The following is a 57,507-nucleotide window of genomic DNA, read 5'->3' on the forward strand; positions in this document are numbered from 1 at the left end:
CCGTCGAACTCGCCGTAGCAGCTTGACGAGCTAACCGCCTGAGGTGTCTGGGCCGCCATCACCCTCATGACCCGCCGTCTCGCACGGAAAGGCGCCACCCCCAGCTGGCCCAGGAAGCCCCAGCTCTCCTCCTGACCCTGTGATTTCCCAGATGGCAGGGCCCAGATCAGCGAGCGAAAGACCGTGTCATGGCGGACGATTCGCAAGGCGATCGTCACCCGAGCGGGACGCGTGCTGGAGTCAAGGGCCCAGCGTCCAGATGAGCGGCGATGCGCGTGATCGTCCCGATGTTGTCCTCGAATAGATGCGCCTGCATGCCCGCCGCTTGGGCGGCCTCAACGTTGGCTGCGACATCGTCCACGAAGAGACAGCTCTCCGGCCCCACCTCCAAGCTGGCACAAGCAGCTTCGAAGGCACGCAGGTCAGGCTTCTCAATGCCGATCTCGTGCGAGTAGACAATCTGCTCAACCAGTTCGTCGAAGTGGTACAGCGCCGTCTCCCGCTCCCGAGCCCCGACGAAGCTGTTGCTCAGGATGCCCAGCCTGCATCGTCCCTGCAGCCCCCGTACATAGGCGATGAGTTCCTCGTTCGGCGTTCCCAGATACTCCGCCCAAAGGTCAGCCATGAAGGCTTCGACCTGGTGAACGTCGAGACCCAAGCGTGATGCCACTTCCCAGTGCACGTCTCGTTCGCTGATGCTTCCGACGCTTCCCGCACGCCACACGTCGCGCATCCGCTCATGCACGGTGCCCAGCGGCAGCTCCAGCCACTCTTCCCACCGTTGCACCCATCCGGTTTCCGGCGTGATCTCCAGCACGCCGCCGATGTCGAGAAAAACGCAGGTCGTGGTCACCCGAACTCCCCCTTCGTCCCGCCTGGTCAGCGAGCACACTCCTGTGATCTACGAAGACACTGTCGTCCTTCCCTTGGGGGCAAGGTCAAGCAATCTTGGAACCCTGTGACAGCCCTGTCGCGAGCCGCTGACACGACCCGGCCGCATCAGCAGGTGCCGTCAAAACTCGTGACACGAGGCGAAGCAGCACCGGGGATCAGAAACACGCACTGAATCCCCGCCCGGCACCATCCCCGCACGCGCGGGGAGCAGACCTTAGGAGCGTCGACCACGCCCAGGGCAAGGGGGCCATCTCCGCGTGCGCACGAAGCAGATAGGCACCGCCAGGATGTCGGCGAGGAAGTCGGGCTCATCCCCGCGAGCGCGCGGAGCGGGTTGGCACCGGCCGGGCGCATCTGCCGGACCTGCGACCATCCCCGCGCGTGCGGGGAGCAGTTGCCGCACATGGCCGCGGCGGTGCCGTCGGGGGGGCATCCCCGCGTGCGCGGGGAGCAGGGGGCCAGCGTGTTGCTAAGTCGCCGAGGGCTGGGATCATCCCCGCGCGTGCGGGGAACAGTGCGGCCCGGTGGACAGCAGCATCGGTCCTGCGGGTCCATCCCCGCGTGCGCGGGGAACAGGGATCCGCCCTATCCCCCTGCCCGAAGACCCTGGGACCATCCCCGCCTGCGCGGGGAACAGGACGGCAGCCCTCACAGCTACGTGGAGGCATGGGGACCATCCCTGCCTGCGCGGGGAGCAGCTCGTCTCGGTCGCCGCTCCGGCGCTGAGGGCGGGGTCATCCCCGCACGCGCGAGGAGCAGCTGAGGAGCAGCTCAGGAGTTCCGGCAGGGCCAGGCCGACGGAGAGGCCATCCCCGCGGACACGGGGAGCAGCGTGCCACCGGACTCGGGCACACTGGCCCAGGCGGGGTCATCCCCGCGTGCGCGGGGAGCAGAGCCGGGCTCGCGTCGGCGCCGTCCTCGGGCGGGGGTCATCCCCGCGTGCGCGGGGAGCAGTCCGGGGCCCGTGTCCCCACGGCCCTCCCCGAGGGGTCATCCCCGCGTGCGCGGCAAGCAGAGAAGACCCGAAGTGCAGCCGCCTGCATGCCTGGGGCCATCCCCGCACGCGCGGGGAACAGCACACCCTCGCCGCGGTGGAAGCCGGCCTCGCGGGTTCATCCTCTCGTGCGCGGGGAGCAGGCTGCAGCGTTCTGGGGACACCTGCCGGGTCCGGGGTCCATCCCCGCGTGCACGGGGAGCAGGTCGTTCCAGCGACCATCGGGGGGCGGGCGGTGGGTCCATCCCCGCGTGCGCGGGGAGCAGGTCTTGGCCGTAGGCGGCCAGGGCGCCGCCGGAGGGACCATCCCCGCACGCGCGGGGAGCAGACTCCGTGACCTGCACCTTTACAGTCAGGCGGAGCTGTTTTTGAGCACTTGCACCGACTCAGGCAAACAGAACATGCCCACCCCTGCTCGTTACGAAGAGCTGACGGACGGCAGCACGACAGGCTCAGCATCGCAGACAAGCCGTTTGCCGACTGATGCCTGGGGGCCAGCAGCCAACGCCTGCGCCACCCACCCCGACCGCCGGTTCAAGGCCATCCCCGCGTTCAGGAGCGGCACGCCCGGCCACAAGGGCGTGCCCTGGGCAATGAAGCCGATCGGACCGGTCAGCTCCGGGGAGCGTAGGGGTCCGCGTACGGTTCAACGGCCTGCCGGACCTGCTCCTGGGCGGGGGCCATGCGGGGGCCGGGGGCGTAGTAGCGGGAGCGGGCCTGGCCCTGGGCTTCGAGCCAGCCGAGGCGGACCAGTTCGCGGATGTCGCGGATGGCCTGCTGCTCGGACAGGCCGGCGTCGGCCTGATAGACGGTCCGGCGCACCTTCGATCCCCAGAAGGCCGGCAGCAGCGCGTAGACCACGCGCTCGTCCAGGCCGTCGTGCCCGGCCGCCTCGCCGAGGTGGATCCAGGCGCGGGAGAGCAGGTCGGTGCGGCGCTGTGCCTGCTGGGCCTGGCGGTGGTGGGCTTCCAGGCAGAAGCGGATCCACGGGTGGGTGTCGCGCTCAGGGGTCCAGGTGGGGCCGCCGACCTGTTGCAGGACGCGGTAGTAGGCGTAGGTGTTCTGGGCGCGGCCGAGCCATTCCTCGATGGAGGAGAACTCCGGCGGCAGCAGGCTCTCGGATTCCCGGGCGAAGACGAGGGTGGACAGGGCGCGGGACATGCGGCCGTTGCCGTCCTTCCACGGGTGGATGTTCACCAGGTTCAGGTGGGCCATGGAGGCCCGTACATGGACCGGGGCGTCGAGGTCACCGGTGTTGAGCCAGTCGATCAGCTCCCCCGTCAAGGCGGGCACGTCACCGGAGTCCGGGGCGGTGTAGGCCGGGACGAGGGGGTCGTCGGGGCTGGTGACGAAGACCGGGCCGTCGCGCCAGCGGCCCGGGCGTTTGTCGAGGTGGTGGCCCTGCAGCATGAAGTGCAGACCGTTGAGCAGGCCGGCGTCGTAGCGGAAGCCGTCGCCGGCGTCGGCGAGGGCCTGGATGTAGGTCATCGCCCGCTGGTAGCCCTCCAGCTCCACCCGGGTCCGCTCCGCCGTCTCCAGCGGCTCCTCCCCCGCCATCAGGGCCTCGACATCATCGACGGTGGCGGCATAGCCCTCGATGGTGTTCGAACCGGCGATCGCGCGAGCCGTGAGGTTACGCCGCAACTGCCCGGACCAGCGAGGCTGCGCCCGCAACTGATGCCGCAGCCGCATCCGCATCCGCTCGATCTCCTCGAGCACACGGTGATCATCGGCGTCCAGCGCCGGAGTCTCGTACAACACACCCCCATGCCACCATGACAGGATCATCCTGTCAACCTTTCGGGCCCCGACCCACCCAAACAACCCACCACGCCCCCTCCCCACCCGGACCGAAGCCCTCCACGAAGCAGAAACCAACCCGCGACCGAACCCGGCCCCAGGCCCATCCCCCCAGGACACGGGAAGCAAAGACCCCGGACCTCGACGCAGCCAGTGACGGCGGGATCACACCCACGCACACGACTGCGGGGAGCAGCGACCGGCAGACCAGTCAACCAGGCACGCGCGCGGGGAGCAGGAGATCTACGAGCCGGAGCCGTAGGTGATCCGGGGTCCATCCCCGCGTGCGCGGGGCACAGCCTCGCCACGTCGGCTGGGTCATCCCCGCACACACGGAGAGCAGATGCCGTCGGCGTGCACGGTGCGCGGTGCGGAAGTGCGGGGGGGGGTCATCCCCGCATGCACGGGGAGCAGGATGAAGGTCTTCTTCGTGATGGACCGGTTGAAGGGTTCATCCCCGCGTGCGCGGGGAGCAGCGCCGCTCGAACCGCTCGTCGCGAGGGTCCTTCGGTCCATCCCCGCACGTGCGGGGAGCAGCACCGCGCATGTCTGTCTCCCCTCGCGTTGCTGGGTCCATCCCCGCGCGTGCGGGGAGCAGTCCGTGCCGATGTACTGAGCAATCGAGCCGTCGGGACCATCCCCGCACGCGCGGGGAACAGATCACCGCCACCGCCCGGACGGTGCCGAGCACGGGTCCATCCCCGCACACACGGGGAGCAGATGCTGATGAGGCTGCCGGTGGCCGCGTCGTAGGGTCCATCCCCGCGTGCGCGGAGAGCAGCACGACCGGTCCGCGCGGTTCACGTGGAACGGGGGTCCATCCCCGCGTGCGCGGGGAGCAGATCCGTAGCCGGTGGTCGGCCGGGACGGGTTCATCCCCGCGTACGCGGGGAGCAGCGGTGCGGCCGCCGCTGCTGGCCGCGCTGACGGGGTTCATCCCCACGTGCACGGGGAGCAGAACGCACCGCCCACGCGACGAGACCGTCAGGAGGGTTCATCCCCGCGTGCGCGGGGAACAGCAGGCCCGGCCGGACATGAGCTTGCGCCAGCCGGGACCATCCCCGCGAGCGCGGAGAGCAGACGCCGGACTGCAGCTGGGAGTCGCCGGGCCCGGGACCATCCCCGCGTGCGCGGGGAGCAGGCGGCGTCGATGACCTTCGCGCGGGCTTTGGCGGGACCATCCCCGCCCGCGCGGGGAGCAGCGCAATCGCGCCGGCGTGACACCGGCCGCACCGGGACCATCCCCGCGTGCGCGGGGAGCAGAGCTCGTCCATCATGTCGTCGAGCCACTCGTTGGGACCATCCCGCGCGTGCGGGGAGCAGGTACCAGTGGCGGAGCTGCTCGGCGTTGCCGCGGGGACCATCCCCGCGTGCGCGGGGAACAGCAGCCCCGCCTACTGCGACACCATATGCCGCCGGGTTCATCCCCGCGTGCGCGGGGAACAGCACAAAGTGGCCGCCACGGCCACACCCGGGCCGGGTTCATCCCCGCGTGCGCGGGGAACAGGGCACCTGCTCAAGGTGCTGCGTCGGCGCGTAGGGTTCATCCCCGCGTGCGCGGGGAACAGACTCCGCGACCTGCACCTTTACGACCAGGCGAAGCTATTTCTGAGCACTTTCACCGACTCCGACATACAGAACATTTAAACCTCTGCTTGTTCACTGAAGAGCTGGCAGGTGGCGGCATGGCTCAACCAGCATCGCAGACCCGACCACTTGCAGACCGATGCCCGTCACGAAGCCGCCGGGACGCCGAGAGGACGGCTCCCCCGCGACGCAGGAAGCGCCCTGGCCGGCAGACCCGCCGACATCGCGTCCGAGGACTTCCCCCTGCCGACCGGGTCACGCCCCCGAGCCAGCGCTACGACTGCCGCCGCCGGGCGCGCGTGGAGCTGGCGGCAGCGGTGAACGGCAGTACGCGTCTGGCCGGGCAGCACGGTAGCGGACACCGGCAGACGAGACCGGGGGACCGGGCACATGTTGCCCAAAACGAGGCCTAAAAGGCCTGTCCGAGGAGTCCGCGTGATCGCTAGAAGTTGCCGCCCCAGACCACTGATCGTCCGCGAGGGCGCACCGCGCATACTGAGGCAATGTCCACGTCCTCTCCTGCCCCTGCCCGGTTCCGGGACCCCGGATACTGGAAGCACCACTTCGCCGTCTCCAACGGACTGCTCGTGCGCTGCCCCAGGTGCGAGCGGCAGGCGGAGGTAGTCACGGCCGCCCGTGATGCCCGGGACACGTCATCGAGCATGGATGTGCTGCGGCGGCTCGTGTGCCGTCACTGTGGACTGTCGCGGCAACGGAAGAAGGACGATCCGATCGCATTCTTCTGGGGCGGCGCCCAGGACATGCTCGACCCCTACTTCCACGAGCCGCTCTGGCTCCAGACGAACACGCGGCACGGCCAGCTGTGGGCGTACACCCCCGGACACCTCGGCCTGTTGCGACAGTACGTACAGGCGACACTGCGCGAACACGACCCCTGGCACGAGCCCTGGCGCAAGATGGGTCTCTTCGGCCGCCTCCCCGCGTGGATCAAGCAGGCGAAGAACCGCGACGAGGTACTGCGCGGGCTGGACCGCATGCGGGCCTCGCTCGCGGCGTGATACGAGCCCACCCCCGCACGTGCGGGGAGCAGCCCGTGAGGGCTTCGGATATCTGCCGGGGGCGGGTTCATCCCCGCATGCGCGGGAAGCAGTGCCTGGGACCTTACCGGCAGATGCATCGGCGTCATCCCCACGTACGCGGAGCGGGCAACGACCGCATGTTGCCGAACCTGGGTTCACCCCCGCGTACGCGGAGAGCAGTACGGCTGGCCAGCGGTGCCGGTGACGTCGGAGGGGCCATCCCCACACGCGCGGGGAGCAGTGCGCGGCGCGGATCTTGCGGCAGGTCTGGCAGGGACCATCCCCGCGTGCGCGGGGAGCAGCCCGGCCCTGGTGGTGCACGGGACGAAGGACACGGGTCCATCCCCGCGTGCGCGGGGAGCAGGGCTTTCTGTCGGTAGCCGTGCAGGCCGGCACGGGGCCATCCCCGCACGCGCGGGGAGCAGATCACCGCCACCGGCCGGACGGTGCCGAACACGGGGCCATCCCGGCACACACGGGGAGCAGTTGGCCTGTGTGGCGGTGCCGAGTGCCACGGTGGGTCCATCCCCGCACACACGGGGAGCAGGCTGCGTGACCTGCATCTTTACAGCCGAGCGAGGCTGTTCTTGAGCACTTTCACCGACTCGGACATACAGAGTATTTCCAACATCGCTTGTCAAGGAGGGCTGACGGACGTCAGCACGGCAGCCCAGCATCGCAGACCCGTCCACATGCCGACTGGTCTCCGGGAGACAACAGCCGGCACCTACGACAGCAAGCCCGCCCACCAGTTTCAGGCTATCCCCGCGTGTGCAGGGAACAGGTGCCGTAGAAGACGGTGACGTCCCCGTGCGCGGGGCCATCCCCGCGCACTGCGAATCAGGCAGACAGTGAAAGGTTCATCCTGCGGATTCATTGGATGGACGTCGGGGGAGTGGGACGCGTCGCAGCGCTTTGAGCTGGGCCATTGTCGCTGAGCCACTGCGATGAGCCCGCCTGACATTCCGTTCCGCCGTGAGCGCAGGGAGGCTACGGCGAAGCACGCGTTCCCGCCGGCCGTTGACGAGCGCGACTTGGACATCAACGTGCCCCAAGCGGATCAACCGAGCCACGGTCTGGGGGTGGAGGAGGTCCATCAGCCGTAAAACCTTCTCGGGTGAGCTGTCGTTGCAGATGTGCGAAACGGTATTGACCTTGTCCTTGAATGCTTTGTGCAGAGTCTGCTTCTGGACCTTGCAGGCGTCGGCGGCCTTCTGCCAGGTTCCCCCGTTGGCGAGCAACTCGGCGATGAGCAACGTCTTCTCCGCATTGACGGCCAGTTCTATGGCCCTCAAGCGCTCCAGAGCGTCGAGGAGCTCCGTGGCCCCGCCCGCACGCGGGCGCTCCCCCAGCTCCCGGAGTCGTGTCATGGCCTCCCGCAGCACACGCGTTCCCAGCGGAAGCGGAAGATCGTCACCGTACGAGTCCGGGCAGTCATCAAAATGCGACGGCCCAAGCCATCCTCGTTGTGCCATCTGTCGAAAATAGTTGACAGCCTCCGCCCTGTGTTAGACCGGCAATCCAGCCACATGCGTAACGGTTGCGCGTGAGGGCTGTGAGAACTGTGCTGGCATCCACCAGCGGCTTCGCGAAGAAGCTGCCAAGCCAGTACTGGTACCTATTCGGCCAGAGCCGCGCCGAAGGCTTGTCAAATGGCACCCTGTGCGCTCCGAACGATGGAACTCCCTGCCATGACGGGATAGTTAGCCTCTGAGAACAGGGAGACTGGCCGTCGTCGCAAACGCCGACGGCCCCCGATGGCGCGGGAGCCGTCTTCACCTTCATCTGGTTAAGGAAGGTCTGCTTGGAGCTAAGCATAGGGCGCCCCAGGGGCGTCAGGCAACATGCAATCGCGCAGGCGCTCATCGCGAGGGGGTGCTGATGACGATCCCAACCAGCATGTGGGTGAGGGTATTCCTGATGGTGCCTGTCACGCTCCTGGTAGCCGTGATCGGCGTCGTGTGGCTGATCGGGACACTGGTCCCGCCGGCCCGTCAATATGCACTGGAAGTCGGGAAACAGACGACCAGCATGGTGCGGGCCCTCACCCGTTAAGTGTCGGCCCGGGACGGCTCTGGCAGCCCCGGGCCGATGCACCGCAGTTCACCAGACAGCGGCCCTCGTACGCCCGACGACATCACACGGGGATCGCATCCAGGCAGTTGATCTCTTGGATGACGACGATGGCGGAAATGCCGTGAGGCATCCCCGCCATCGTTCGTTCATGCGGTCGGGCCTGTGACCTGCACGAGGAAGTCGGTGTTCGCCTTCACGTCGTGCCCCAGGGACAGAGTGTTCCGGGGAAGTTCGCCAAGGAGTTCGAGCAGAGGTTGAGTGTCGGGGAGGTCGGCGGGCAGTAGGCCGAAGACGTCGGGGTAGCGGTCTTCAGTACCGGCAGTGAAGAAGTCGCCGGCCCCGACGTTTCGGTCCTCGCCGAGGAGGGCGGGCTCGGTGCCGGGGGTGATCTCGGGGAAGAGGATGCGGGCGGCGTGTCCTTCGGTAGTCAGGGTCAGGCCGAGCCAGGAGTGAAGCTGGTCGGGGAAGAACTGCGGCTTCAGCTCCTTGCCGGACTCCTTCCACAGGGGTGTTCGGCTGCCGGAGTGGAGGGCGTCGGTCACCTTCTGGTGCTGGGTGGGGTGGAGCTGTTCACCCCGCTGGACGCGTTCGCGGACCTGGTCGTACCAGCCGAGGGCATCGAGGAGGCCCAGGCCGATGGCGGCGGCCGACGGCCAGGGCAGGACCCGCAGCCGGTCGCCCTCGCGACGGATGAAGACGCGGTCGTTGGCCAGCAGCTGCCAGCCGGCACGGGCCAGGAGGAGGGCGGTGGTGGTCTTCCCGGCACCCTTGTCGCCCAGGGTCAGCACGGTCTGCCCCTCGCGGACGACAGCGGAGGCGTGCAGGATCGACCAGCCGTCCGCGAGGAGCTGCCCGCGGACGACCTCGCGGGCGAGCCGTGCGGCGGCCAGGGCGACGGGAACGTCTTCGCACCCGTAGATGCGCAGGGGTTCGCCGGGCTCGGCCCGGTAGACGAGCTTTTCGTCGGGCTGGGAAGCGGACACGGTGCCGTCGTCGTCCCGGTCGAAGACCATGTTCGAGTTCGCGTAGACGGTCTTCTCGTGGGGGTGGTCGGCCACGCGCTGGGCGATCTCGGTGACCCGGCCGACGTTGACGTCGGCGATCACTGCTGCGTTGGTGTCCGGGGCGGTGCTGGTGGCATTCCACCAGGGGCCGAAGTAGCGAAGGGCCCAGTCTGTGACCACCGGGCTGTTGCTGGTGACGGTCGCGGCCTGGGTGGCCGTGGCGATACGGACAGCGGTCTGGGGCACTGCGGTCTTCTCCTTCTGTCGGGGTAGCACGGGGACGTACAGGCCGGCTAGGGGCTCGTAGGCATCACGGAGCTTGGCGTCGGCGGCTATCAGCTGACGGACCTCGGCGGCGTCCAGCCGGGGGAGGCACACGGTCGGGGTTCCGGCGGTGAAGCGCAACGGAATTCCCCTCCACCTCCCCTCGTGGTTGACGCACAACTCCGTCACCGCGTCGTCCAGGCCCAGGCCTGCGCGGAGGGCAGCGATCACCGCCCCGGCCGGTCCGCAGCGGGTACGGCCCAGCCCTGTGTTGATCCGCCGGGGACGGTCGGTCAGCTCGTCGCGGACCTGCCGCAGGGGCACCGGCACGGGCAGGTCGCCGACGCGGGTAGCCGACGCGCACACCACGGCCTGGTCGCCGTGCTCGCCGATCACGTGGCCGTTCACGGCCTGTGGGGGCACGTCCAGGAGGCGGGCAAGGACGAGGCGGTAGCGGGCGGTGTCGGTGTTCGAGCCGACCCCGTACACGTGGGGGCAGCCGGAGACCTCGGCGAACAGGCGGGTGAGGATGTCGACGGGGTTGGTCACCATGACCACGAGTCCCTGGTAGTGGGCCAGTTTCCGCGCGAGGTCGGCGATGACGGGGGCGTTGGCGTTCAGGCCGGCCATCCGGACGTCGGTGCGGGAAGTGTTGGTGAAATCGCCCCGTGGACAGACGACCACCGCTTCGCAGGAGGCGAGCTGTCCGGCGTCGGGGGCGTGGACCGCTCGGACGGAGGAGGCGGTAACCTGGCACATGTCCTCCAGATCGGACACCAGGGCCTGGGCCGAGAGCCCGGTGCGGGAGACGATGCGGACGGACTCGCACCAGCCTCCAGCGGCCAGCAGCATGGCCACGCTCTGGCCGACGGCTCCGGCGCCGATTACTCCGACCGCGCCGACCCGACGGTGGCGTCACCGGTCGGCCGCCTTCGCTACGTCAGCCAGGGCGAGCCGCCACACCGCCTGCGGGTCCGTCGCGGCGAGCAGGTTCGCGGTGGTGCGGTCGAGCAGGGTGCACACCACCTTGGCCTGTCGGGTGATCTTGACGGCGTGCTCGGGCAAGGGCAGGTCGGCCGGGCAGGTCAGGTAGGTGCTGAGGATGTTGGTGGTGTCCATCAGCCACAACACCACCAGGTGCTTGACCCATGCGGCTCGCTCGTCGGGCCCGAGGTCGGCGGTCATCGCGTCGGCGAAGACCTCGATACCACTAACAACCGCTTTGGCCGCTGGCTGGTCCGGAGGGGAGGCGATCAGGTTCAGCACCGTCCGCGAGACCAGCTTCGCCGCATCCGTCTGGGGTCGGCCGCGGGCAAGTCCCGGGTCGAGGAAGACCGGACGGCTCTCGGGGCCACCGGGGAAGACCGCGTGGTCCGGCTTGAGGTCGCCGTAGACCACAGGCCGCCGCCCGGCCGCCGGAGCCAGTCGCAGCCGTCGCAGTCTGCCCACCACGCCCGCCAGCACTTCACCCGTCTGCCCTGCTTTGCGCAGGTAGGTCGGGGCGCTGATGCCGTTGAACTTGCGGTGGAAGGTCGGCCCAATGCCCCGTTCGGCGATCGCCACTTCGTCCACGGACCTGGCGACCGCGGGCCGCTGGAGACCCGTCAGCTCCACTAGGACGCGGGTCATCAGCTCGCCGCTGCGGTGGGGTTCCTTGGCCAGCAGGTCGGCCAGCGTCGGGCCCGTCACCTGTTCGGTGAACAGCACCCCGCTCTGAAACCCGGCGACGCGACAGGCCAGCACTCCCGCCTCCTCGCGCAGGATGTCCAGCCCTCGGGCTTCCCGCTCCAGCAGAGTGCCCGGCGAGCCCTGATAGGCCGCCTGGGCGGCCCTGACCTGGGCCCAGTTCCCGGCCATACCTCGCAGCACCGACACCAGCGACAGGCCCAGCAGCGAGACCTTGGCGAACAGGGCACGATCATCCACCTGAACTCGACGGACGTAGGTCGTCACGCTCGGCGTGTGCACCTCGAGCCGCACCACGGCCCCCGGCCACAGCCTGGCTGCGGCCTGCTCGATCTGCCGGTCCGCGTAGGCGAAGACGTCTGCGGCCGCCGGGGCGGCGCTCGATGGTCCCGCCATCTCAGTGGCCCTCCGGCCGCGACACCGCCACGCCACCATCCACACGGTGGGTCAGGGCATGGCCCACGATGGTGGCCAGGCTGCTGGCCGCCGCGAGCGTGCCGAGAGCCCAGATCCAGCCGAGCGTCATGCCCAGCCAGTCGCCACGGTGCTTCCTGTCGTTGGTCGTACGGGACTTGTACGTCACCGTCGTCTCCTTCGGGAATGGATGCAGCGGGTCCCCGGCACGACGAGGAGACAACTGGTGGGCGCCGGGGGCCCGCTGCGGCTTCAGAGGCCGCCTGTCAGTCGGGCGGTGGGCCTGTCTATGCAGAAGCGCGGAACTTCAGGAAGCTGCCGGGATGAAGGGGAGAGCCAGGATGCGTCCGGGCAGTTCCGGGCGGCTGCGATTAAGTGAACCGGCCGTCACGCACAGTGGGTACGGTGAAGGCGAGGCCAAGCGGTATACGCGGTTTACAGCCCCAGGACGGAGGAGAGGTCATGGCGGCAACCAACAGACCCAATATCCGTCTGCGCGAGGTCATCGACGCGATCGGCTGCACGTACGAAGTACTGGCCAAGAACGTGCGCCGGATCGCCGCGGAGAACGGCGAGATCGTCCAAACCAACAAGTCGGCGATCTCCCACTGGGTGAACGGCACCCGGCAGCCCACCGGTCAGACCGGCCACTACCTGGCGGAAGCTCTCTCGCGCAGGGCCGGCCGCACCATCACCCTCACCGAGATCGGCCTGCACGACCCCGAAGCCACTGTCCCCGACGACCCCGATCCCGTTGTCACAGCGACCGGCCTCGGCCGCGCCGACGTCGAGCGGCGCCGCTTCCTGGCCGTGGCCGCCTTCACCACCGCAGGCGTGGCGATGCCGCTGGCCTACGACCACGAGGCGGCATCCCGCATGCTTCGCGCACGCACCGGTAGGTCCCTGGTCGGGGCGGAGGACGTCGAGGTGGTCCGCCAGATCACCGCCGCGTTCAGCGCGGCCGACGAACGCCTGGGCGGTGGCCACGGGCTCACCACCGTCACCGCCTACCTCGCCGACACCGCATCCCCCATGCTCCGCGCCCGCTTCCCCTCCGACGCCTTACGCCGCGCCGCCTTCGGCGCCGTCGCCGAGCTGGCCTACCTCGCCGGCTGGAAACACCACGACCTCGGCCAGGAAGGCGCCGCCCAGCGCTACTACCAGGTCGGCTACCAACTCGCCTGCGAAGCCGACCCGCACGGCCACGCCGCCTGGATGATGCGCGCCCTCGCCCACCAGGCCCTCAGTCTCAAGCAGCCCCACCACTGCGTCGACCTCGTCGAAGGAGCCCTCAGTCGCGGCCTGGGCCACGTCGACGGCCAGACCGAGGCACTGCTTCACATCACTCACGCCCGCGCCTTCGCTGCAGTCGACGAGAGGCCCGCAGCGGCTCGTGCCCTGCTCGCCGCCGAGGACGCCCTGCTCCGCGACGACGGCCCACAGCCCAGCTTCTCCCTCGTCAGCGGACCAGCCGCCGGCACCGTCGCCAGCCACACGGCCCGTACGCTCACCGACCTCGCCGATCACGTCGGCACCGAGGAACAGCACCGCGACGCGCTCGTCCGCTGGGACCCCGAGAAGTACAAACGCGTCCACGCCCTCACCTACGCCGACCTCGGCGACAGCCTCGCCGCCCAGACCCGCGCGGACGAGGCCGTCGCCGCCTGGAACCAGGCCCTCACGCTGATGGAGGGCATGACCTCCGACCGCACCCGCAAGGCGATCACCTCCATCCGATCAACCCTGGCGGTCTACCAGCGGCGCAAAGTGCCCGGCGCCGCCGAACTCGCCCGCCGCGCCCGGGAGGCGCTGACCTAACATGCCCACCAACCCGGCCGACGAAGGGACCCCCGTGGCTCAGCCGACCACCGATGACCAGCACAAGGTACTCAAGCCCGCCCTGGAATCCATGACCCTGCTGGTCGCCGCCGTCATCGTCCATGACAAGGCCACCAACCGCGTGGTCCTCCTCCAGCGCAGCGACCAGGCCAAATTCGCCAGGGGCAAGTGGGACCTCCCCGTCGGCAAGAGCGAACCCGGCGAACCGATCACCGAGACGGCTGTACGTGAGCTGTACGAAGAGACCGGCCTGACAGTGAAGCCGGAGTCTTTGAAAGTCGCCCACATCATCCATGGGGCCTGGGGCGTCGAAGCGCCCAACGGATTCATCACCGTCGTCTTCGTCGCCCACAAGTGGACCGGCGAACCCGAAAACCGCGAACCACGCAAGCACGCTCAAGTCTGCTGGGTCGACACCGGCGCCATCCCGGAAGAATTCGTGGACACCACAGCCAGCGCCCTCAGCCGCTACCTGGCAGGCGGACCTCAAGTCTCACTCGACGGCTGGACCTAACGAGAGTTCGCTTCCCAAACAGACACATAAACACCTTCAGACCAGAATTGCCCACACAGAAATTAGCGACCCGTACACCAGCCGGCATACCACCCTCGCGTACACAGGGAGCAGCACATCGCATAGCCCGGCGATCACGTGCGAATCGCCGGGGACCATGCCCACGCATACCGGGAACAGTTCCCCGGGTTCCACCGACCGGTCACCTGGAAGAGCAGTCGCCGAGGACAAGCCAGCCTTGTAGCTGACGGAACCATCCCCACGTGCGCGAGGAGCTGTAGCCCGACTCCGCCTCCTCGAAGTCCATGAGGGGACCATCCCCGCACGCGCCGGGAGCAGGGGTCTTCCCCCGGCGCAGCCTCGTGATGCTCGGGACCATCCCCGCGTGCACGGGGAACAGTGGCACCGACCGTGAAAGAGATCGCCGTCCCTGGGTCCATCCCCGCGCGTGCGGGGAGCAGAAGCCGATCGAGACGCCGACCCTCGGCAGCACGGGTCCATCCCCGCGTGCGCGGGGAACAGCCGTAGAAGACGCCCCGCCAGGCGGTGCCGTCGGGACGATCCCCGCGTACGCGGGGAGCAGGTCAGCTGGTCGAGGATGCCCGGGTAGGTCTGGGTCCATCCCCTCGTGCGGGAGCAGTTCGGTGGAGCTCGCAGATGATGACCTCGCTCGGGATCATCCCGCGTGCGCGGGGAACAGTGGGAGACGGTGGTCGGGAAGCCGATCTCGTTGGGACCATCCCCGCGTGCGTGGGGAACAGGGCAGCCACCGCCAGGAACTCATGGTCGGCCTGGGACCATCCCCGCGTGCGCGGGGAACAGCCGGCGGCCCCCATGGTCGCCTTCGCCGAGACGGGACCATCCCCGCGTGCGCGGGGAACAGACTCCGCGACCTGCACCTTTACAACCAGGCGAAGCCGTTTTTGAGCACTTCCACCGACTCAGACATACAGAACATCTCCACCCTCGCTTGCCATAGAGAGCCAACGGACGGCAGCACGACAGGCCCAGCATCGCAGACCCCACCACTTGCCGACCCACACTCGCAAGACAGCCGCCGGGGCAACGCCCCCACACACCCACAGCAGCTGACACCTGCGCCATCCATCCCGCCCACCCGTCCGAGGCCATCCCCACGTACGCGGAGACCAGGCTCTCCAGGGCACGGCCGATACGGTCACCCGTAGGACCATCCCCGCGTGCGCGGGAACAGACCTTAGGAGCCTCGGCCATGCCCAGGGCGAGGGGTCCATCCCCGCGTGCGCGGGGAGTAGTTGGCCAACCGCCGTTTCAGGCCACGGGCGACGGGGTCATCCCCGCGTGCGCGGGGAGCAGTGCAGGGACCTCTTCATGAATTCGGCGAACTCGGGGTCATCCCCGCGTGCGCGGGGAGCAGACTGCATGACCTGCACCTTTACAGCCGGGCGAGGCTGTTTTTGAGCACTTTCACCGACTCGGACATGCAGGACATATCCACCCCCACTTGTCATGGAGGGTCGACGAATAACAGTACGACAGGCTCAGCATCGCAGACAGGGCCGCTTGCCGACCAGCCGGTCTCCGAGGACAACAGTCGGCACCTGCGACACCCACCCGCCCGCCAGCTCGAGACCATCCCAGCCTGCGCGAGGAACAGGTCACCGCGTCATGCTCCAGCGGCGTCGAGTGGCGGCCATCCCCACGTGCGCAGGGGAGCAGCGTATGGTGTCCACAGCCTTCCGCCGGACCTCGGAACCATCCGGCCGGCCCCGGAGCATGGGACCATCCCCGCACGCGGAGAAGGTACGAACCATTCGATTCTCCGGTCGCACCTTCATCAGTGGCGCCGGGGGTGCGGCGGGCCTGCGGGCCGCCAGCCTCACCCTGCGAGAACCCGTGTACGAAGGCTTCCAACGAACCATTTCGGCGTCGGCTAAGGAAGATGCTCAATGGCAGTCACGGTACCGCGTCACAGGTTTCCCGCTGACGACGCGGCGGAGCGGGCACAGCGGCTCGACGCCGGCGTCCAGAGCAAGATCGCTGCTCTTGAGGGGTCGCCGCGGGGGTTCAACATGGCGTTCCATTCGTCGTTGCTCGCCGCGAACACGCACCTGGCCGTGAACCCGGACGCCTCCCTGCTCCCCACCTGGGAGGCGGTCGTGACGGCAATGCAGATCGGATCCGCCCTGTTCGCCTCGGCGACGGCGACCGGGGAAACGGTGGAGTGCCGTATCGCGCACAAGGTACGGACGATCCGCGCGACCGGGCCCACCTATTCCACGGATGCCGGTAACTGGGTCATGGCGTTCTTCCTTGCCGTCATCTGCCGTGACAAGGACCGCGCGACCGAGCTGGCCAACGTCCCGGTCTCCCTGCTGCGGGAATCCGGTGCCGAGTACGACGAGTACATCTACGCCTGGGTCGAAACGCTCCAGCCGTGGCTGCTCGGCAACGGTGACCTCGGCGAGAAGCTGACCGCCGCCATGGACGGAACGGACCCGGACGTCCTGCGGATCGCGGACCGGGAGATGATGCCGAGGATCATCTATCCCCCGATCAACCTCTTCTACCGCTACATCATCGGGGACCAACAGGCGTTCAACGCCGAACTGGCGAAGGCGCTCGAGTGGCACAAGGAATACTGGACCAAGGACGAGGAGCGGGCCAGCGAGTCCACCGGCCAGGTCGCCTGGGAACCTCTGGCCATCACCTGCCTCGCCCATGACGCCGGTTTCCCGATCGAGGTCGAGTCCGATTACCTGCCCAAGCACCTGATCGAGCGCAGCTGGGTGGGCGAGCTCGACACGTGAAACCCGGACGTCCGCAGAACACGCCCGTTCACCCGCCGGGTCCGGGCACGAGAGACAGAACCCGTCCCCGCTCACGCCATAACCGGCGAAACGAGAACAGAGCAGCGCCCCGCACTACGTTCAGGACCAGCCCCACCACTGAAACCACCCCCGCACGCACGAAGAACGGCCACCCCCGGGCCCCGACAATGCCAAGGCCAATAGCCATCCCCCGTACGCAAGAAGCAGCGACAGCTCCTGACCCTCTGCCCGAGACAGGCACAAGGAACAACTACCAGCGGGCGGGGCTGCCAGTGAACGTCACAGAACCATCCCCGCACACGCCTGGAGCAGCCGATCAGATGCGGCACAGGTCAATGTCGAGCTGGTGTCCGGCTACCTCACGGTCACCCAGCCGAGCGAAGTCGCGATGTACGCGGACACCTTCGCTGAACTGGCCGACACAGCCGTCTACGGGGCACAGGCGCGGGCGCTGATCGCGGCAGCCGTGGACGCGCTCCGGTAGTCGCCGTGCAATCTCGTAGAACCTCATGTGAGTGCATGGCCCGTCGTCCGTAGCGTGGTGAGCCTTCGGACCACGTGAGGGGACGGCGAGATGGCCAGGCGCACGCAGACGGCGGAGACCGACGCACCGCAGTGGGAGTACGTGACCTACCCGCCCGACGGGCAGACGTGCCCCGCCTGCCAGGAGAAGGTCAAGCCACTTGAGCCCTGCCGCCGAAGCACGATCGAGCGCGCTTCGGGCGCCACCGTCGTCGCGTACCGGCACGTGCACTGCGACGGCAACGACGAGATCAAACGGTGACGTCCCCTGCACGGCTTCGCAGGCCCCCTGTGTGTCTGGTTACCAGCCCCGGCGCTGGCGAGCCTCATAGACGCCCCTGACGGTCCGTACGCTGACTCTCCCGAGGGGTGGTGGACACAGTACGGCGGGGGCGCTGGACGTGCGCTCTGGCGTCGTCCACATCCTCCAGGAGGCTGATCACCCGCCATGCTCCTTTCCGTGTGAGCCCTGCGGGGGCACCGCTGAAAGACCCCACGACTGGGTTGGCTGAGGTCCATTCCCGTGAGGTGGGTACGCCGCTCGCGGCAGGGGGATGTGGTGTCTGCCCATCACCGTGAGCGGCAATGCTCCGTCCCCTCCATGCCGAAAAGATCGCATGGAGGGGACGGGTAGGGATCCCCCGACCGAACCAGCCTTGAGCGGAGGCAGGCGTGCCGACCCTGAGATGTGACGGTCTCAGGCGCTATCGCCCCGGTCCGCCCCTTGACTGGGGTACCGCTCCCTGAGCGGTGAGGGACTGGCCCCGTCCGTGCGCTGACTGTGGCGTGCGGGCGGGGCTTTTGCTGTCTTACGAACTGGCCCCAGAGCTCCGGTCGCGGACATACGTCCCGCGCTGAGGAACGGTGAACACGTAGCCTTCCTCGCGTAGAAAGCGCACTGCATTGCGCACTGTCTCACGGGCCACTCCGAAGCGCTGCACCAAGGTCGCCTCGGAGGGAATCCGACGGTTTACGCCGCATCACCTCACCCGGCACGTCATGCCGCCGGACACACGCCCACTGATCCCCAGATACCTGGTCGAGTGGGAACGGAAGCAAACCGACGAACGACGCCAGCGGCGCGAGCGACACCGAGCCGTAGAAGCAGCATGGGAAGGCCGGGACTACCCCTACAGCTATCCCGGAGCGCCGTTCCCCACCATGGCGGTGAACGCGTGAACGCCGCACGCTGCTGCCGCTGCGGCAGATGGACGGAAGCCCCCGTGACCGTCGGGTGGCGCGACACCGGAAGCGGCCCCGGGCACACGATCAGCGCATGCCCCGACTGCGCCCCCACAGTCCCCGTCAGGCCGTCTCCCGAGGACACGCAGAGCGTCCTCACCCCACGTTGATCAGCACCACCCGCAGCACCCCGCCCCACCTGGCCACACACCAGGCGGGCCCCATCCGCAGACCACCCCGTTACGGGCATCGGGATTCCCCGGGGCTGAGGAGCATCCCCGCGTGCGCAGGGAGCGCAAGTCATGGTGGCCACCTCGACACCTTGACCGACAACACGGACCCCGAGAATGCACAGGCATCTTCCGTCACGATCCTGAGGGAAATCACACGCGACGCCCATGGCGCCAACCTCAAGGTGGCCTGGGGCCACTCTGAGCCTCTGTCAGCTGGACCGCGCGTCGTCTTCGCCAGAGACGGAGCCGCTCTCGTGGCTAAGTCAACGACATCCGACCTGGCCCTTCAACGCGTCAGGACTAGACCACAGCTGTAGGCACGGGCATGGCCGAGGCCGTTGGAAAGGATCTGTGTGAAGGTCTCTGGGTCGGTGACGGTCAGCCTTCCTCTGATCTCCGCGCGGGCAATGCGCAGACCCTTGTGCGGAGCAGGGCTGGAGACCGTGGGCAACATGCGGACCGCAAGGTTCGCCGGGTCGGCAGTGGCTCCGATCCGAACCACGCCGTCCTCGCCTGTCGCAGGTTCGCCTTCGGCTTGAAGGCGCCGTAGAAACCAATTCTTGACGTGGTCGGGCTTGGTGTGGGCGACTCGTGCGCCGCGGGTCCTCTCCAGGCCCGGTCCGCCTGTCGGCTTGCTGTGGATGGGATTAATGACCGTACGGAAGCCGAGAACGTCTCCGGCCCTGATGGTGCGGTCCACGGTGATGATGTGTGGCTTGTCGGTCAGGGCTTTCCGGGGGATACGGCTCCAGTCGCCCGGTACCCGCGACTGCACGACCAGTACGAGAACCGCCTCCTTGAGGTCCACCGACCACGTCGACAGGACGCCCATCTGGGCACGGGCGGTGGGGGCGCCGTCCTCGACCCAGCCGAGGAACCCGCTCATGACCGTGCGATGCATCTCATGGGCATCTACCAAGGACTTGGCTACATACGGGTGTCGGGCGTCCAGGCTCAGGATGGAGTGGGTGGCGACGAAGCGGGCCGCCTTGGCGCGTGTGCTCTTCACGGGATGATGTGGTCCCATCCGGTAGCGGTCGGGGCGATGGTGATACGTGTACGGCTCTCCCAGCGCGTGGTGTGGCCCCTGCGTTCTGGATCAAAGCTGACCGGCTGGTCGCTGATGGGGCTGGCTCCCACGGCTCCAGCGGGGCTCTGGATCCAAGCCCAGGGGGGGCGGCCAGGCTCCGGGCTCTCCGGCCCGGGCAGCAGCTGCTTTGCGGTGAAGACCTCCGCGAGGACGCCGGGCAGGATGCCGGCGGCCAGCGTGCCGGAGGGTGGGCAGGACTTTCGTCCCAGCCACAGCAAGCGCTTCGGGTGTTCCAAGGCGTGGGCGATCTCTTCCAGCCGTCCCTGGTTCTCGTGCTGGAGTCCGACCACAAATGCGGCATCAGCCAGATACCAGCGTTCGGTGATTAGTGCCGTGCGGGAAAGCTCGCCGGAGACGAGTGTGCCGGACACGGGGTCAGCGGCGATCTTCTTGGGAGACCCGTACCACCTGGCCAGCTCATGGTGGCCAAAGCTGTTCTCGGTGGCTGCGTCCAGGCTTGCCGAGACGGCAGCGGCCCGCCGGTGGTCGGTGATGATGTCGCGCGGGCGAAGCGGGTACTTGCCGGCTCCGACGGTGTGGTAGTCGCGTACAGGAGTGCCCGGGTGGTCAGCACGGACGCCGAAGTGGAGCTCAGCGAGGTCATCAATCGGTGCGGTGCGGTCACGGCCAAGAGCGGCGGCACACAGCCCGATCACCGCCGACTTCGTGGGGCGGCTGTGGGTGTCGCGGCGCGAGAAGCGGGACACCGCCCCCCAGGACTGCAGGGGAGCGGCGAGCCGTAGGAGCAGGACATGCGTCACGCAGTCAGCTCCTTGATCTTCGTCACGGGCTTCGCGCCGAGGGCCTTCAGCTCTCCGAGCAGATTGTCGATCTGCGGGTCGTAGGTGAGAACGCGACCGGTTTTGATGTCGGGCCGGCGTTCGCTGACGAAGGCATGGTGTGCAAGCAGCCGCCTGACCGCGGCCGGACCGGCAGGTCCATCCTCGCCCTTCTCGTCGATCGGCTGCTGGAAAGCTCCGGCGTAGTTGTAGGGGCGGTCTCCTTCAAAGGCGAGGACCAGGGCGGGCAACGATCCGGTGGAGGCGGTGGAGTTCTTCTTCGCCTCAGGGAAGGCGTCTACAAAGGAGTTGACGAACTCGGCTTCGGCAGCGACCGAGGCTTCTTCTGCCTCTTCCTCCGACATCCCCGCCGCACGGAGGTTCTTTCGCAGCTTGATACGGTCCAGCACGGCGTGCCGGTAGAAGGTACCGGAGATCAGGGACTGGTAACCAGTCATGCCGGCACCAGCATCATCGGCCGCGTCCAGGAAGTCCAAAGCATGCTTCTTCCGGTCGAGCTTGGCGTCATCAGCGGCGGCGTAGAAGTCATCTACTTGTTCGGCCTCGTGGACTGTGAAGGCATGACTGCTTTGAACCGCGCCGTCGACGTTGGGGGAATCGGCGATCTCCGCGAGAAACCGTCCGTAGAGGGCGATGTCAATGGCATCCCGAGGGGCAAGCGCAGTGAGGACCGCGGCGCGGGTCCCCGGCGGGAGTGCAGGCAAGTCCTTGGCCGCGGCAGAGGACTCCGGGGCTTCCGCTGACTCGGCGTCCGTGTCGGCGGCAGCCTTCCGCGTACCCTTCTTGGGCTTTGCAGAGGAAGCTTGAGCTGCCGAGTACTCGACGGTCCAGGTCCGGAGTTCCTCGCTGTGGTCGGCGATGTGCGCGGCGATACGGGAGCCGGCGTCGGCCGGTGCGAACAGGAGCACCTTGGTCAGGTTGGCGACGGTCTTCTTCGCCGGATCGCCGAATTTCAGACCGGTTGCCTCGATGACCGCGCGGGCCGTCCGTACCGCCTCGTCCTTGTCCCAGCCGTGCTGAGAGGCCAGCTCACGGGCAGTGATCAGCGCCCATTCGCGTGTACGGATGCCGGTGCTCCGCCCGGCCAAGGCACCGACCCCGGCGTTGGCACGGTCCCGGGCGTGGACCCGCTCGGCACGGCGTCGCGCTTGGCTCGTGATCATGTGACGCTCGGCTCCGCCGTAGACGATCGACTTGGGCGCGCCGTTTTCGTCGCGCACGGGCAGCACGGCGATGAGGGTCTCCAGCAGATGCAGGGAGAGGAACGGGCTGCCGGTGAAAGTCGCGGTGGTGGTCACGTGTTGGTGCCCTTCGTGGTTGTGTCGGCGGTCGCCTCGCCGTTCCCGGCGCGTCCGGCTCGGGGCGGGGGTGTGTGGAAGTCGACGGCCCATTCGTAGGCGATGCGGGCCTTGCGGTCGTTCCAGCGGCTGAGGTCCTCGGCGAGCTGGGCCCACGATGGAGGCCTTTGGTCGCAGGCGCGGAGGCGTGCGACCGCGTGCTGGAGGTGGCGCCAGGGGATCCGGCGGCTGGCAACGATCCGGTCGATGAGCCGGGCGGCTCCGGGGTCGTCGGGACCGCGACCGGCACTGCTGCCGATCCGGCGGGCGGCCTCGCCCAGGGTGCCGAAGCCGTACGAGGGAGTGGGACGGCCCTGGTGGTAAACCCCGAAGAGGAACGCCACCTGCTCGTAGATCTCGCGCTGGTCCCGCGTTGGGCTGAACCAGCCGGCTCTGATGTGGGCGGTGGTCGTCAGGTGCGGTCGGCGTAGGTCGGCCAGTTGCCCGTATTCCCGGTTTCGTACGAGGCTCACAAGCCAGGAGGTGAGGTGCTCGCCGGGCTCGCCTTCCGGAGTGTACGAGGAGGGGCGGTCCGGGTCTTCCTGTTTGCGTCCGGGATCGGGCAGGGATCTGGCCTTGGAGACGGGCTCGGTGCTCATGCTTTCCCCCCTCGGAGTTCGGCCGGGGCCTTGGCGTGCGCCAGCTCGTCGTCGTAGCGCCGTAGGGCTGCGGCCCGTGCCTGGGCACCGCGGGAGTTCCTCGGCAGTGAGTCAAGGGACTCAGCAAGGAACTTCCGGGCCGTGGTGGATACGACTGAGGCATAGGCAAGGAGGCACTCTTGGACGACCTCACCTGCGGTGATGTCGTCCAGAAGGAGGTCGAACTGCTCCTCTGTCGCCTCCCAGTGCTTCCACCGCACGTCGAAGCGTGCTATCTGCTGGTTCTTGTCCGCTGGCTTCGGGTTCGGATACGTGATGGTCCAGGCTGCGTAGGCGGCCTTGCTCAGGCTTGTGGCCACATACTCGGCGATCTCCGACCCGCGCAGCGAGGCGTGGTACAGCCTGGCTTCCAGCCCTGGCGCGAAGGGGAAGACGCCGGAGACCCAGGTAATGGCCGTGGTTTGTTTGGCGACGAGTCCGACTGCCCACAAGTTGATGTGTCGGGCGGGGCTCTGACCGGGCTCTGGCGCGACATCTACTGGGGGGAAGAGTGCGAGCCTCTCGTAGAGGTTCTCGCCTGCATTCATCGTGGTGGCATCGCGTGCTTTGGCCACGGCGGCGTAGAGGGCGTGGGCGTCACGCCAGACGGCACGGGAGGCTGATGCCCATAGCGGCTTCTTGGTCCCGTCGGTCTTCTCGGCGTAGACGGCGTCCTGTAGGTGGTGTTCCTCCAAGGCGAGCAGTTCGCCCGCGCCCATCAGCACTCGGTCGATGGTGGTCCCGTCGGGGCCGGGGCGAAGGAGTATCGAGCGGCCGAGGGAGCTGTGCAGGTCTGCGGGGCCGCTCACGGCGCGGCCGTCAGGCTTCACCTTGAAGCCTCTCCGTTCCTTCCCGTTGGTCCAGGAGCGGTTGAACTCGCCTCGCGGTCCGGAGAGGGGGGCCAGGTTCAGGCGCAGCGTCTCGCCGAGGGTGGGGCCGAGCGCGATGACGCGGATCCGGCTGGTGAGGCGGCCGATGGCGAGGTTGGTGATGGTGGGGCCGAGTGTCGCCTTCCCCGAGATCCGGGCTCGGCCGGCGGGCCCGTACACGTGCTGTGTGAGCATCGCTCGGAATGCCTTGGCAGCGGGTAATGGCTGTGGATGGTCGAGGTGATGGTGGTCGAAGAACTGGTTGTAGTCGCCGACGTGCTCAATGACCACCTGTGCGGGTCCTGCCCCGTGTTGGTCAAGGAAGGGAGCGAGGAGTACGTTCTGGCCAAGTGGCTCAGTGGGATGGAAGAGGTCCCAGATCCCTTCGTCCTTGGCCAGCCACTTGGCAGCGTTACGAAACGTGTCTTGTGTGTCGACCCAGGCCGGCCACTCCCTGGCGGTGGCCGGATACGTTCCCGATGCGTAGCAGATGGCCAGCAGGTATTCGAGGAGAGCGACCTGCTCACCAGGGGTCGCTCCTTCCACGGACAGCAGCTGGTCGGCGTCCTCCAGTAGGCCGATGAGGCTGCGCTCGACCCGGGCGCCAGTCAGTGTCAGTGCCTCGGCGCATGCTTCCCATCGGGGGTCCCATCGAGGGCGTGTGGCACCTGTGGGCGGGGTACGGGATTCAGCCAAGATGCATCGTTCGCTCTCTGCTCACAAACGTTCCCTGCTGGAATAAGGCTGGACCGTAGCATGCGAACGAGGGCGTCATGGTGCATTCTGAGAACTTCAACTCATCTTTTACGAGGTGGAGTTGAGAGAGACTGCCACGCTGGCAGCGCGGGACCCGCTTGGCCACGGGACGGACACTGAGGGCCTGCATGCGCCTGATTCTGTCGATTGCAGAAGGCGGAGTCAGACGCGCAGCCGGTTTCTGCATCCCCGCGCACGCGGGGAGAAGGTCGTGCTCTGCTCACAAACAGGTCCATCCCCGCAGGAGCGGAGCCACGCAGGCGCCGAGGTTAGCCGCTCTTCGCACGCCGGCGCCAGAGCGCCGGGTGATGGACGGGCTCGGTCTCATCACCCAGCGAGGCTGGCGCGACAGTTAGCGCTGGCCGCGGCGCCGCACGAGGATCGTCAGCGTCGCCCTGGCATCGCGGCGGCGCTCCGGGCTGCGGGAGATCACCGAGGACGCGGCCACGGCGAAGATGGCGGTGGCGTAAGCGAGCCCGGTAGCAGCGGTCAAGGTGGTCGCGTCGTGAAGCACGGACAGCAGAACGGACATTTCAGATCCCCCTTGGGTACGTGGCCTGGCGCTCTTACCCGCCGGCCCGGTCCCCCAGGTATCCCGTGTCCGGGGACTGTCCCGCGACGTTCGAAGATCCAGATTAAGCGCATTCCCGCAGGTCAGAAGGGGGAAAAAGATGTGTCCGGCGAAGTCTGTACCGGATGGCGCCGAGAGCGGCGGGGCGGGGAAGGAGGAACCGCCGGGCTTCACGAAAGACCTGCTGGAGCTGTACCTGGCCGCTGGCGGGGGCACGCCCAAGCTCTCGTACAGGAGGCTCCATAGCGAGCTCCTTGAGCGTGGCCGGGAGAAGGGGTATGGGGAGGTGCCGTTCTCGACCTTCACCTCCTGGATGAAGGACACCGTGCCCCATGTGAAGTACACCGACTACGTGCTCAAGGTCCTCATTCCGCACCTGGAGGAGCACGCCTGTCGGCGTTCTGACTCCTATCGGAGGGTTCCTAATGCGGCGTGGCGCGCTCGGCTTGAAGCCGCGCAGGGAAAGCGGAGGAGCGGGCAGGGTGGCCATGGGCCCCGTATCCGTGCGTCTTCGCCCGGTCGCCTCTTTGGCGATCTCGCAACGCTGAAGGCGGTTGTCCCACGGGAGTTCGTCGGCCGGAGGGAGGAGCTGGCCCAGCTCGAGGCTTCAGTAACGAGTCCGGCTGGGCGTGGCCCCGACTACATGTTGTGGCAGGCGGATGCCTGGGCAGGAAAGACAGCCCTATTGGCCTGGTTCGCCGACCGATGCCTGCCAGTCGGAGTTGATCTCGTCCACTACTTCATTGCCGGACGACTCGGCACTGCCACCCGGAAAGTGTTCTTCCACTCAATGACGAGGTACCTCGCCGCCGTGGCCGGGAAGAAGCCGGCGATTGTGAAGGGACACCCCGACACTCTCGACGAGTGGGAGATGCGGGCAACCTTGCACCGCCTCTACGAGCAGGCCGCGCATGCCAGCGCGAAGCGTCACAGGGCCTTCGTCCTGCTCGTCGACGGACTGGACGAGGATGCAGACGCGGGTCTGGGACGACGGAGTATCGCCGCTCTCCTGCCAAAAGTCCCTCCCCCCGGGATGCGCATCATCGTCTCAAGGCGACCGAACCCTTCCACGCCGGAGGACGTTCTCGTCGACCATCCCCTACGAGACTCCGCGATCGTCCACCACCTCACCGCCTCACCCGCTGCTCAAGTCATCCGAGAGACGGCCCGGCAGGAACTGCGCGCCCTGCTGGACGACCCAGACGTGGGCTCCCCCCTCCTCGGCCTCCTGACAGTGGCCCAGGGTGCCCTCAGCGGCAAGGACCTGGCCGAGCTGGTCAAGGTACGGCCGGACAGAATCGATAAAGTCCTCGGCAGCGTCGTTGGCCGCAGCATGCAACCTGACGACACCGACCACCTCGCTCTGGCTCCGAAGGACGAACTCACCCGGCAGACGTATGTACTCGCGCATGACGAGCTACGCCTGGATGCATCGGACGCCCTCGGCAACGCGGAGCTCGCGGATTACAAGGCCCGCCTGCATACCTGGGCGGCCGGCTACCAGGCCCAAAACTGGCCCGAAGAGACCCCAACCTACCTTCTCACCGGCTATACCCGCCTGGTTCACGAGAGTGCGGATGCTCAGCGATTGGCGTCACTCGTCCTCGACCCGCTGCGCCAGCTTCGCACCGTGGAACGTTCCGGGGTGGACGTCGCACTCGCGGATCTCGATCTGACCGTGACCATGCAGCCGGGTCACACTCCCCAAAGCCTCGCCGTGCTGGCCGGCGCCGCCGCGGCCCGGGAGTTACTCCTCCGCCATGCCCGCCCCCTGCCATATTCCATCCCCCGCGCAGTCGCCCGTCTCGGCCACGCTCAACGGGCCCGAGCCCTGGCGCTCGCATCCGCTGATCCTTCCGCCAAGGCGGCTTCCCTGGCCCAGGTGGCTCGCGTACTGGCGGACACAAGCCATGAGCAGGCCCAGCAGATCGCTCAGGAAGCTGCTGACTGGGCACATAAAGCCCGTCGTCGGACCATGTTCTTCGTCGGAGGTCACGAAGATACGGAGGCGATCGCCGCACAGGCAGCAGTCGCTCTCATCGCGACACGGCAGGAAAGCGACGGAATCAAGCTCCTTCGCTCAACACGAGGGCTGAGTACAGCGCGATACGAAGCGTGGGTGGATGCTGCCACCCTTCTGTTTGCCTACCTCCCGGCCGTCGCGGCGCAACTCCTCGACGAGATGGAGGAGGAAGCCGAGCACTTGGCGTGCGACAGCGCCTTCCCGGAAGACAGAGCTGTCCCGATCCAGATCTGGGCGATCTTGGCAGCTGCCTTCCCTGAGCGTGCAGATCGGCTCCACGACCGCATCGTCAGCTACAGCCAGGTTGTGTGGGCCGAGTTGCCGGCACTGACGAGCGTCGGCGTGCTGACAACGGCGGCTTCAGCCCTGGTCGATGCCCGCCAGGAGGAGGCTGCAGCCCTGGCGGCATTGGCCAAGCAGTACATCGAGTCTCAGCTTCAGGACAGTGCCTCACTGTCGGTGACGGATCACTCTCACCTGCACTTCGGCTTACAGGCGGCGCTTGCAGGGCTCATGCAGGCACTTGCCGATACCGGGGTCCCGATGGAGGAAAGGCAGCGACTGCTGGACAGCATGCCCGAACAGCTGCGAACAGGCTTCTACGGTCACGACGTGACCGCCTCTGCCCGTTCGGTGATTGCCAGGGGTGAGAAACGTGAACCTGGCGGTGACAGCGGCTTCGGTGACGATAACCAGACCGAGGCTGAGAAGCAGGCTCATGAGGCGTTTCATCTGGCAGAATTAGGCAAACACGATGCAGCCAAGCGTCACCTGGGCGAAGCGCTGGCACTGCTGCCAGAGAGCCATCCGGATGGTCGGTCTGCGATCGTCTGGCTCCCTGCCTTACTTGGTGCACTTGTACGGGGCGCCCGGGCTTCAGATGCCGAAGCACTGATTGCCGAGCTGCACGACTCACATGATCTGGCTAGGGCCTTTGCCGCCGTAGCGCTGGCGCATGCAGACTCGGGGCGAATTGCGAGCGCGCGGGAGCAGGCCCATGAAGCGGCCAGAGCTGCCCGGGCTGTTTTGGACCCCGTGGAAGGCGACGCTGCCGGCGCCTGGGCCATCGCTGCCCAAGCTCTGGCCGGCGCAGGAGAAGGCAGCGCTGCTCTAGAGCTCATTGAGCAGGCCGAGCCCGTGCAGCGTGCTGGGAAAGCAGCATGGCGGCGGGCCTCCCGGAGGGCTCGTATCGCGGTGGCCTCGGAACTCGCCGTTCACGACCCAGTTCTCGCGGCCCGGCTTATCGACGAGGAACGGCAGGGCCTGCTCGCCGGCAAGCACCGGCCTCGAGGTCTGGAAGGGTTGTTGGCCGACCTCGTCGGGCTCCTACCCGCGGCAGATGCGTTGAAAGAGCCGTACAAGGCCCAGCTCGACCAAGCAATCCGTGAAGCGCTCGCATACATCAGCGAACCACCGCAAGCATGGAAGGCAGAGACCGTCCTTGCGCATGCTCTCCTGGAGATCAAGGCGGGGGGATCTGCGACCCGTCAGATAGGCTGGCTGAACCAGGAGAGCCGAGCGCGACGGGCGGAACGCTTTCCGGGAGCGGGGCTTGCGGTGGTTCACGCGGTGTGCAATGACGTCTGCGAGGCGTGGAAAGCGGCCGACGAGCTATCGGCACCGGAGAGCCGTGCGGCGGCTTTCGCCGCTGTGGGGGCGTACCTGGTTCAGCTGCCGGTCCGGGTCCCTCCTATCGGGGACCCTGCAGATGCTGACCCGTTCGCTCATACCATCCGTGCCCTCGCGCTAACCGTCTCCACTCCTGCCCTGGCTGACAGAGAGGCTGCCGTCAGGTTCACTCGGCAGGCACTGACGACAGGTGCGGGCTGGCACCATGCCCTCGCGATCCTGTCTCGGATCGCACCCGAAGCTATCGTGCAGGTCCAAGACATCGTCGGGGTCCACCTCCGGATCAAAGGTACCGCTACTGCACCTCTTTCAACCTGTCCTGGCGTATGACGACGTCTCCGCAGCTTTGAGAAGCGCCGACGTCGCCCTAGGTCAGCAACTCGCCTCACCTGCATCGCACAAGGCCGCTGATCAACCACTTGGAGTCCTTCACAGCGTCAGCGGGCCGCGCCCGCTGGTCCAGCGCCCACAGTAAACACGACGCATACGGTGGCCTCTCCCTTCCCTTTACAGCCCGCAGTCGGGATAGCGGCGATCACCAGGAGACAGGCAGCGACTGCAGGCCGCGCTTGTGGAACGACCGTATCCACGACAGCTCGTCGGCGGGTACGGCCAGGGTCAGGTTTGGGAATCGGCGCAGCAGGCTGGTCAGGGCGATTTCACCTTCGAGTCGTGCGAGGGGCGCGCCGAGGCAGTAGTGGATGCCGTGGCCGTAGGCGAGGTGTGCGGGTGTGCGTGTGCTGTCGAAGATGTTCGGGTTCGTGAATTGCTGCCTGTCGCGGTTCGCTGAGGTGAGGGATAGCCATACACGGGCGCCGGCGGGATGCGGGCTCCGGCGATGGTGAGTTCTTCGAGCGCGAAGCGGCGTGCGGCCAGTGGGAATAGGGCGTTCCAGCGCATGGCCTCTTCGAGCGCTGCGTGGAGCGGTATCCGGCCGTTGCGGACTGCTGTCATCTGTTCAGGGTGTGTGAGCAGGGCGAGGGTTGTGGTTCCGATGAGGTTCACGGCGTTGTCGTAGCCGGCGTACAGGGTGAGGAAGGCCATGGCGATCAGTTCCGGTTCGGTGAGCCGGTCGTGTGCGTCGCGGGCTTCGATCATTGCGGAGAGGAAGTCGTCGCTGGGTTTCGTCCTCTTGGTTTCGATGATGGTGGCGAGGAAGTGATACATCTGCTTCATCGCTTCTTGTGAGGTCACCGCGGCGTCTGCTTCTGGTGCCGTCAGGGCGTTGGTCCAGGTTCTGAAGTCACTCTGGGCGTCGGTGGGGATGCCGAGCAGTTCGCAGATGACGGCCATGGGCAGCGGATTGGCGAAGGTCTTCATCAGGTCGACCGGTGGGCCGTCGAGGTTGTCCAGGAGCGCGTCGGTGTGTGCCTGGATGTGGTCTCGCAAGCGCTCGATGCGGCGTGGCGTGAATGCCTTGGAGGCCAGCCGGCGAAGGCGGGTGTGGTCGGGTGGGTCCATGTTGAGCAGGTGGGCATCCAGTTCCGATGGCATGGAGGGCTGGTGGCTGTCGTCGGTGGCGGCGTTGGACTTGTCGAGGGACAGCCGTGGGTCGGTCAGTGCCGCGCGCACGTCCTGATAGCGGGTGACGAGCCAGACTGGGGTGCCCCCAGGCGTGGTCACGCGGTGAACCGGGCCCGTCTCACGGAGATCGGCGTAGACGCGGTGGGGGTGGGTCATGAGGGTGTCACCGAACAGGCAGTTTGTGGTGGTCATGTGGGTGAGCCTCCGTTGGTGGTCAATCCGTTGGCCGCGTGGGTCAGCCAGTCGCATACGAATCATGTCGCCGGTTGCCGGGGCGGGTGCCGCAGGCTGCTGGGTCCCGCTGCTCATCCATCGCGCGCAGTGTGGCCTCGGCCTGGGTGGCTTCCGCCATGTCTCGACCTGGTCGGCGGCGAGTCGTCTGGCTTCGATTTGTTCGCGTGCGGGTGTGAGCGCCGGGGGTCGTGCTGGGGCATAGGGCCGATTGGCTGCCGCATGCCTTGGTGATCCATCGGCTGGGGGAACGAGAGGCGCACGGTTCTGCCCGCTCGATTGGGGGGGTGTACTGGGCAGATCTGCGCTGAAGCCATCGCGGAATGTCTCCGGAGCAGGACGCCGTGGCGGCTTCTCAGATTCGGAGGTCCTACGAGCCCGGAAGTGAAGGCCAGAACCATTAAATTTTTGACGTCGCGTGTGTGGGCGAGCAGGCTCTCCTGTGGTGCAGTCGTGACAGACGGGACGTGGGACGTCATGGGTATTACGGTGCAGTGGGTGCGGACCTCCTGGACGAAGCAGTCACGCGGGGGTAACGCCGCCGCGCGACGGAATGCCGCCCCGGTCGGATTCGTCCTGCCGTATCACCCGGTGCCTTTCGCGCACACGGTCAGGATGCACGAGCGGGACGGTTTCACGCCGTATGACGGACAGGCGATGCTCGGCGATGTCGATGTGCAGCTGCGTGAGGCAAACGGCCGGTTGCGGGTCTTCCCGCGGGTGCAGCCGCTGTTCGCCCTGCCGCCCCGGCCACGGCGGCCACCTGCCGTGTGCCTGGCACCGGGCCAGTGGGTCCGATGGCAGCTGAACTACCGCTTCAGCAGCCTGACCGGCATGCAGGACTGGACCTACTGGCTGGACACCTTCAACATCGCCTACGGGCCAGTGGACCACGACGTGTTCCTGGGGACCCCGGCCTTCCACGTCGACGAACAGGGACCGCTCCGATAGCCCCAGGCCGAGGTCATCCAGCCTCGGCAATCACCCGCTCCATGGGAAAGTCTGAACCGCAGCGATGTCGCCAGCCGCGAGGAGGCCGAACAATTCCAGGACCTCCTCGCGACCGACCCCGCGCATCTCGCCAGGGACCACCGCACCGTCCTCAGTGTTCTCCCAGACCACCAAGCCGTCGGCAAACACACTGAGGCACCACCCGCTCTCATGCGACAGCGACACATCAGCATGCTCGCCATCCGCCCCCACAAGACCCTCCAGAACCCGGCGCATGGTCTCCATATCAGGACTTTCAACTGTCGCGCCCATGACGTCGTACATGAAGTAACCCATAGGCCAATTACCCCACATAAGGCCACCCCGCAGCCACGGGAATCGGTCACCGAAGTTCACGGACCAGGCCGGACGGCTGGTTCGCCAACTTCGGCACCTCGGGCCCTCACACAGGGGGAGCACGAGCGACCGAGGTCCTTGGCACCTGGTTGATCGGACCATCCCCGACTCATGCCAGGAAACGCCGTCAGCTCCTCCCTCCGAGCATCATCGTGGCACGCCAGCCTGGCGTACGGGGGAGACATGCCTACTGAACCGCACATTCGAACACGGCGGGGGTTGATCCCGGCTGATGCCTTCGCCCGCCTGGAGACCTGGCTATCTTCCACAGAGCGAGGCATCGGGCCTGCCATCGCCGCAGCCCACATCGTCCTGCGCTGCGGAGAATAGTGGATGGAAAGGGCCGAGTAAGTCGCTGAGGAAACGGATACCCCTCTGTGAGCCTCTTTCATCCCGGCTCTTGAAGGGTGAAAGGCCTGATCAGGGGTAGTGAGTGGTGACATGGCAGAGCCCCTTGTCGTTGGGGTGTTGATCTCACTCGACACCGCTGCCAAGGGGCTCTGTCGGTTCCGTATTGTTCTACGCTCGACGTGCCGTACGAGCTCGTTGAGCATGTTGCGTGGCTGATCCATGCCCGTCGGCAGGAGCTGAAGTCACCCTGGCGGAAGCTGGGTTGTTTCAAGCAGGCTCTCCTGGTACTGGCACATCTACGGAACAATGAAACGTTCTCGCAGGTCGGAGCTGGTTTCGGGGTGTCGGAGGCGACGGCCTGGCGGTACGTCGACGAGACCCTCGAGCTCCTGGGTGGGCCCCGGGCCTGCGGGAGGCCCTGACCGGACTGGGTGAAGGCGACCTCGTCATCGTTGACGGCACCCTGATCCCCACCGACCGGGTCGCCGCGGACGAGCCGTACTACTCGCAGAAGCACAGGCGGCACGGAATGACGTGCAGGTCGTCGCGGCACCGGACGGCACACCGCCGTGGTTCTCCCGCGCACTGCCCGACCGCACCCACGACCTGACCGCAGCCCGCGCCCACGGCATCCTCCAGACCTGCCTGACCAGGGAAATCCTCGTCCTGGCCGACCGCGCCTACCAGGGCGCCGGCGCCACTGTCCGCACTCCGTACTATGACCACCGCAAACAGTCCGAGCACTGCCAGCAGTTCAACCGTGACCACGCCCGCCTGCGAGCCCCGGGCGAACGCGCCTTCGCCCTGCTGAAGTCCTGGCGCATCCTCCGCCGAGCACGCTGTTCAACCAACCGCATCAGTCGGGTCATCCAGGCCATCCACACCCTCCTCACCTGCAGCTATTCAGGATGAAAGAGGTTCTGTGAGCCCGCGAACGCCTGAGTGCTCTGGTGCTCATCGCGGGGTCCTTGTGCCCGTCCCTGTGGCGAAGTGCTGCCAAGTGTGCAGGTTTCCCTCGCCAGCCAGCGTTCAAGGCCCCATCTGCCCGTTAGGTTGGCGGGTAAGCGTCTGGAGAAATGTTTGTGTCCCGGGGTCTGTTGAATACAAGCGTGTACCCAGGGTGCCTCTGGTGGCGAGTACGCGGTAAGTGTTCAACGCATACCGCAGATAGCGGTCGGGGGGCAGATGACGTAGCTGGGAGTCGTAGCTCGCCTCAGGGCGGGCTATCCACTGCTTGCCGCGCCGGATGAGGTCTCCGCCTATCACCACCGCGTTGTAGGCGTACTCCATACCTTGGGCTGTGTAGATGCAGCCGACTTGGTCATGGCCGCCGGTGTCGGTGGCCCAAAAGGGACGGGCAGGGACATCGGGGTGTTCGAACCTGGGCTCATCTGCGCGTGAGTTCCACGGGCGTGCCCAGGTACGAGGGCCATCCAGGTCTGGCCAGGTGATCTCGACTTCCGGTAGCAGGGGCGGAGTGGGAGGGGAGTTCCAGGGCCAGCAGAAGCCGGCCGTTATTCGGGCGGTGAGGCCGCTGTGGGTGTGGGTGGTGACCCGCCACGCCCAGGTCGTAGTCGCTTCCTGTCCATGCCTGAGCGGGGCCTTCGGGCTGGAAGAGGCGGTCGACCCATTGTTGGTAGGCGCGGGAGCCGCTGCAGCGGAACTGGGTGGTGAGGTCGATGTGGGCGAATGAGTACCCGCTGCGCTGCGCGTGGTGTTCCAGCTCCTCGAGGGTGATGCCTTCGTTGGGGCGCACGATTTGTCGTTCATCGAGAAAGAGCACGGTTACAGCGGCCTGGTTGATGAGTTTCCCGAGGATGAGGGGGAATTTCCTCCATTTTTGGTCGGGGGAGGTGCGGGTGCGGTGGGCTTCGTCGAGAAGGACCACGCTGGTATTCGTGATGCCGGCGGGGACGTTATTGAGGAGTGTGCTGATCAAGCCACGGAAGTCGTCTCCCACGGTCCGGCGCAGTTGTCGGGTGAGTGTTCCGGAGGGGGACAGCAGCCGCGGGTTGCTGTCCTGCTCCTTGCACAGGTCGCCCAGTAGCCGGCAGGCGATCACGGACTTCCCAGTGCCTGGCCCGCCTGTCACGACGACGATGCTCTTCTGTCCACGTTTGCGTGCGGCATCAACAGCGTGCAGGACTTCCTGCCGGGCCAGGTCTTGGTCTCCGATGAGTGCGAACGCAGTGCGCCCCTCGATCACCTCACCGGCCCGCGCGAGCAGCGCTGGTGACGGGCGGTGCCTGGCTCGAAGGAGGCGTTCCACGTCAGCCCAGGGGGCGGGGCATAGGTCGGCGCAGCCCAGTCGTTGAGCCAGCGCGTAAGCCGAGGGGGTGGGAGTGAGATCGTCTCGTCCCAGCACCGGGTAGTCGCGTGCTGGCCCCCGGCCGGCCTGTTCGCGGAGTTGGATGATCAAGTCATCGGGTGCGTCGTGGAGCATCGCCACCCCGCGCACGGTGAGGGGGAGGTCGTCATGGCTGACCCACTGGCGCAGGTAGTGCGCGTATCCGCCGACTTGACGGGCGGGGTGCTGGACCACGCGTTCGCCAGCACGCACCATGCCGGGTCGGGTGGTGCTGAGCTGGGCATGAGTCCACTGCTTCAGCTCGATGACGACCGTGCACAGGTTCCCGCCGGTGTCCTGGCCGACGAGGAGTGCGTCGACGCGTTCCCCGGTGGCAGGCAGTGCGTACTCGAGCAGGATGTGGAGGCGGCCCAGTCCCGCCGTGGAAAGTGCGTCCGCCAGGCGAGGCCAGCTGCGCCGCCAGCTGCGTATTTCCTGTGGGCTGGGGAGGGTTCCGAAGACTTGGGTAAAGCGCTGCGCGGCTGCTGCGGAGAATGACGACTCCGCTAATGCCGTGGCCAGATCGGTAACGGTGCCCTCATAGACATACATGATCTGACCTATACCAGTGTCGGCTGGTAGCTGCTCTACGCGGGGGTGTCGAGGTGGAGTGCTGGAGGCTTCTGGCGCTGCTGGGTCGTCATCAACGGATCACCGCAGCAAGCGCTTGCCCTCTTCACTGTGGAACGGGTAGTGGGAGCAAGGACCATCCTTGCGTGCGCGGGGTGCATGCGTTGGTGAGCTGGTTGAGGACAGCTTGGCGGGAGCATCCCCGCGTGTGTGGGGAGCAGACTGGGCGACCTGCTCTTTGCCGACCCTCTCAGCGATTCTCAAGCACTTGCGCCGAGTCCGATGTGGGGCGGCCGGTAGCCCGGGGGCGGGGTTACCTGGCCGGTCCGAGCTTGCGATGGTTGCCGGACCGGCCGATGTCCAGGTCCAGGAAAGACGTCAGCGTCGTGCCGTTGTTCCAGAAGCCGAGCAGGTCCACGTCGATGAGCGTCAGCTTCTGCTTGGCGGCGAAGGCGCGGGCCTGCCTGGTGAACACGCACGACGCGACGAACAGCGGTACGTCGGCGCCGTGTTCCAGCCGGGCCGTGCCGTTGAACGTCTGGATGTCCCGGCTGCCCACCGACCGGTGCGGGGCGTAGCGCTTGCACTGGACGACCAGGCGCCTGCCGTCGGGTAGGCGGCCGGTCACGTCTGCACCCAGGTCGCCGACGCCGCCCACCCGCTTGACGTCCGTGCAACCGTCGCGGCGGCACAGCTGCGCTATGAACTCCTCGAACGCCCGGCCGTCCATCTTCCAGATGGCGTCCATCGACCGGCGCGCGTCGAGGCGGGCCTGTTCGGGCAGGCGCGCCTGCTCCGCCTCGGACTCACGTCGCCCGGCCCTCACCAGGCCCGCGACGACGGCGGCCCCCGCTGCCACAGCAGCCGAGACGATCACCACTAGCAGCACCATGCCCATGGCGGGCTCCCCTTCCCGGTGTCCGGCTTTCCTTCACCGTCTTTTTGCTCCCCAGCAGTTCACCGTTCTACGCGAGGCTCGCCAGGTAGAGGAGGCTGTCTGCCGGGGTTGTGCACCGGAGTCGGTACGCGTCGCTGTCCTGTGGGCTCGCCGGGCGCGCGCCTGTGTGGTCAAGCCGGTGTTGTGCAGAACTGCCGAGCACCGCGCAGCGTGGTGCTCAGCTTTCGCTGGGTCGCCTGGCAATCGAGGCGTACGTCGAGGGCGCCGGGCAGTGTGCTGTGGGCTCGTAGGCCCGTGGGCAGCCGGGAGACGTCGAGGCCGTCTCGCTTGGCGATGAGAACGCCCAGTTCGTGGCGGCTCAGGGTGTCGGCCCCTGCGAGGTGATGGATGCCGACCGCGTCGAGCGATGCCAGCTCCAGAAGGGCGGTGGCCAGGTCGGTGACGTGCACCGGGCAGCGGATGTCGTCGGTGAACAGGGCGCCATCGCGAGTTCCGGCGATGAGTTCGCGCACGGCGCGTTCGTGTTTGGAGAGCCCGTATCCGATGATCAGCGAAGTGCGGGCGACGACGGCCTCCGGGTGCACGGCGAGGATGCCGGTCTCCGCCGCTGCCTTCGCCGCTCCGTAGGGGGTGACGGGGTCAGGGAAACAGGTCTCGTCGTAGTGAACGCGGGCGCCGGAAAAGACGGCGTCGCTGGATACGTGGACCAGGCGGCTTCCGTGCTTTACCGCGGCCGTCGCGAGCCGGACGGGGCCCTCTGCCGTGACCGCCCAGTCCGCCCCGCCGCTCGAAGCGTTCACGACGAAGTGCGGGCGCACCTCGGCCATGACAGCGTCCAGTCGTCCGGCATCCCGTAGGTCGAGGAGGTACCACACGGCTTGGGAGGCTTCACTGGGCTTGGTCGCGTATGTCGCGGCGGTAGGGTGCCCAGCCGCTGTGGCCTGCCGGATCAGCTCGGTGCCCAGGAAGCCGCTGCCGCCAACGATCAAAGTCGTCATGGGGCGAAACGGTAGACCGGTTCCGCTGGGTAGCGGCAGGGTTTCGGGCTGTTTCGCCCGGGCCATCCGGGCTGATGGACGTCTCCCCCTACGATGGGCTGGGTGACCGGGACGTTGCCTTCGGGCATGGAGCTTTTCGATGTTCAGTGCCTTCGTCTGGTCGAAGGTGAAGCTCCCGTGCTGTCCGCGGAGCTTGAGGCGGCGCGGGACCAGACGTGGGCGATGGCGGTCGCCGCCAATCCGGCGCTTTTCGATGGGCCGGTGGTGGGGTGTGCGGAACACCGGTGGGAGGAGCCGGACACTTTGTTCGTGCGCTGGGCCGCGGTGACGTACCGCCACTATGCCTTGCGCCGGGTTCCTGGCGGTGGGGCGTTGCCGTCGTTGTTCGTGAACGTGATCCAGCCGACGGATGACGGCAGGGTCGTCGTAGCGAGGATGTCGGCCGCGACGGCTGCGCCTGGCCGGTGGCAGCTGCCGGGCGGCTCGGTGGAGCCGCCCGGGGTCGGAGGGGCGCTGGATGAGGAGGCCCTGAGCGGGCAGGCGGCGCGGGAACTGGTCGAGGAGGTCGGGGTGGAGGTCGAGCCGGACGAGCTGCGGCTGTGGGCGGCCACTCGAAGGGGGAGCCTCAGCGTCGGTCTGACCTACCTCGCTCCGGTTCTGCCGGAGGCTGAGTTGAGGGGCAGGTTCGCTGCGGTGGTAGCGGCGGAGCGTTCGGCGGGCCGTGAACCGGAACTCGCTGAGGTCGTGTTCGTGCGTTCCCCGCATGAGCTGGCCGGTTTGGCGGGGCCGCATGCGGGCCATGTGGAGCCAGTCGTCCGTCGGTATGCCGAGGCTGCACTGCGGCGTGGTGTCTGATTCAGGTGCGGGTGGGGATGTCGGGGCCGCGTTGGTCGGGCACCGCCATCCAGCGCAGGCCGCGGGCTTTGATGTGGGGTGCGGTCACTGCGCTTGCGGATTACCTCGGCTTTGGGGATTACCTGCTTGACGGGAAGACGGCGGCGGCTCGGCGGGCCGGGCAGGTGTCAGTGGTGGCAGGTACCGTCCTTGGTGGATCTCAAGGTTGGGAGTGTCATGAGCTGGGACGTTCTTCTGCTGCCGTTGCCGGCGGGCATCGCTTCAATCGACGAACTGGGCGTCGATCACGAGCTCCCTCCCATTGGAAGCCGGTGCGGGGTCCTGGATGCTCTGCAGTCAGCCGTGCACGATGTCGATCTCACTGATTCCGCGTGGGGAGAGTTGGTCGGGCCCACCTGGGTGATCGAGCTCAGCATTGGCGAGGACGATCCCGTCGAGTCGGTCATGCTCCATGTCCGAGGCTGCGGGGATGAGGTGCTTCCCGTGATCTTCGGTCTCGCCCGGGCTCTCGGCTGTCGTGTGCTCGACTCCTCCACTGGTGACTTGCTCGCCGAGAACACCCCGGCTGGCTGGCACGCTTTCCAAGGCTTCCGGGACAGGGCCGTTACGTGATCAACAAGGTATGCCTTGGGTGGATGAGTCCTGAGGGTGATGGTGAAGGTGGTGAGGAGCTGGGCCGTGGGCTTCCGGCGTTATGGGGACCGTTTCACGCTGAAGGGCGGTCGTCCAGGGCTCGGACATGCTCGCTCAGCTCTGTGAGCAGTGACGGGTTGACGGTGCGGACGATCGCCTCGATGTCTTCCTGGCGCGCGGCTGGCCACAGCTGGGCTCTTGCGGACCGGTACTTCGCAGCGAGTTGCTCACGCTTGTTTGGTGGCAGGTGGGCGGCCCGGTCCGGGCGGGAGTTGTGGGCGTTGTCGGAAATTTTTACCAGGGTCGCCTGTGGGTCGGTGGTGATGCGTGCGATCTTCTCCTCGTACGGCACGCCAGGCACGTTGGTCACCATCTCTACGATCTCGACGACCCGGGTCGGAATCTCGGCCCCACGCAGCCTTACAGCGGTCCAGTCGGTGTCTTCCAGGATGTCGTGGAGCAGGCTGGCCTTGACCAGGTCGTCGCCGAATGGGGCGAGCCCGGCGGCCACTGCGCGAACGTGCTCGATGTAGGGCACGCCGATCTTGTCGACCCACCCGACATGTGCTGAGCCGACCAGGAGATCGACCTCGCTGACAGACTTCATTCCCGCTCCCTCCGAGCGGCCTCCGTCGCGTGTCTTATCTGCGCTGGTTTCAGCCGGTGTGATGACTCTTGATTCGTCGGTGCCCAGCAAGGGCCGGGGTGTTCGCCTGCCTCCACCATGCCGCCACTGCTCTGGGCTGTCCCGTAATTGATTCACGATATGTCGGCTGGCCGACTCGTTTCCTCTCCCATCCTGCCAGGTGAAGTTGCGGAGCGAGCGATGCCGAGCACGCTGTAGTCAGCGCCGTTGCCTTTGAGGGGGAAGTCGCGGAGGATCTTCCAAGTCGTCGCGAGGGCGAGGGCGAGCTCGTTGCGGGTGCGTGCCTTGCCGAACTACTTGCGGTCTCAGCCTGCGAGCGAGGCTGACCAGGACCGCTCGGGTGGCGGGATCACAGCCGAATGACGACGAACGTGGCCCGTTTGACGAGGCGGTGCCCTGGGTGACCGCCTCGCCGGTGCGAGAGTGGCGGAAGTGGCCATCGTGCTGATGAATCTGGGCCAGGATGAAGCCGTGGATAGCATTGCATGCCGCCCTGCCCAGTCCCATGAGATGGCCGCTGTTGCTGAGTTGCGGTGGCAGTGGGTGCAGGAGCTCTACGGAACCCCCGACACCACGATGGACGAGTTCGTTCCCCGGTTCGTGACATGGGCCCGCGAAACCGAGTCGTCGCACCGGTGCATGGTCTTGGTCCGTGACGACGTTGTGATTGGCATGGCCTGGCTGGCCATCACGCAGCGTGTGCCACATCCGCGCGCGTTCGAGCGGGTGTCGGGTGACGTGCAGTGCATGTACGTCGTGCCCGATGAGCGCGACCGCGGTCTGGGCGGCAAGCTGATCCAGGCAGTCTTGGCACGGGCGAGTGAGCTCGGTCTTGAGCGGGTGACCGTTCACTCCAGCGACCGGGCGGTTTCGGCGTACTCACGTTATGGGTTCAAGGTCTCCCCGCGCCTGCTCCAGGTCGAGGTCGGGCAGGGCCGCCCGGAGTGAGTCCTCTGACGGGGCCGGAGCGAGTCGCCGGCCCCGTTGTCACAGTTTCCGGGCGGACTTCTCTGCATGTCTCACAGGTGGCTCGGGCGCGTTGTTCAAGCTGATGGATACCCTCCTGGTTCAGAACGCTGGTGGATCTCATACACGGACCACAACACCGCTGGGGGCACGGAGCTCAGTACGGCGGGCTCGACGAAGGTCGGATGATTTCGACCGGCTCCGACGGGCGCTGACCGGCCTGCCGCTGCCCAGAGCGGCGGACGCCCGGTTGGTCATGGCCGTCAGCATGCCGTCCGGGCTGCGGCTGGACGCGCAACCTGCCCGGACCGGTCCTTCTGCCATGTCTAGGGCAGTGACGGGAACGGGCACCGGATGATCCCCGGCTGGCCGTACCCGGTCGTGGCCGCACCGGAGACCGGCCGCACGTCGCGGACCGCCGTGCTGGACGAGGTCCGGCTGGAGCCGGGTGCCGATGTCACGGCCGTGACCGCTGCCAGGATCGGTGAGGTAGCCGAACAGCTCATCGTCGCCTGACCGTGACGCAGAAAGGAGGCCAGGAGATCCTGGTGGTCCCGGACCCCGGATCGACGCACTTCTCGTTGTCCATTTTTGGTCGGCCTGCCGATGCAGGTCTTGGAGGCCCCGTTCCGACCAAGTCATGCGACGGCCGACATCCCTGCGCGTCTACGGGCTGAAGGGGCGGGTGCCCGCCCGAGAATGGCGGCGAGTTCGTCTTCGGCGCGCCTTCTGCCTGGGGCACCGAGCAGGCTGTAGCGGCCATGTTCGCCCGGCTGTCGGTAGGTTCAGATATTGGCTGGTGCGAAATAGCGCCTCAGGCGTTGTCGGTAGACAAGGGCAGAATGGTCATATGACCGTATCTCGCAACAGTGCTCTTCACCTCCATGCCGATCTCGCTTGGGTTCGATCGATGGGCGGCCCGTTGATCGTCGTCCCGGCCTCTGCTGTGGACCAGTGGGGTGGCTGCACGGAAGGCGGGATCATCGTTGGCGGGAGTGATGATCCCGACGACTACGACCGCGCATGTGATGTGGAGGGCTGGGCTGGGGTCATCGACGTTGGCGCTTCGGCCTCGGGGTTGGTACTGGCTGACGAGCCAGCCATGACCTGCTACCTTTCCGAGCGGAATGTCTTCGTGCGGTGGCTCGCCGCCGATTCAGATGCCGAGCTCCTTGAGGCCGCGAAGGTCGTCTTGGACGACCCCGCCACCGACTGGGAGGACTGCGGGGTGTGGGAGACCGATGGATCGGCGGTTCTCCTGGATTCCGCCGTAGCCGGGGCGGACCTCGCCCTGGAATACCCTGACCAGGGAGGTCTGCCAGAGCAGGCCCAGATTTCTGTGCCCGCAGGTCGCTGGAGGGTTCGCGCGACTCACGAGAGGGGCGACTCCGCGTGGGTGGGGGTCGTCCACCTTCTGCCTGCATGACTCTCACGTATCTATGCGGCGAGCCGCCTCGGCTGCGTAGGCGGTTCTGACGGCTCCTACTGCCCAGTGTTCGGCAGGGACGGAACTGACTCGAGGATCCGTTGGAGTACGGCTGGGGGTATCTCTCTGGCCGCAGAGATCGGGCAGGGCAGCGCATTGTGCGGCTTCGAAGGGAAGCCCGGTGTCACGGAGCCTGCGAGCGAGTCGGCTGCTGGTCACGAGGCACCGTTTCACTCCTGTGGGTGATCACGTGGCTACTGTCGATGCCCGCTGCCATGCTGGGAACCGGCGCTGACCAGCACGTGATCGGAGTCCTTCATGCTGACGACCCGCTTCGTCCCCGGTGCACCCAACTGGCTCGACCTCGGCGTCCCCGGCGTCGACGCTGCCGCGGCGTTCTACTCCGCGCTGTTCAGCTGGACCTTCCAGTCGGCCGGCCCGGAATACGGCGGCTACGGCTTCTTCCAGCTCGACGGCAAGACGGTCGCCGCGGTCGGCCCGTACCAGGGGAGGGCGCGAACCCGTCCTGGACGCCGTACTTCCTCACCGCGGACGCGGACGCCATCAGCAAGGTGGTGGAGCAGGCCAGCGGCCGGGTCCGGACCGCGCCGACGGTCCACGTCGTTCCTCCGGGGTTGACGGGGGCATCACCATGACCAACCCGAGCGTGGCCCAGGTCAAGCGGGCCATCGGCGCCTGATCCCTGATATTCCGAGGCAAGGGCCCCCGCTACGGCTGGAGCTTCCTCATGCCCGGGTCCTCTCCCTGGCCCGAGCCCCAGTAGGGGCGCCCGGCGTACACCGCTCCCTGCTCCTCGGCGAGATCCAGCATCACATCCGATGTGAAGTGGGTGTAGGCGTAGCGCATCTCAAGGCCCGTGAGACGGTCTGCCAGGCTGCGCCGCAACCCGTGCAGGCCCCGGGAGATCGGCCACCTCAGGCCGTACTGGGACGCTCATGGAGGAGGGCTGCGTCCCGTGATCGTCTACCCGACAACGCGAATATGGGCGTTGTGCCATAGACGGGGGCTGGGGGCCCGACCTAGCGTCGTCCTGGTGGCAGGGATCGGCCCTGCACGGGGAGGGGGCATCATGACGCGAGGCGATCTGATCCGTCTTACCGACAAAGCTCGCGGCCCCAACTGCGACGACGATGATTGCCCGAACGTCTACCGAGACGAGACCGACGGCGGCATCGTCGTCCAGGGCGACCAGTGTGCAGCGTTCCAGCCTCCCGACGGTGAGGCGCTCGTCAAGATCCCCGAGCACGTTCTGAGGGAGGCTGTTCGTGCTCTTGGATGGTGAGGGTTGGCGCGAGTTCTTCGATGCCTTTGAACGGGATGCGTGGCGGTTCGAGGCACAGCCCACGTACACCATGCCCAAGGAGCAGGAGAACGTAGCCCGCTTCCTGCGGGGCGAAGCGAAACCCGCGAATCACAATGTGCGCTGGCATGAGCGAGTAAAGGAGTATGTCGACTCAGGTCGCACGATCGGCCGCGTTCGTGTCGTACGCCAGCCGCTGACCGACTACCAGCGGTACCAATTCGCGTGGGGCATTCCCGGAAACATCAAGGCCGGCGAGAACATCCGGATCTTGGATGTATCCCAGGGCGACTACGGCTTGCCGCTCACCGGCCGAGACTGGTGGATGTTCGACGAGACCCGCATCGCTCATCTCAACTTCCGTCCGGACGGTACGCAGATCAACCGTGAGGTGTACGAAGGCGACCCTGAACCCTATCGGGAATGGAAGCGGATCGCCCTAGAGTACGCGGTGCCCTTCGAGGAGTACGTGAAGGGCCTTGACCTTTGACCCGGGACAGCTGGGCCAGTCGAAAGCTGACCTAGCGGAAACGCTCCGAATGCTGCGCAAGCGAGCCAGTCGCACTCAGGTCTGGCTCGCTCAGCGCTGCAATATTTCGCAGACCAAGCTAAGCAATATTGAGACCGGTCGGGTCACTCCGAGCCTTATCGACGTTGAGCTAATCCTTAGAGCCGTTGACGCCCCGCCGGAACTCGTCGCGGAGGTGGTGGCCCTTGCGAGGCTTGCCAACACTGAGTGGCAGGGCAAGCGGGCGTCGTGGCGCAGGGGGCTGGAGAAGCGCCAGGCAGAGCTAGCGGGCCTTGAAGCGGAGGCGACGACACTCCGGTACTTCTTGCCTGCGATGGTGACTGGACTGCTTGCTACGCCCGAGTACATCAGGGCCAGCCTCGGGCACTCGCCGGGAGACATCTCCAAGACGGTGACCAAAAAGCTGGAGCGACAGGCGACCCTGTATGACGTCACTAAGCGGTTTACGTTCCTACTGACGGAGCAGGCCGTCCGGTGGACTGTTGTCCCTCGGGCCGCAATGGCCGTACAAATCGACCGCCTTGTGTCACTCTCACATTTGACGAATGTGCGCATCGGCGTGCTTCCCATTGGTGCTGCCGTACTGCGTGGCCCCATGAATACCTTCACGGTCTACGACCAACGCCTGGCCACCGTCGAGACCTTCACCGGGCGAATCGTTTTCCAGGATGCCAGGGACGTTGCAGAACACCTGGAGGTATTCGCCTTGTATGAGGGGCATGCGCTCTTCGGCGAGGAAGCAAGGAGCGTGCTCGGGGAGTGGGCGAACTCCTGTCGCCTGTGATCATCTACCCCACAACGCGAATATTGCTCGGAGTGGCCGTCACGCCGGTGGATCATTGGTGGACACGGGATAACCGATGCCGGGGAAGCGGCTGCCCATGCCGCTCACGCGCCGCTTTCCCGGATTGCCAAGACCAAAGGGGTTCGGCATGGCGACGACAGACAGGCACGCGGACACGTGGGAGTACGTGACGTACGCCCCGGCGGGGCGTCATTGTTCCGTGTGCAAGCGCGTGGTGAAGCCGACGGAGCCCGTCCGTCGTGGCATGGTCGAGCGCTCTTCGGGTCCGCCCGTGACTGTCTACCGCCACGCCAACGAGTGCCCCGGGCTGTGACGCGTGATGGACATGCGGACGTGGAGAGACGGCCGTACGCGAGCCTCTGACGCCACCGAAGCGATGCGGGCCGCCTTATCCACTCTCGGCCTTCCCGAGTCCGTGTGGAGCGGTATACGTCCGACGGTGACGCGCAAGGGACGTCTGTACGTGCATCTCGGGATGCTTCCGGCTGACGCTGTCGAGCGGATCGTGGAGGCGCTGCGGGCACCCTCGGCTCCGTGCGTGTGCACAGGTTCCTGTCATTGGTCCGTCTCCCCGGCGGAGTGACAGGTTGGCCCCCGACCGGACAAGGCTTGAACAGGGACAGGACGTGTCCCGTCTGGGCTGACGTGCTCAGGTTCTCTCCCCCGGTCCGCCCCTTGGCTGGGGTGCCGCCCTGGGCGGTGAGGGCACCGCTCCGGACCCAGGGAAGCCGGAGCACCCACCTTCAAGGTTTCCGCCCACCGAGGGCGGAGGACGGCCTCCAGCGGCCGTCAGGCAGATCAGGAAGGACACACAGCGATGACCGACCTGTACGAGCTCCCCCTCGAAGGGGCCGAGTTCTCCAAGGCGTGCGGAGGCAACACCCACCCGGACGGCAAGGCGTGCGTGACGCTGGCGAAGATCGGGCCGGACCGTGGGCAATGGGCGACGGCAAGCGCCCGCACGCCGCACCGCTGCGCTTCACCACTACGGAGTTGAACGCGGCGGGCATCGACCCGCCCGCTTCGAACTGTCCGCCTGAACCACCCGGACCACCTGAACTGACGGCCCCGCCCTCGCGCCGACGGGCGGGGCCGTCGCCATTCCACGGAACGGAGCAGCGGTGCACCACCACGGTTACGCATGGCTCGGGGAGAAGAAGACCTTCGACAAAGAGAGCATCCGCAGACCACCCGGCCAACCCCCGACGGCGACCAGCGAGAAGGATGCCATCGACCGGTACCGGGAAGCCGTCGCCATGTTCCCGACATCCGATGTGCCGCCCATCCAGACGGCGCACTGGCTGATGAAACCGCCCTCGATGATCCGGGGGACATGGGAGGAACCCAAGGACGCCGGCGCATGGCTCGGCCTCCAGCTCACCGAGTTCGCACCCCGCTTCGCCTCCGAGGAAGACCGGGAGGTGACCAGGCTGGTCGTCCTCGTGAAAGCCGCAGTCGAACGGCTCACGTGGGGAGGCGACGTGCCCCTGGGCCACTACCTCAACGGCACCGTCTTCCACTCCGTCGCCCTCGTGACCTGCTCCCCCAACCGCGCCGCACCCGATCTCTCGTGCCCGGCCAGGCAGACCTACGCGTGACAGGCCCCCGACGAATGCCCGGGCCCGCGTGTGAACGTCTATACGCCTGTTTCAGGCGCTCTCTCCGATGTGCCGGTACAAGGTGGTACAGGGAGATCCCCATGGCCTTGGCGATGGCCGTGACGCTCTCTCCCTCGGCGTGCCTGGCGCGGGCCACAGCCAGCTTGTCGTCGTCCACCACGGACGGCCGTCCCCCGTGACGGCCCTGACGGGCGGCGGTGTCGAGCCTTTCCAACGTCTTCTCCGTCCCCCAGGGTGGCACGGCACTGCGGCCGGCTCTTCGCCTTCCGCGGACAGTTCGGCGGCGCAGCCGCACTGCGGCACGACCAAGACTTGGACGCGAATCCGCCGGATGGAACCCTCCCTACAGCCCGGCACGTGGAGAGCAGGTAACAGCGGTGAACCGGACAGAGCACCGCGTACGGCAAGTGCGAAAACCACTCCCCGCTGCCCCGAATCCGGCTGCCCTCCAGCCCGGCCTTTGTAAACGCCGCCCCCCCGGAGCCACCCGTACACGCGGGCAATCGCCAGCCCCCGGCTCGACAACACCTCTCCCCGGCAAGGCGCAGGAATCATGGGCAAACGCCCCGGCATGGACCCGCTCCCGTACCCCTCCACAACCGCATCCCGGAGAGCGGCCAGCGTAGAGCCCAGCCACCCTGCCCACCCGCGAGCGACTACTGGCCCGGGGAACGCCCTCGGCTGATCTGCCGGCCCCGCGTCTGCAACAAGCGCACACGCGAACGGATGAGCTTCGCCTGGACCGATTACCGGGACCTGATCGCCAGGCGCTCACCAGCAGATGGGAGGCCCGATCGTCCTCGTCTGGGACAATTTGAAACCCACCGGGCGGCCGTAATACGGCAGTACGCCCAGGCGCACGACCATTGAGGTTTTCGGGTCGGGGTGACGATGGCGCCAGCGGCGAGTGAGTGACAATTGATCCGTGATTTACGACGACAACCGCCTGCGAGGCGTGCTGCGAGAGCTGGATGACCCGGAGTCCATCGCATTCCCGCGCGACCACGCGAGGAGTACGGCTCCCTGCCGGTTCGAGCAGCTCATCCGGCTGCTCGAAGAGCGGTTCCGGTGTGTCTGCGAGGCTGATTGTGTTGTCCAGGACGCCTCCTTCCGTGGCGAGATCGTGGTGCCGTCCATGGCTACGAAGAGCAGGGAGCGGGTGATCGTCCGGTTTAGCAATTTCGGCTCCCTGATCACGGCGGGTGCGGGCGGCCAGGTTCGCGACAGCGCCCTCGCCGTCGAGCGGCTGCACGAGGAGGACCGGGACAGGATCGCAGCCGCCTCGGCCGATCTCGGCTGCATGTACGTCCCCGGGCACCTACTGAGGGAGCGGTACGACGGAGGGAGCCTGGAGGACTGGCAGACCATGTGGTGGCACCGCTACTTCGACTACACGTGAGCCACTCCGACTCAGCAGCCGCGCCCACTCCGTCCGGGCCCGGCAATCTGCGGGACCAGACCGGCATCACTTTTCGAATACCGCACGGCAAGGGGATACACCCTTCCCCGGCCACATCGTCATGGCGGGGCTGGTATGAGTCCGGTTTTGGTGATGAATGCGTCGAGCAGGCCAGGCTGGTACTGCGTCTCAGGGCAGGTGCTCCGGCCGCTGGGATACACCCGCTACGGAGATCACCGTCACCCCGACCCGAAAACCTCAGTAGCCTCCTCGGGCAGTCAGCGACAGTTGCATGCGAGAGCCCACAGCAGAGAGCCATGCTCTAGCGGAGACGAGCCAGCAAGTGGGCGTCCAGGAAGCCCCGCTCGGAGGCCGGGTCGTGGAGCAGGCGCGCGAATGTGGCGAGCCCGGCCCCGGCCAGCAACTCGGCGAAGCGGTCCGCCGGCCAGCTATAGGCGGGTGTCACCTTGTGGTCGAAGCGGACTGGCTCGTGCGCGTCGGTCCCGAAGAACGAGACCAGGAGAAGGCCCCCCGGCGCCAGGACACGCGCCTGCTCGGCGAGCAGCGCGGGTAGTTCCCCAGGAGGGGTGTGGATCATCGAGTAGTGGGCCAGAACGCCGCCGAGCGCGCCATCCTCGACTGGGAGTGCCTCCATCCGGGCCTCGTCGAACTTCAGCGCCGGATGGGCCCGCCGGGCGTGGTCGACCATGGCCGGGGAGAGGTCGAGCCCAAAGGCATCCAGTCCCAGGTCGTGCAGCATGGCCGTCAGATGTCCGGGCCCGCAGCCGACGTCGGCCACCCGCGAATTCCCTGTTCCGCGTACCAGCTCGGCGAAGGTGCCGATCATGTTCCGCGCGAACGGCTGCGTCTCGAGTCGATTGGCGAACATCGACGCATATAACCCGACGACCCCGTCGTAGGCCGCCCTGGTCTCGTCCTGGTGCTCCGCCATGGGAAGGAAGTTAGCACCCCCTATACTCAGCTGTTCTCCGGCCCCATGCCGAATCCCGCGCCGTCACATCGGATGCGCTCGGCTACCAGGACAAGGTCACCACCCGGTGGCGCGACAAGCCGCTGGCGACCACAGTCGATCACCATCTGGCTGGACTCCGCAGAGAACTGGCGACAGTTGATCAGGCGACCGCACCAGTACCAAAGCCGGAGAAGCCCGCGAGTTCACGGAACCTGGAGGGCCCTCACGGGAACCCAAGGGTGGATGGTCGTAATCTCGTGGGTTCGGCCCCTGGGCTCAGGCGAACACGCGGAGGGGGGTGCCGAGCGGACCCGCCCCTGGGTGCCTTCCCCGGAGACGGTGCTGACACCGTCGGAACCATGAGAGCAGAAGGAACGACACCGGCACCGGACTCCCCCATGCAGAGTGGGCTCACGTCTCTGGGTGAGATGGCGTGCCGTTATCAGGCGGATGAGATCGCCCGGAGGATCTGCCGGTGATCGCTGCTGAGGCGCTCGCAGCCGGCCTGGACACCCCGAGCTTGTGCGGTAGCGCAATAGCTGCTCTTGGGGGTCGGTGCAGGTGACAACGTCGTTCATCAGCATGTGGTGCCCCGCCTCCTAAGGGCTTGACTCTGGCACTGGTGTCAGGGTTTAGCGTGCGGGCCATGAGCTGTCACAAGGCAGTTCACCAGGGAGGGAGTCGTGATGTCCGAACCTTCGACGGCGGTGGTGCTTGGCGGCGGTGGGCTCGCCGGTATCGGCTGGATGACCGGTGTACTCGCGGCACTGGAAGAGCAGCGGGTGCTCCAGCTGGACGCTGCGGACTACGTGATCGGTACTTCGGCGGGTGGCGCTGTCGCGGCCGCGGTCCTCCAGGCCGCGTCGGCTGGGGTGGAGTTCGACAGGATGACGCGGAAGTCGCGACGCAACGACGAGCTCGTGCCAGCGGTGGCGCTCGCTGATGTGCTTCCCGATGTTCTGGCCATCCATGGCAGTGGGGCCTCCCTGCAGGTGAAGGCGGAGAGGCTCGTGCGCTTGTCCCGGCAGCGGTCGGAGGTCAGCCCGTCCATTCGCCGTGCCGCCGTTGCCGGACGCCTCCGCGCCGACGCCTGGCCGAGCACGCGCCTGCACATCACAGCCGTGCGTGGCGATGGCAGCCGCACCGTCTTCACCAGCACGTCCGGAGTCGGCTTGGTGGACGCCCTCACCGCGAGCTGTGCTGTTCCGGGGATGTGGCCCGTGATGAGCATCAAGGGGGAGGATTACATCGATGGCGGTACGTTCTCCCTCACGCACGCCGATCTCGCGGGCCCTGCAGAGCGGGTGATCGTGCTGCGCCCCATTCCGGATCTGCCTCAGTATGTGACGGGCGAGTGCATGGCGGTGCTGGAGCGCGCCATGCTGATCGAGCCGTCGGAACGCGCTCGGGCCGGCTTCGGACGGGATCCTTTTGATCCGGACGTACGGGGCATTGCCGCGATCCTTGGCTACGAGGACGGTCTCACCGCGAGCGCTTCGCTCGCTGCCAGGATCGCAGCCGCGGGCTGAATGGGCATCCGGCCACCAGGTGCGGCCAAGGGCAGCGATCTCGGCTTTGGCGCGACCTGGGCATGCCCGAGGCGTGGCGGGTCATCAGGTGACAGCAGGACGCTGGGCGGTGCCGGGTGAGGTGCTGATCGCTCAACCGTACGATCGGCGTTGCGCCCGTATCCAGCGGCCCCGCACGGGGCGCGGCCCGCACGTGGGGGTGCGTCCATGCCTTTCGGCGTTTGGTCTGGGCAGTGGGGTCTTCAGCGAGTCGTGTCTCCCATGGTGGCTGTCACTGCACCGGCAACGCGGGGTTTCGCTAGGTTCGAGGCTTTTCTGGACCGGGGGGGGCAGGAGGAGGGCTGGTGGTACTACGAAGTCGGCTGTGGAGCCGACGGGTGATGGAGGGCCCAGCTTCTTCGGTCACTGAAGGCTTCGCGGCCCTTGCCCGGCGACGACCGGTCTGTCCGGGCCGTTGGTACGACGGTCGAGATGCGCTGGGGTAACGTCCTGTGGCTTTGTCCGGAGTGAGGGAGACGTCATGAAGACCGAGGTTCAAACAGCGCAGGAGCTAAAGGCTCTCCGGATTCTCACGCTCACGATGACCGTGCTCGGGGTGCCCAGCTTGATCGCCGGCCTGGTCTTCGCGGGAGTCTCGGTTTCCTTCTTGAGAGATGCGCAGCAGGTCCAGGGCACAGTGGTGGCCCTGGATTGGCGAGGGGACGCGGCGTACCCGGTGGTGGAGTTCACGCCGGTGGGTGGCGTGCCGAGGAAGTTGCGGGATTCAGCGGGTTCCAACCCACCGTCGTACGAGGTGGGTGAGCGGGTCGAGGTGCTCTACCGTCCGGATTCCCCTGGGGACGCACGGATCAAGAGGTTCCTCTCGCTATGGCTGCTGCCTCTGATCCTTGGTGGGATCGGGCTGCTGTTCACGGTGAGTGGCATCGTCATGGGTCTGGTGTCCCGACGACGTCGGAAGGCCCGGTCAGGCCCTGCCGGTCTCGGGTCCGCGGTCGTCAGTGGGGGTGCGTACGGTGCTGGTCATGGAGCTTGATGATCTCGACTGGCAGATGACGAACTACGGTGGGGTGGGGCCAAAGCTGGCGCGGTTTCTCGTGGAGCAGGGGCATCTCGATGTGGTGACGCGGGCGGCAGCGGAGCGGGGTGAGTGGTACTGCGCGCAGGAGGCCGTACGTGCTTTGTGTGCTCGGGGGGAGTTCCAGCGAGCCAGGTCAGTGATCGAGCCGTTCGTGGCCATCGGTTCGTCGTCCGCCAGGAATCTGGATGCCGAGGTCCTGATCGAGTGGGGGCGTATTGAGGAAGGCCTGAGCCTGGTTCGTCCTGGGCATCTGGGGCAAGCGTCGGACGGGCTGTGCATTGCCTACGCGGAGTTGTTGGTCAAGTCCGGGCTGGTGGATGAGGCCATCGATGTCCTGGCGCCTCGTGTGCGCAGTTGGTGGATCGCATCGTCCCTGGTGGAGATGACCGACAAGCAGGGGCGCGATGACCGTGTCCTGCGCTTGCTCGAGCCCCTGGCCTTCGAGGCGCGGCAGGCGGCGTCCGATTGCGCCCGGGACCGGGATTTGTCGTCCATGCAGGAACTGCACGCCATGGTCTTGGAGCGCGTCGGCCGGGCCGACGAGGCGATCCGTCTGCTCGGTATCGACTTCGCTGCCGGCCGGTTCTCTTCCCAGAACATCCTCATCTATTACGCCCGTCTTCTGGCCCGCCACGACCGGCTCGGCGAGCTGCGCGACCTGGCCACCGGGAGTGAGGCCGGCGTTGTCCTTGAGGTCTATGCCGATGCCTTGCGTGATCGTGGCCGGGCCGAGGAGGCGGAGGCTCTGGTGCGCGAGTTCATAGCCGTCACCGGCTGCCTCGGCCACCGTGCCTATCTCTCTCGGGTGCTTCTCGCCGATGGCCGGGTCGACGACGCTGTGGAGGTCGCTGAACCCGCTTTCGGTTACTACGACTGCGCGAACCTGTTGGTCCCTCTCGTCTATGGGCTCCTGGACCGGCCACAGGAGCTGCTGCGTGTCCTGGACCACCCCGGCGTCAAAGCCCAGGAAGATCACGAGGAGTACGGCGCCTGGTGGCGCCCGACCGCGCTGGCGAGCCTGGGCCGCCATGAGGAAGCCATCGACCTCCTCACGAGAAGCGGTGACAAGTCGACGGATCACGACACCATGACCGCGCATCTCCTGCACCTGGCCGGCCACACCGACATGGCCATCGCCCACCTGCGGACCGTGCCGTCTCTCAAGGCCCGCCAGGACCTGGGCGAGCTCCTGATCCAGCTGGGGCGCGCGGACGAAGGTCTCGCCGTTCTTCCCACCGTCGCCGAACAGCGCGCGGCTCAAGAGGCCAAGCCTCCCGTTGCCGCTGCCGTCGACGACAACGGCTACTCCGTCGATCCTCCGTTCTGACCGGGAGAGCCGGCTGAGGCCGTACTCCGAGCGCCGCGTTTGGGGGTGCAGTCGCCGAGGTGGTGGCCGTTGCGGGTGCTGATCAGCTGCTGGTGCGCTGGGTTTTCCGGGAGGTGGGGGCGGGGGTCAGCGGTGAGCCGTTCAGTGTCGTTTCTCCCGCGAAGGCCCACCACAGCTCGCCGTCCGAGGTCAGATAGGGGGCCCATGGGCCGACGGTGCCACCGTGCTCGAGGACATCGGCCACCTCTTCGAGGTAGGCGGCCAGCGACGGCCAGCCACCGTGGAAGCTTGCCGAGTCGTCATGCTGAGAACTCCCGATGCGGCCTCGGGCGGGGCCTTCGCGCATGTCGATGATCTGCGCGTCGCAATCACTGTGCGCCCACGGGATCCACTGGGGGTGCCACCAGGGCTCGCCTCCGTCCTCCTGCGGCTCGCAGAGATCGGGATCATCCCCGGCGAGCTCCACTGACGTCTGCCAGAAAGAGACCATCTCGGCGACAGGAACCGGGGGCTTTTCAGGGAACACGTTGGCCCACTCGGTCTGCCCGTCGTGGCAGGCCAACGAGTCCAGCAGGTCGGACGGAAACCGCAGGCCCATGTGCATCTGTGCCTTCTCGACCGTGCCTGGATCGGCAGGCGGAGCGAGCACGCGGAACGAGGCGGGGGCGTGGGTGCGCAGCCAGGCGTCGATCCGGCTCCACGACTCTCGCACGGGTGAAGGCTCATATGGTCCATGCATCCGACCATGATCCGCCAGCTGGCGGTCTTTGACGACGGTGACGTGGAACGTGCACAGTCACGGCATGACCACCATTGTCGAAGCAGCCTGGCACGAGATGCTGGCCACCGCCGGCGCACCTTCCCTGCCGACGGGATCACCGCAGCTGGAGCCTTTTGTCGAGCTGGTCCGGGTCGCGTATGACGAGCCGCTGCTGCGTCAGCTCTATCCCTGGACCGGAATGTGGGAGCTGCACTTCAGCAGGTGCACAGAGAGTCGCTACACCTGGGACATCCCCTACATTCGCACGCTGAGAGACGGCCGGTACTGCGTAGAAGGCCCCAGCAGGAGCAGCCTGCGCATCGCCGAGACGGACAGCGCGCAGGCTGCCATAGCGGCGGTCGTCGATCGCCTACCGCCGCACTGTGGCCCGGCTTTCATCGGGAGTGCGGAGGAACTGGACGCATACGACGAGGCCCAGGGCAGCAGGCGGTCGTTTCGGTGTGACGGCGGCGGCGACATGAGCCGTGAGAAGCTCTGAGGGCGGTTCTTGGTCAGGGGCGGTGGGCGTGGCCGTGCTCGTGGGCGGCAGCACCAGTAGTCTCTGAGGCCGCCGTTGCTGGTGAGCGCGAGGTGCATCTGGGGAATGGTTGCGGTTCCTTCCCTGTCGCGGCGATCCGGTGGTAGCGGCACCCGTCGCTACCCTGTGCTGCTATGACCGGCTCTGTGCAGCTCCCGCTGCTGTTTCTTGATGTCGACGGCCCGCTCATCCCCTTCGGGGCGGCACCCCAGCAGTATCCGACCTATGCGACCGAGCCCGGTCTGTACGGAGCCAACAGGAACCCGCTCCTGGCCCGGGTCAATCCTCAGCACGGCGCCAGCCTGGCCGCTCTTCCGTGTGAGGTGGTCTGGGCCACGACGTGGATGGATGAGGCAAACGAATGCATCGCTCCGTTGCTCGGCCTCCAGCAGCTCGCCGTGGTGGTCTGGCCGGAGCCGTCAGACACGGATGAGCAGGACGAACGCGCCGGACTGCACTGGAAGACCCGTGCCCTCGTCGAATGGGCTGCGGGGCGACCGTTCGTATGGGTGGATGACGAGCTCACCGACACGGATCGATCCTGGGTCGCCGCCCACCACCCCGCACGCGCTCTGCTCCATCGGGTCGATGCCCGCCTTGGCCTGACCGATGGTGACTATGCGGCTCTCAACTCGTGGCTGTGACAGCCGTTCGGGTCGGAGGAGGTCAGCCGGCAGTACTTGGCGGCGGTTGACCAGGGATAACGTGTGCTCATGGCGGAGGTACGCGGGTGGAGCTATGAGGGCACGGAGCTGGCGTGGATCCACGACCGGCTCGGGCGACCCGATGGCGGGCCTGGGCATGCGGTGTCCGAGCTTGTGCCGGGGTGCTTCGGCGCCTATCTGCGTATCTTCCACCCGTTCCAGGCCATGGATGGATCCGGTCGCACCTGCTCCTGGCGCACGTTGGCCGAAGCGTACGGGGTCCCCTTTCACGCCGAGCTGTCCCATCGGTCACTGCCGGCCGGGACTGCTCCATCCAGTGGGCCTTTGTGGCTGGCCGAGTCGGGCCAGCTTGACGACCGGAGCCGCCGGGCACTGCAGCGTTGCCTCGCTCCGGCGACGGGCGACCAACCGGTTTTCTACGCCTATGACCTGGTGGCCATGAGCGAGGATGTGGACTCGCCGATAGAACGCTGCTCGTCTTTGGCCGGCCTTGATTCCACGCATGCGGCTGTGCGTACCGAAATCGGCGATGTGGACGGTCCGGAGTTCTGGTGGCCGCAGGACCGAAGCTGGGTGGTCACCAGCGACCACGACCTACTCTCCACCTACATCGGCTGCTCAACCGAGACAGCACGACGTATCCTGCAAGCCGACGAGCTCGAGGTTTTGCCCGTTACGCAGCAGACCCGCGTCGACTTCTATGCCGACGAGAGCGGGCACCTCCGGTGAGCCTCGCCGGGGAGCCCTGACGCGACCCACCAGACAGGACCGGGGCTGCGGGCACGGCCGTCTCCTGACCGTGCCTGTACGGGGGCTTTGCGAAAACGCTGCGTGACTGAAGTGGGGCTCCCGGGCCCGCGAAGGCGCCCCCGAATTCGCCGGTGGGCCGGGGTCTTCGCGTCGGGGCTGGTGCAGCCAGTGCCACGCTGCCGAGACGGTCGCGAGGGTCGCCTCTACCCCACCTCTCCCAGCAGGGCTTCAACCTCTCCGCTTGATCACCGGTCTGCTTGCGGACAGACTGCGCACCATGAGGTTCAAAGGCATACCCACCGGCCCACCGACCACGGACGTCGAGGCGGACCTCATCCATGCAACGGCAGGCTCACCAGTGAGTACCGACCTGCCCCGCTTCCGCTACCACCCCGACCCTGTCGCAAGCGGGTCCGTCCGTGAGAGCGCCGAGGCCTGCGCCTGCTGCAACCGCAGCACGGGGTGGATCTACACCGCTACCTTCTATACGGCCCAAAATGTCAGTGGGAGATTCTGCCCCTGGTGCATCGCCAACGGCAGTGCCGCTGAACGATTCGAAGGTGAATTCACCGACGCATACGGGCTCGACGGGGTCAGTGAGGAGACCTTGAAGGAGGTCACCCGCTGCACCCCCGGCTTCCATGCCTGGCAGGATCCGCACTGGCTTGTCCACTGCGACGACGCGGCTGCTTTCATCGGCGAGGTCGGATACAGCGAGCTGGCAGCCCATCCCGAGGCACTCGACCGGCTGCGGCTCGACCTTCGGATGGGTGGTTGGCACGACGCGTCCCAGCTCGATACCTTCCTGAACCATCTCGGGCAGGGGGCAAGCGCGATGCTCTTCCGCTGTACCGTCTGCGGCACTCATCTCGCCTACGCCGACGCTTCCTAGCCACTGCCAGCCCCCGGCCGACCCGCGTCCCTTCCCTGCAAAGGCCCCACAGCCAGCGGGAGCGGTTCGTTACGAGGGGTGGCGGTAATCAAGCGGCCGGGCCATAGCCGTGCTGGTCGAGACGGGGCGGAAGATTCCTGTCAGCCCCGCCAGGCAGTGGCCCTCCCTGGCATTCCCCGGTTCAGGCTGTCCTCCCCGGTGGGGCCGTTGCTCGCGGTGCAGCTGGTGCCCAGGTAACTGTCGACAGCGACGGACTGACCGCCCGGCCGCCGTTGCCGCACGTACCCCGTAGCCACATCCCGCTTCAGCGGATCGACAAGACGTGGGCCGCCGCCGCCTCGTGCCCCGAGCGCGGATGAGCGGGGAGGTCGACGAGGCCGAAGCCGATCCGGGTCCAGACTGCGTGGAGGAGTCAACAGTGGAGCCCTTGCCGGACGGCGCTGGGTAATCCGGCGAGTTTTCAAGGCCTGGCGGCCCGTCCGCTCACACACCACTCGCGCAAACGGCTCCGTGACGAGGAGTCCGAGGCCGAATAGAACGCCTCTCTGGGGAGAATCACCAGGGTCGGCGCTTTGCTGCCGCCAACGCCAAGGCAACGCAGGCGGCGGCACACCGACTCATCGAACGCCAGCAACCCGACCGAGTCCGCCACACCCCACTCCGACCTGGCGAGACCACAGGATCGGCGCCTTGGCGCGACTGCGCGGGTGGGGGCTATTCCAACAACCGTTGCCTGATCAGCGCCATGACCTCCGCGCGACTGCGCTTGCCGTTGTCTGAGGCGTGGAGGTGGTTGCCGATGCGCACCGAGACGGCGATCAGGCAGCGGGCCTCGACCTCGTCCTCGTCGGGGCAGAAGGAGGAGAACAGCGAACGCAGGTAATCCATACGGCGGTTGTCCACGCAGCGCAGTCGCTCGGCGACGGCCGCGTCACGGCGGGCCCACTCGCGGATCGCCAGATCGGCGGTGGTACCCCGCACCGGCCCGTCGGTGGCCGCGGCGACGATGGCGAACAGTCGCTCCAGTCTGGCCCTGGCGTCTCCCCCGCCGCTCTCCACCTGCTCGATCACTCTCTCGGCGACCTCGCACTCCCAGGTGTCGAGCATTTCTGTCAGCAGCGCGTCCCGGTTGCGGAAGTACCCGTAGAAGCCGCCCTTGCTGACGCCGAGTGCCTGCGCCAGCACCTCGATCCGGACTGCTTCCGGGCCGCCTGCGGCGAGTGCCCGCAAGCCTTCCTCGATCCACTTGCCGCGTGGTGTGCGCGTCGCACCCATGGTGTGTGCCTCCTCACATCCTCGCCAAGCATACGGTGGCGTATAGATGACTCCAAGCGGGTATCTGTACGCCACCGTATAGATACCCGCATGGAGAGGAGCCCGCTCATGCGGCTTCCCCGAACCGCCCACACCAGCCTCCCCTGGCGGATCCACGAGATCGCCGGCGACTTCACGGTTGAGGACGTGTGGGCACTGCCCACCCCCGGCGGACCCGACGACCTTGTGTGGCTGGTGCGCCAGTTCGCCGAAGGAATCAGGGGCGGGGTGAGCGGAGAAGGTCCCGTCTCCCGCGTGCTCTTCGCCGTCCGCTGGAAGCTCGGGGCGCTGCTCGGCTGGGACAAGTCCGATACCGGCATCGGCACCCGGCTGCCCTCCCTGCGCGACCGTTTGCCGAAGGACCTCCGCGAGGGTTCTCAGGGTCCCGACCTCGGCTCTTCTCCGTTCACCTCGCTCTACCTGAGGGACGACGAGTGGGCCGCCGAGATGGGCAACAAGACCGTGCACGCAGTGATGCACATCGGCTGGGTCCCGGACGGGGCCGGGGGCTACCGGGGCCAGATGGCCGTCCTGGTGAAGCCGAACGGGTTTTTCGGAACCCTCTATATGGCCGCTATCAAGCCTTTCCGGTACGCCGGGGTATACCCGGCGCTGATGCGCTCCATCGCCCGCGAGTGGCAGGC

At 67.0% G+C, this 57,507-nt stretch carries 50 protein-coding genes and 5 pseudogenes (1 of these 55 only partly in view); 30 read left to right on the forward strand and 25 right to left on the reverse strand.

All coding sequences use genetic code 11. From position 1 onward, the window contains the following. Positions 1-214: 214 nt before the first annotated feature. Positions 215-853, reverse strand: coding sequence for an HAD family hydrolase (locus tag IE096_RS28950; RefSeq protein ID WP_189456719.1), 639 nt, complete (start codon positions 851-853; stop codon positions 215-217). A 1,647-nt stretch (positions 854-2,500) separates the two neighbouring features. Continuing rightward, the gene (locus IE096_RS28955) at positions 2,501-3,607 is read right to left on the reverse strand and encodes a Fic family protein (RefSeq protein WP_229820681.1); all 1,107 of its coding nucleotides are present in this window, start codon (positions 3,605-3,607) and stop codon (positions 2,501-2,503) included. Between the two features lie 2,171 nt (positions 3,608-5,778). Between IE096_RS28955 and IE096_RS28960 the strand changes: the two genes are divergently transcribed. Further along, a complete protein-coding gene (locus IE096_RS28960) occupies positions 5,779-6,294 on the forward strand; it encodes a hypothetical protein (RefSeq protein WP_189456723.1) in 516 nt (171 codons plus the stop codon). A gap of 881 nt (positions 6,295-7,175) precedes the next feature. On the opposite strand, the gene IE096_RS28965 is transcribed toward IE096_RS28960, so the two are convergent. Continuing rightward, entirely contained in the window at positions 7,176-7,790 is a 615-nt protein-coding gene (locus IE096_RS28965; protein WP_189456725.1) for an enolase-like domain-containing protein, read from the reverse strand. Positions 7,791-8,196: 406 nt separating this feature from the next. Here IE096_RS28965 and IE096_RS28970 point away from each other — a divergent pair, with 406 nt between their 5' ends. Next, positions 8,197-8,370, forward strand: a complete 174-nt coding sequence (locus IE096_RS28970) for a hypothetical protein (RefSeq protein WP_189456727.1) — start codon at positions 8,197-8,199, stop codon at positions 8,368-8,370. A 167-nt stretch (positions 8,371-8,537) separates the two neighbouring features. Here IE096_RS28970 and IE096_RS32025 read toward each other — a convergent pair whose 3' ends face one another. From IE096_RS32025 to IE096_RS28985, 3 genes are all read right to left on the reverse strand, one after another. After that, on the reverse strand, positions 8,538-10,511 hold the full coding sequence (locus IE096_RS32025; RefSeq protein ID WP_189456730.1) for a hypothetical protein: 1,974 nt from the start codon (positions 10,509-10,511) through the stop codon (positions 8,538-8,540). A 63-nt stretch (positions 10,512-10,574) separates the two neighbouring features. Further along, complete coding sequence (locus tag IE096_RS28980; RefSeq protein WP_189456732.1) at positions 10,575-11,741, reverse strand: hypothetical protein; 1,167 nt, start codon at positions 11,739-11,741, stop codon at positions 10,575-10,577. Between the two features lies 1 nt (position 11,742). Beyond that, complete coding sequence (locus tag IE096_RS28985) at positions 11,743-11,928, reverse strand: hypothetical protein (RefSeq protein WP_189456734.1); 186 nt, start codon at positions 11,926-11,928, stop codon at positions 11,743-11,745. Between the two features lie 293 nt (positions 11,929-12,221). On the opposite strand from IE096_RS28985, the gene IE096_RS28990 reads away from it, so the two are divergent. From IE096_RS28990 to IE096_RS29010, 5 genes and pseudogenes are all read left to right on the forward strand, one after another. After that, positions 12,222-13,577 (forward strand): NsdA family TPR-like regulatory protein, encoded by a 1,356-nt coding sequence (locus IE096_RS28990; protein ID WP_189456736.1) that lies wholly within the window; start codon positions 12,222-12,224, stop codon positions 13,575-13,577. Between the two features lies 1 nt (position 13,578). Then, the gene (locus tag IE096_RS28995) at positions 13,579-14,112 is read left to right on the forward strand and encodes an NUDIX domain-containing protein (protein ID WP_189456738.1); all 534 of its coding nucleotides are present in this window, start codon (positions 13,579-13,581) and stop codon (positions 14,110-14,112) included. A gap of 1,928 nt (positions 14,113-16,040) precedes the next feature. Continuing rightward, positions 16,041-16,901: an immunity 49 family protein gene (locus IE096_RS29000; RefSeq protein ID WP_189456740.1), complete on the forward strand. Its 861-nt coding sequence runs from the start codon at positions 16,041-16,043 to the stop codon at positions 16,899-16,901. Positions 16,902-17,241: 340 nt separating this feature from the next. Then, a pseudogene (locus IE096_RS29005) lies at positions 17,242-17,406 on the forward strand (transcriptional regulator); the annotation flags it as partial. A 90-nt stretch (positions 17,407-17,496) separates the two neighbouring features. Then, positions 17,497-17,706 carry a hypothetical protein gene (locus IE096_RS29010; protein ID WP_189456743.1) on the forward strand — a complete coding sequence of 70 codons (210 nt, stop codon included), beginning with the start codon at positions 17,497-17,499 and terminating at the stop codon, positions 17,704-17,706. Positions 17,707-18,253: 547 nt separating this feature from the next. Here the strand turns inward: IE096_RS29010 and IE096_RS29015 are convergent. The 7 genes from IE096_RS29015 to IE096_RS29045 all read right to left on the reverse strand — a co-directional run bounded on the left by IE096_RS29015 (position 18,254) and on the right by IE096_RS29045 (position 24,881). After that, complete coding sequence (locus IE096_RS29015) at positions 18,254-18,406, reverse strand: GntR family transcriptional regulator (RefSeq protein WP_189456935.1); 153 nt, start codon at positions 18,404-18,406, stop codon at positions 18,254-18,256. Between the two features lie 739 nt (positions 18,407-19,145). After that, a complete protein-coding gene (locus tag IE096_RS29020) occupies positions 19,146-19,868 on the reverse strand; it encodes a type I-E CRISPR-associated protein Cas6/Cse3/CasE (protein WP_229820682.1) in 723 nt (240 codons plus the stop codon). After that, the gene (cas5e, locus tag IE096_RS29025) at positions 19,865-20,710 is read right to left on the reverse strand and encodes a type I-E CRISPR-associated protein Cas5/CasD (protein WP_189456747.1); all 846 of its coding nucleotides are present in this window, start codon (positions 20,708-20,710) and stop codon (positions 19,865-19,867) included. Before cas5e ends, IE096_RS29020 begins: the two co-directional genes overlap by 4 nt. Beyond that, a complete protein-coding gene (locus IE096_RS29030; protein ID WP_229820683.1) occupies positions 20,707-22,047 on the reverse strand; it encodes a type I-E CRISPR-associated protein Cas7/Cse4/CasC in 1,341 nt (446 codons plus the stop codon). The genes cas5e and IE096_RS29030 overlap by 4 nt, the downstream gene beginning before the upstream one ends. Further along, complete coding sequence (gene casB, locus IE096_RS29035) at positions 22,044-22,685, reverse strand: type I-E CRISPR-associated protein Cse2/CasB (RefSeq protein WP_189456751.1); 642 nt, start codon at positions 22,683-22,685, stop codon at positions 22,044-22,046. Before casB ends, IE096_RS29030 begins: the two co-directional genes overlap by 4 nt. Beyond that, complete coding sequence (locus IE096_RS29040) at positions 22,682-24,289, reverse strand: type I-E CRISPR-associated protein Cse1/CasA (protein WP_229820684.1); 1,608 nt, start codon at positions 24,287-24,289, stop codon at positions 22,682-22,684. Before IE096_RS29040 ends, casB begins: the two co-directional genes overlap by 4 nt. A gap of 412 nt (positions 24,290-24,701) precedes the next feature. After that, complete coding sequence (locus IE096_RS29045; protein WP_189456753.1) at positions 24,702-24,881, reverse strand: hypothetical protein; 180 nt, start codon at positions 24,879-24,881, stop codon at positions 24,702-24,704. A 139-nt stretch (positions 24,882-25,020) separates the two neighbouring features. On the opposite strand from IE096_RS29045, the gene IE096_RS29050 reads away from it, so the two are divergent. After that, complete coding sequence (locus IE096_RS29050) at positions 25,021-28,902, forward strand: P-loop NTPase family protein (RefSeq protein ID WP_189456755.1); 3,882 nt, start codon at positions 25,021-25,023, stop codon at positions 28,900-28,902. Between the two features lie 205 nt (positions 28,903-29,107). On the opposite strand, the gene IE096_RS31670 is transcribed toward IE096_RS29050, so the two are convergent. Next, positions 29,108-29,467: a cytochrome P450 gene (locus IE096_RS31670; protein WP_308430395.1), complete on the reverse strand. Its 360-nt coding sequence runs from the start codon at positions 29,465-29,467 to the stop codon at positions 29,108-29,110. Between the two features lie 1,337 nt (positions 29,468-30,804). Between IE096_RS31670 and IE096_RS29060 the strand changes: the two genes are divergently transcribed. Further along, the gene (locus IE096_RS29060) at positions 30,805-31,278 is read left to right on the forward strand and encodes a hypothetical protein (RefSeq protein WP_189456757.1); all 474 of its coding nucleotides are present in this window, start codon (positions 30,805-30,807) and stop codon (positions 31,276-31,278) included. 30 nt (positions 31,279-31,308) lie between these two features. Here the strand turns inward: IE096_RS29060 and IE096_RS29065 are convergent, their stop codons facing one another. Further along, positions 31,309-31,614 carry a hypothetical protein gene (locus IE096_RS29065; RefSeq protein ID WP_189456760.1) on the reverse strand — a complete coding sequence of 102 codons (306 nt, stop codon included), beginning with the start codon at positions 31,612-31,614 and terminating at the stop codon, positions 31,309-31,311. Between the two features lie 560 nt (positions 31,615-32,174). On the opposite strand from IE096_RS29065, the pseudogene IE096_RS29070 reads away from it, so the two are divergent. After that, positions 32,175-32,937 (forward strand): annotated as a pseudogene (locus tag IE096_RS29070) (transposase family protein). A 117-nt stretch (positions 32,938-33,054) separates the two neighbouring features. Here the strand turns inward: IE096_RS29070 and IE096_RS31920 are convergent. From IE096_RS31920 to IE096_RS29085, 4 genes and pseudogenes are all read right to left on the reverse strand, one after another. Continuing rightward, a complete protein-coding gene (locus IE096_RS31920; protein WP_268248368.1) occupies positions 33,055-33,543 on the reverse strand; it encodes a DNA/RNA helicase domain-containing protein in 489 nt (162 codons plus the stop codon). A 100-nt stretch (positions 33,544-33,643) separates the two neighbouring features. Beyond that, a pseudogene (locus IE096_RS32030) lies at positions 33,644-34,924 on the reverse strand (DNA/RNA helicase domain-containing protein); the annotation flags it as partial. Positions 34,925-35,255: 331 nt separating this feature from the next. Further along, entirely contained in the window at positions 35,256-35,840 is a 585-nt protein-coding gene (locus tag IE096_RS29080) for a restriction endonuclease (protein ID WP_189456762.1), read from the reverse strand. A 170-nt stretch (positions 35,841-36,010) separates the two neighbouring features. Beyond that, positions 36,011-36,838: an SDR family oxidoreductase gene (locus IE096_RS29085; protein ID WP_189456764.1), complete on the reverse strand. Its 828-nt coding sequence runs from the start codon at positions 36,836-36,838 to the stop codon at positions 36,011-36,013. A gap of 102 nt (positions 36,839-36,940) precedes the next feature. On the opposite strand from IE096_RS29085, the gene IE096_RS29090 reads away from it, so the two are divergent. Together IE096_RS29090 and IE096_RS29095 are read left to right on the forward strand one after the other, a co-directional pair. Continuing rightward, positions 36,941-37,693: an NUDIX domain-containing protein gene (locus IE096_RS29090; RefSeq protein ID WP_229820685.1), complete on the forward strand. Its 753-nt coding sequence runs from the start codon at positions 36,941-36,943 to the stop codon at positions 37,691-37,693. 216 nt (positions 37,694-37,909) lie between these two features. Beyond that, the gene (locus tag IE096_RS29095; RefSeq protein WP_189456771.1) at positions 37,910-38,305 is read left to right on the forward strand and encodes a hypothetical protein; all 396 of its coding nucleotides are present in this window, start codon (positions 37,910-37,912) and stop codon (positions 38,303-38,305) included. 94 nt (positions 38,306-38,399) lie between these two features. Here the strand turns inward: IE096_RS29095 and IE096_RS29100 are convergent, their stop codons facing one another. Beyond that, positions 38,400-38,933, reverse strand: a complete 534-nt coding sequence (locus tag IE096_RS29100) for a phosphohydrolase (protein ID WP_189456772.1) — start codon at positions 38,931-38,933, stop codon at positions 38,400-38,402. Positions 38,934-39,404: 471 nt separating this feature from the next. On the opposite strand from IE096_RS29100, the gene IE096_RS29105 reads away from it, so the two are divergent. The 4 genes and pseudogenes from IE096_RS29105 to IE096_RS31680 all read left to right on the forward strand — a co-directional run. Further along, complete coding sequence (locus tag IE096_RS29105; RefSeq protein ID WP_373298220.1) at positions 39,405-39,920, forward strand: GNAT family N-acetyltransferase; 516 nt, start codon at positions 39,405-39,407, stop codon at positions 39,918-39,920. Between the two features lie 372 nt (positions 39,921-40,292). After that, complete coding sequence (locus tag IE096_RS29110) at positions 40,293-40,454, forward strand: hypothetical protein (RefSeq protein ID WP_189456774.1); 162 nt, start codon at positions 40,293-40,295, stop codon at positions 40,452-40,454. Positions 40,455-40,788: 334 nt separating this feature from the next. Continuing rightward, complete coding sequence (locus tag IE096_RS29115) at positions 40,789-41,364, forward strand: Imm21 family immunity protein (RefSeq protein WP_229820686.1); 576 nt, start codon at positions 40,789-40,791, stop codon at positions 41,362-41,364. A 318-nt stretch (positions 41,365-41,682) separates the two neighbouring features. Continuing rightward, positions 41,683-41,975, forward strand: a pseudogene (locus IE096_RS31680) (VOC family protein); the annotation flags it as partial. A 118-nt stretch (positions 41,976-42,093) separates the two neighbouring features. On the opposite strand, the gene IE096_RS29120 reads toward IE096_RS31680, so the two are convergent. After that, entirely contained in the window at positions 42,094-42,231 is a 138-nt protein-coding gene (locus tag IE096_RS29120) for a hypothetical protein (RefSeq protein WP_189456776.1), read from the reverse strand. A 223-nt stretch (positions 42,232-42,454) separates the two neighbouring features. Between IE096_RS29120 and IE096_RS29125 the strand changes: the two genes are divergently transcribed. The 5 genes and pseudogenes from IE096_RS29125 to IE096_RS29145 all read left to right on the forward strand — a co-directional run bounded on the left by IE096_RS29125 (position 42,455) and on the right by IE096_RS29145 (position 45,617). Further along, on the forward strand, positions 42,455-42,667 hold the full coding sequence (locus tag IE096_RS29125; RefSeq protein ID WP_189456778.1) for a hypothetical protein: 213 nt from the start codon (positions 42,455-42,457) through the stop codon (positions 42,665-42,667). Further along, positions 42,651-43,175, forward strand: coding sequence for a DUF6879 family protein (locus tag IE096_RS29130; protein WP_189456780.1), 525 nt, complete (start codon positions 42,651-42,653; stop codon positions 43,173-43,175). The genes IE096_RS29125 and IE096_RS29130 overlap by 17 nt, the downstream gene beginning before the upstream one ends. Further along, entirely contained in the window at positions 43,165-43,998 is an 834-nt protein-coding gene (locus tag IE096_RS29135; RefSeq protein WP_189456782.1) for a helix-turn-helix domain-containing protein, read from the forward strand. The genes IE096_RS29130 and IE096_RS29135 overlap by 11 nt, the downstream gene beginning before the upstream one ends. Before the next feature lie 838 nt (positions 43,999-44,836). Beyond that, positions 44,837-45,059: pseudogene (locus IE096_RS29140) on the forward strand (DUF397 domain-containing protein). Positions 45,060-45,140: 81 nt separating this feature from the next. Next, positions 45,141-45,617, forward strand: a complete 477-nt coding sequence (locus IE096_RS29145) for a hypothetical protein (RefSeq protein ID WP_189456784.1) — start codon at positions 45,141-45,143, stop codon at positions 45,615-45,617. On the opposite strand, the gene IE096_RS32210 is transcribed toward IE096_RS29145, so the two are convergent. Then, the gene (locus IE096_RS32210; protein WP_373298221.1) at positions 45,520-45,933 is read right to left on the reverse strand and encodes a helix-turn-helix domain-containing protein; all 414 of its coding nucleotides are present in this window, start codon (positions 45,931-45,933) and stop codon (positions 45,520-45,522) included. The two genes, IE096_RS29145 and IE096_RS32210, sit on opposite strands and share 98 nt — an antisense overlap. Positions 45,934-46,773: 840 nt before the next feature. Between IE096_RS32210 and IE096_RS29150 the strand changes: the two genes are divergently transcribed. Next, a complete protein-coding gene (locus IE096_RS29150; RefSeq protein ID WP_189456785.1) occupies positions 46,774-47,037 on the forward strand; it encodes a hypothetical protein in 264 nt (87 codons plus the stop codon). A 322-nt stretch (positions 47,038-47,359) separates the two neighbouring features. Here the strand turns inward: IE096_RS29150 and IE096_RS29155 are convergent, their stop codons facing one another. Further along, positions 47,360-47,989: a class I SAM-dependent methyltransferase gene (locus tag IE096_RS29155; protein ID WP_189456787.1), complete on the reverse strand. Its 630-nt coding sequence runs from the start codon at positions 47,987-47,989 to the stop codon at positions 47,360-47,362. A 707-nt stretch (positions 47,990-48,696) separates the two neighbouring features. Between IE096_RS29155 and IE096_RS29160 the strand changes: the two genes are divergently transcribed. The 3 genes from IE096_RS29160 (at position 48,697) to IE096_RS29170 (ending at position 51,944) form a co-directional block, all read left to right on the forward strand. Beyond that, complete coding sequence (locus IE096_RS29160) at positions 48,697-49,539, forward strand: patatin-like phospholipase family protein (RefSeq protein WP_189456790.1); 843 nt, start codon at positions 48,697-48,699, stop codon at positions 49,537-49,539. A gap of 520 nt (positions 49,540-50,059) precedes the next feature. After that, positions 50,060-50,572, forward strand: coding sequence for a DUF3592 domain-containing protein (locus IE096_RS29165; RefSeq protein ID WP_229820688.1), 513 nt, complete (start codon positions 50,060-50,062; stop codon positions 50,570-50,572). Continuing rightward, on the forward strand, positions 50,562-51,944 hold the full coding sequence (locus IE096_RS29170) for a tetratricopeptide repeat protein (protein WP_189456792.1): 1,383 nt from the start codon (positions 50,562-50,564) through the stop codon (positions 51,942-51,944). Before IE096_RS29165 ends, IE096_RS29170 begins: the two co-directional genes overlap by 11 nt. Positions 51,945-52,026: 82 nt before the next feature. Here IE096_RS29170 and IE096_RS29175 read toward each other — a convergent pair whose 3' ends face one another. Next, positions 52,027-52,656: an SMI1/KNR4 family protein gene (locus tag IE096_RS29175; RefSeq protein ID WP_229820689.1), complete on the reverse strand. Its 630-nt coding sequence runs from the start codon at positions 52,654-52,656 to the stop codon at positions 52,027-52,029. 91 nt (positions 52,657-52,747) lie between these two features. Between IE096_RS29175 and IE096_RS29180 the strand changes: the two genes are divergently transcribed. The 4 genes from IE096_RS29180 (at position 52,748) to IE096_RS29195 (ending at position 55,549) form a co-directional block, all read left to right on the forward strand. Further along, on the forward strand, positions 52,748-53,203 hold the full coding sequence (locus tag IE096_RS29180) for a DUF6193 family natural product biosynthesis protein (protein WP_189456796.1): 456 nt from the start codon (positions 52,748-52,750) through the stop codon (positions 53,201-53,203). A 173-nt stretch (positions 53,204-53,376) separates the two neighbouring features. Continuing rightward, the gene (locus IE096_RS29185) at positions 53,377-53,886 is read left to right on the forward strand and encodes an HAD domain-containing protein (protein WP_189456798.1); all 510 of its coding nucleotides are present in this window, start codon (positions 53,377-53,379) and stop codon (positions 53,884-53,886) included. 69 nt (positions 53,887-53,955) lie between these two features. Further along, entirely contained in the window at positions 53,956-54,636 is a 681-nt protein-coding gene (locus IE096_RS29190) for a hypothetical protein (protein WP_189456800.1), read from the forward strand. Between the two features lie 262 nt (positions 54,637-54,898). Next, entirely contained in the window at positions 54,899-55,549 is a 651-nt protein-coding gene (locus IE096_RS29195) for a CbrC family protein (protein WP_229820690.1), read from the forward strand. Positions 55,550-56,263: 714 nt separating this feature from the next. Here IE096_RS29195 and IE096_RS29200 read toward each other — a convergent pair. Next, the gene (locus IE096_RS29200) at positions 56,264-56,824 is read right to left on the reverse strand and encodes a TetR/AcrR family transcriptional regulator (protein WP_189456802.1); all 561 of its coding nucleotides are present in this window, start codon (positions 56,822-56,824) and stop codon (positions 56,264-56,266) included. A 108-nt stretch (positions 56,825-56,932) separates the two neighbouring features. On the opposite strand from IE096_RS29200, the gene IE096_RS29205 reads away from it, so the two are divergent. After that, a protein-coding gene (locus IE096_RS29205; RefSeq protein ID WP_189456804.1) for a DUF2867 domain-containing protein crosses the window boundary here: on the forward strand, positions 56,933-57,507 show its 5' portion. 28 nt of this gene lie beyond the right edge of the window; the window shows 575 of its 603 coding nt (coding positions 1-575); the start codon lies at positions 56,933-56,935; its stop codon lies off the right edge, out of view.

The organism is Streptomyces abikoensis, assembly GCF_014648775.1.
GTDB lineage: Bacteria > Actinomycetota > Actinomycetes > Streptomycetales > Streptomycetaceae > Streptomyces > Streptomyces abikoensis.

Bases quoted from the DNA above. Each gene is read 5' to 3' on its own strand.
- IE096_RS28960 (WP_189456723.1), top strand. From the start codon at position 5,779: ATGTCCACGTCCTCTCCTGCCCCTGCCCGGTTCCGGGACCCCGGATAC.
- IE096_RS28965 (WP_189456725.1), bottom strand. From the start codon at position 7,790: ATGGCACAACGAGGATGGCTTGGGCCGTCGCATTTTGATGACTGCCCG.
- IE096_RS28970 (WP_189456727.1), top strand. From the start codon at position 8,197: ATGACGATCCCAACCAGCATGTGGGTGAGGGTATTCCTGATGGTGCCT.
- IE096_RS32025 (WP_189456730.1), bottom strand. From the start codon at position 10,511: ATGCTGCTGGCCGCTGGAGGCTGGTGCGAGTCCGTCCGCATCGTCTCC.
- IE096_RS28980 (WP_189456732.1), bottom strand. From the start codon at position 11,741: ATGGCGGGACCATCGAGCGCCGCCCCGGCGGCCGCAGACGTCTTCGCC.
- IE096_RS28990 (WP_189456736.1), top strand. From the start codon at position 12,222: ATGGCGGCAACCAACAGACCCAATATCCGTCTGCGCGAGGTCATCGAC.
- IE096_RS28995 (WP_189456738.1), top strand. From the start codon at position 13,579: ATGCCCACCAACCCGGCCGACGAAGGGACCCCCGTGGCTCAGCCGACC.
- IE096_RS29000 (WP_189456740.1), top strand. From the start codon at position 16,041: ATGGCAGTCACGGTACCGCGTCACAGGTTTCCCGCTGACGACGCGGCG.
- IE096_RS29010 (WP_189456743.1), top strand. From the start codon at position 17,497: ATGGCCAGGCGCACGCAGACGGCGGAGACCGACGCACCGCAGTGGGAG.
- casB (WP_189456751.1), bottom strand. From the start codon at position 22,685: ATGAGCACCGAGCCCGTCTCCAAGGCCAGATCCCTGCCCGATCCCGGA.
- IE096_RS29045 (WP_189456753.1), bottom strand. From the start codon at position 24,881: ATGTCCGTTCTGCTGTCCGTGCTTCACGACGCGACCACCTTGACCGCT.
- IE096_RS29050 (WP_189456755.1), top strand. From the start codon at position 25,021: ATGTGTCCGGCGAAGTCTGTACCGGATGGCGCCGAGAGCGGCGGGGCG.
- IE096_RS29060 (WP_189456757.1), top strand. From the start codon at position 30,805: ATGGGTATTACGGTGCAGTGGGTGCGGACCTCCTGGACGAAGCAGTCA.
- IE096_RS29065 (WP_189456760.1), bottom strand. From the start codon at position 31,614: ATGGGTTACTTCATGTACGACGTCATGGGCGCGACAGTTGAAAGTCCT.
- IE096_RS29080 (WP_189456762.1), bottom strand. From the start codon at position 35,840: ATGGGCATGGTGCTGCTAGTGGTGATCGTCTCGGCTGCTGTGGCAGCG.
- IE096_RS29085 (WP_189456764.1), bottom strand. From the start codon at position 36,838: ATGACGACTTTGATCGTTGGCGGCAGCGGCTTCCTGGGCACCGAGCTG.
- IE096_RS29095 (WP_189456771.1), top strand. From the start codon at position 37,910: ATGAGCTGGGACGTTCTTCTGCTGCCGTTGCCGGCGGGCATCGCTTCA.
- IE096_RS29100 (WP_189456772.1), bottom strand. From the start codon at position 38,933: ATGAAGTCTGTCAGCGAGGTCGATCTCCTGGTCGGCTCAGCACATGTC.
- IE096_RS29110 (WP_189456774.1), top strand. From the start codon at position 40,293: ATGATCCCCGGCTGGCCGTACCCGGTCGTGGCCGCACCGGAGACCGGC.
- IE096_RS29115 (WP_229820686.1), top strand. From the start codon at position 40,789: ATGACCGTATCTCGCAACAGTGCTCTTCACCTCCATGCCGATCTCGCT.
- IE096_RS29120 (WP_189456776.1), bottom strand. From the start codon at position 42,231: ATGCGCTACGCCTACACCCACTTCACATCGGATGTGATGCTGGATCTC.
- IE096_RS29125 (WP_189456778.1), top strand. From the start codon at position 42,455: ATGACGCGAGGCGATCTGATCCGTCTTACCGACAAAGCTCGCGGCCCC.
- IE096_RS29150 (WP_189456785.1), top strand. From the start codon at position 46,774: ATGGCTACGAAGAGCAGGGAGCGGGTGATCGTCCGGTTTAGCAATTTC.
- IE096_RS29155 (WP_189456787.1), bottom strand. From the start codon at position 47,989: ATGGCGGAGCACCAGGACGAGACCAGGGCGGCCTACGACGGGGTCGTC.
- IE096_RS29160 (WP_189456790.1), top strand. From the start codon at position 48,697: ATGTCCGAACCTTCGACGGCGGTGGTGCTTGGCGGCGGTGGGCTCGCC.
- IE096_RS29165 (WP_229820688.1), top strand. From the start codon at position 50,060: ATGAAGACCGAGGTTCAAACAGCGCAGGAGCTAAAGGCTCTCCGGATT.
- IE096_RS29170 (WP_189456792.1), top strand. From the start codon at position 50,562: ATGGAGCTTGATGATCTCGACTGGCAGATGACGAACTACGGTGGGGTG.
- IE096_RS29180 (WP_189456796.1), top strand. From the start codon at position 52,748: ATGACCACCATTGTCGAAGCAGCCTGGCACGAGATGCTGGCCACCGCC.
- IE096_RS29185 (WP_189456798.1), top strand. From the start codon at position 53,377: ATGACCGGCTCTGTGCAGCTCCCGCTGCTGTTTCTTGATGTCGACGGC.
- IE096_RS29190 (WP_189456800.1), top strand. From the start codon at position 53,956: ATGGCGGAGGTACGCGGGTGGAGCTATGAGGGCACGGAGCTGGCGTGG.
- IE096_RS29200 (WP_189456802.1), bottom strand. From the start codon at position 56,824: ATGGGTGCGACGCGCACACCACGCGGCAAGTGGATCGAGGAAGGCTTG.